Raw genomic sequence first — 55,045 nt, forward strand, 5'->3', positions numbered from 1 at the left:
GTTCACCGTCCTCACCTCGAACGCGAGCCGCGAGCTGTCCGAGGCGCTCCGGCGGCGCTGTCTCTTCCTCCACATCGGCTTCCCCGAGGAGGAGCTGGAGCGCCGGATCGTCGCCCTCAAGGTGCCGGGCCTCGATTCCGCGCTCGCCACGTCCGTCGTACGGGTCGTGGGGGCGCTGCGGGCGATGGACCTGCGGAAGGTGCCGTCGGTGTCGGAGACGATCGACTGGGCCCGCACGCTGCTCGCGCTCGGCGCGGACCGGCTGGACGAGCGGGTCGTCCGGGAGACCCTGGGCGTCCTCCTGAAGCACCAGGAGGACATCGTGAAGGCGGCGGCCAAGCTCGACCTGGGCGCGGTGTGAGCACGGCGGCCTCGGCCGGAGGGACGGCGGAACGCCTCACCGGTCTCGTGGCGGCGCTGCGCGCGCACGGGTTCGGGATCGGGACGGGCGAGACGGTCGACGCGGGGCACGCGCTCGCGGCGGTCGGCTTCACGGACCGGGAGCGGGTCCGTGAGGCGCTGGCGGCGACGCTGCTCCACGGCGTGCTCCAGCGCGCGGTGTTCGACCGGGTCTTCGACCTGTACTTCCCGCTCGGTGGCGGTGCCCCCGGGGCGCCGGAGGCGTACGGGGACTCCCCGGCGGATCTCGCGGCGCTGCGGGACCGGCTCGCCGAGGCCCTGGCCGCCGACGACGGCGCCGCCCTCGACCGGCTCGCGGCCGAGGCGGTGGGTGGTTTCGGGGGGTTCGGTTCCGGGCCCGAGTCGGACGGCTGGTCCTCGTACCAGACGCTGTCCCGGCTGCGTCCCGAGACGCTGCTCGCCGGGGTGCGCGACCGGGTGCGGGCGGCGGGGGCGGCGGACCCCGGGTTCGCCGACCGGTTGCTCGAGGACGAGATCCGGCGGCGGATCGAGGCCTTCCGGGAGCGGGTGCGGACCGAGGCGCGGCGGCGGGTCGCGGAGCGGCAGGGCCGCGACCGGGTCGCGCGGCGGGCGGTCGCGGGCACGGCGGACCGCGTGGACTTCCTGCTGGCCGGGCGGGAGCAGCTGGACGAGCTGCGGCGGACGGTACGGCCGCTCGCGCGGAAGCTGGCCACCCGGCTCGCGGCCCGGCGGCGGCGCGCGGCGCGGGGTGAGATCGATCTGCGGCGGACGTTGCGCGGCTCGCTGTCGACGGGTGGCGTGCCGGTGCGGCCCGTGCTGCGGCGGCGCCGACCCCGGCGGCCCGAGCTGGTCCTGCTGTGCGACGTATCGGGGTCGGTGGCGGGCTTCGCCCAGTTCACGATGCTTCTGGTGCAGGCGTTGCACGACCAGTTCAGCCGGGTGCGGGTCTTCGCCTTCGTCAACCGGGTGGACGAGGTGACGGATCTGATCGCCCGGGGCGCGGCCGACCCCGCCGCACTCGGCGACCGGATCCTCGCCGAGGCGCGGTTGACCGGCTGGCACGGCCAGAGCGACTACGGCACGTCGCTCGGCGAGTTCGCCGAGCGGTACGCGGAGGCCGTCGGCCCCCGCACGGTGGTCTTCGTCCTCGGCGACGCCCGCACCAACGGCGCCGATCCCAACCTGGCGGCGCTCCGGAGCGTCGCCGACCGTGCCCGCCGGGTCCACTGGCTCAACCCCGAGCAGCCGTCGCTGTGGGGCACGGGCGACTCGGTGGCCCCGGCCTACGCCGGTCTCGTCGAGATGCGCCCGTGCCGCAACGTCCACCAGCTTGGCTCCCTGATCAGCCGCCTGCTGCCGGTCTGACGGGGTACGCGCGCGTGGCGGCGGGGCCGCGCGCCGCACCCCCGCCTCTGCCCGGTTGTACGAATGCCGGACAGGCGAACTAGCGTGGCCTCCATGGAACTTTTGGGAGAGATCACGGCCGACCGTCCCCTGCTCGTCGTCGCGGTCAAGGAGGAGGCGCAGTTCCTCGACACGGACCTGCCCGTCCTGCTGACCGGCATGGGCAAGGTGAACGCGGCGACCGCGCTCGCGACCGCGCTGGGCCGCGGGCCGCGGCCCTCCGGGATCGTGAACCTGGGGACGGCCGGGGCGCTGCGATCCGGCTGGATCGGGACGCACGTCGTCGGCACCGTGGTGCAGCACGACCTCGACGGTGAGCTGCTCGCCACCCTGACCGGCGAGACCTACGGGGCGCCCCTCACGCTGCCGGACGGCGGCGACGTGGTGCTCGCCACCGGCGACGCGTTCATCGCCGACGAGGCCGCCCGCGTCCGGCTCGCGGAGCGGGCGGCGCTGGTCGACATGGAGGGGTACGCGCTCGCCACGGCCGCCGCGCTCGCCGGCGTGCCGCTGCGCATCGTGAAGCACGTCAGCGACGAGGCCGGTGACGGCGCCGCCCGCAGCTGGCGCGAGTCGGTCGCCGAGTGCGCGCGGGCGCTGGCGGACTGGGCGGAGGCGAACACCCCGTACCGCTCCTGAGTCGGCGGGCGAGCCGCGCCTGCCGCCCCCGGGTCCCGTGGACGTCCCCGGTGTCGCTCCCGCGCGCCGGGGACGTCCCGTGTCGCCTCCCCCGCCGGTTCAGGGGCGCTGGAAGTGGACCTCCGGGTTCTCCGGCGACGGGCCGTCGAGGACGGGGCGCGGGAGTCCGCGCAGGTGCCGGTCGAAGAAGGCGGCCACGTACGTCCGGGTGACGGCGACGGCCCGGTCGGTGGGCAGCGGGGACTGGGGCAGGCCGAAGTGACGTGCGATCACGGGCCCGTCGGAGAAGGTGAAGTGCTCTGATCCGGCCACCGTGATCCAGCGCTTCCACCCGTCGAGCGCCGTCCACGTACGGTCCCAGGTGGTGTCGGTCCCTCCGGGCAGGTGCATGCCGTCGTGGGTGCCGAGCATCATGAACGGCCGGCCCCGCAGACCCTCCGCCGGAAGGTCCTCCCAGAACGCGCCGTCCATGTTCACACCGGCGTCGACGCGCGGATCGGCGACCATCGCGGTGGCCGCGCTCGCCCCGCCGATGGAGTGGCCGGCCATCCCGACCCGGCTCGCGTCGATGACGTCGGCGTACCGCCAGGCCGGCCGCGGCCCGGTGAGCCTGTCCAGGACGTACCGCATGTCGGCGGCGCGGGTCGCGGTCACGACACCTGCGTGCACCCCGCCCCCGTCGAGGGCCGTGCAGGCGACGCAGGTGAGGGTCCGGCCGCCCGGGAGGCTGATCCCGTACGACTCGTAGGCGTGGTCGACGGAGGCGACGACGTAGCCGCGGGAGGCGAGGTCCTCGGCGAGGTGGGTGAGCGTCCAGCGCGAGACCCCGAAGCCCGGCGAGAGCAGGACCAGGGGGCGCCGGCCGGCGGCCGGGCGGACGTCGGTCCTGCTGTGGGTGCGCGTCCTGGCCAGCAGGTCGCCGGAGACGCCCGGCCCGAGCTGCGCGGCGAGCAGCCGCGCCTCCTCCCGGGTCGCGTACGGGGCCGGCTTCCCGCCGCCGGAGCGCGCGGCCGGGTAGTGGAGCGTGACCATGAGGGCCCGCCCGTCGGCGGTGGGCACCCAGGGGTCGGTGCGGGACCGGTCGACCAGCGGCAGGACCGAACTGCCGACGGCGTACGGACCGGAGGGCACCGGGAGGGCCGCGGCCCGGACCGGCTGCGTGGCTACTGATGAGGCCGTGGTGTCGGGGCCGGCGGCCGCGGTGGCCACTCCGGCGGGTAAGGCGAGGGCGCAGGCGAGGACGGCGGCCGCGGCCGCCCGGGTGATGCGGATTCGGGTCATGCGGGCACGGTAGGCGGGGCGGACGGGCCGGCGCGTCCGCCCACGGGTGCACGTCGGATCAGACCGGAGTCTGAGTCGAGATCCGGCCCCGAAGGTCACCGGGCGTCCGCCGAAGCCTCCCCCGGCGCCGGAGTCCAGGGAGGTCAGCCGACTCCCGGGCCCCCGCCTCGGAGACCGCAGAGGCCCGCTGACTCCCAGGCCCCCCGGCCCCGGAGTCCACCGGGCGTCCGCAACGGCCCTCCCCCGTCTCAGAGTCCACCGGGCGCCCCCCATCTACTCTCCCCCGGCCCGGTCCTGACGTCCCGATGTGCGCCCCGGCCCGGAGACGGGACCCGGACCGCCGGGCGGACCTTGACAGTTCGGAAGGCGGCCTGCCTATGGTGAGGCGACCCCGTTCGCGCCCGGACGGGTCCATCACCGGGGGGAGGCGCACGTGGTCGCAGTGATCACCGCGTCGCCGCACGCCCCCGCCCGGGGCGGTGCCCGGCTGGTCTGCCGCCGGCACGTCGACTTCTGCCGTACCGCCTCGGCCATCTGTCCTTCCTCCCGCGCCTGACCCCGCTCCGCGTGGGTCCGCGCGTCCCGTGACGTCCCGTCCGCCCGACCTCCGGCAGCCGTGCCCCGCGCCGCTGCCGCGCCGTCGCGCGCCCCTGACTTCCGGAGGACTCCCATGCCCCGCCCTGCCCTGCGCCTGGCCGTCGAGATCGACGGCGAAGGTGCCCATCCCTCCGCGTGGCGCCGTGCCGCGCACGCTCCCGGCGATCTGCTGAGCCCTCGGCGGCTCGCCCGGGTCGCGGCCGTCGCCGAGAACGCCGGGTTCACCCTGGTCACGCTCGACGACTCGATCCTGCCGCCGGATTCCGGCGACGGCACCGGCCCCGTGGGCCGGATCGGCGCCGTGGAACGGGCCGCGTTCGTGGCCGCGTCGACGAGCGTCCTCGGCGTGGCGCCGGTGCTGGCGACGACGTACGCGGAGCCGTTCCACGTCTCCTCGCAGCTGGCCTCGCTCGACCACGTCTCGGCCGGCCGGGCCGGGTGGGTCGTGGGAGTCGAGGAGGATCCCCGGGCGGCCCGCGCCTGGGGCCGGCCCGAGGTCGACGGCGCCGATGCCCTGGCACGCGAGGCCCACGACGGTCTGCGGGTCGTGCGGGACCTGTGGGACTCGTGGGAGGACGACGCGGTGATCCGGTCCGTGGCCACGAGCCGCTATCTCGACCGCTCCCGGCTCCACGCCATCGACTTCGCGGGCGAGACGTACTCCGTGAAGGGCCCGTCGATCGTGCCGCGGCCGCCGCAGGGACGTCCCGTGGTCCTGGCCCGCCGGGGCGTGGTCCCGGCCGGGCTGACCGACGTGGCCCTGGTCGGCGGAACCACCGCGGCCGAGGTGGGCGCGGCCGCGGGCGCCGCCGGCGCGCCGCTCGCCTTCGCGGAGATCGAGGTGGCCCTGGACACTCCGCGCGAGACGGCGGGGGAACGGATCGCCGACCTGGAGCGGTCCGCCCCGTGGGGCGCGCACCCGGACCGGTTGCGGTACGCAGGACCGGCCGCCGGTCTGGTGGCGCTCCTCGCGGAGCTCGCCGCCCACGTCGACGGCGTACGGCTCCATCCGCTCGTCCTCGACGAGGACCTGGCGGTGCTCTCCCGGCTGGTCCTGCCCGAGCTGTTCGTCCGGCGGATCGCCGCCAGGCCGCTGCCGGGCACGACCCTGCGCGCCTCCCTGGGCCTCCCCCGGCCCCTCAGCCGCTTCACGACCGACGGCGCCGCCGCGCTCGTCCCGGAGGAGACCCGATGACCCGCGCCGACCGCGAAGACGTCCCCCGCCCCGACGCCCGGCTGCACTTCGGGGTGTTCTTCCAGGGGGTCAACCACTGGACGATCTGGTCGGACCCCTCCAGCGGATCCCAGATCGACCCGGCCTCCTTCCTCCGCGTGGCGCGGACCGCCGAACGCGGCCTCTTCGACGCCTTCTTCCTCGGGGACGGTCTGCGGCTCCGCGAGTCCGGCGGCGGCGGCATCCACGAACTCGACGTGGCGGGCCGCCCCGACTCGATCACCCAACTGGCGGCGCTCGCCGCCGCGACCGAGCGAATCGGGCTCGTCTCCACGTCGAACACCACGTTCAACGAGCCGGGCGACCTCGCCCGCCGGCTCGCCGGGCTCGATCTGCTCTCCGGCGGCCGGGCCGGCTGGAACGTGGTGACCACGCACAACGCCTGGACGGGGGAGAACTTCCGGCGCGGCGGCTTCCTCGACCACGCCGACCGCTACCGGCGCGCCGAGGACTTCCTGACCGTCGCGCGCGCCGTCTGGAACGGCTGGGCCGACGGTGCCGTGGCGGAGTCCGCCGACGCGCGTTCCTGGTCGGTGCCGGGCGCGGTGGAAGGCGTACGGTCGCGGGGAGCGCACTTCGACGTCGACCTCGCGCCGACCCTGCCGCGCAGCGCCCAGGGCCATCCGGTGATCTTCCAGGCGGGCGACTCCGGGGAGGGCCGGGACTTCGCGGCGCGCCACGCGGACGTGATCTTCTCGGCGCACGGGACGGACTTCGACGACGCCCTGGCCTTCGCCGACGACGTCCGCGGGCGGCTGCGGGCCGCGGGCCGTCCCGAGGACGCGCTGCGCATCCTGCCGGGTACGGAGATCGTCATCGGGGCGACCGAGAAGGAGGCGGAGGAGAAGGCCCGCTGGGTGCGGCTGGAACAGGTCACGCCCGCGGTGGCCCTCGGCATCGCGAGCCGGCTGTGGGGCTTCGACCTGTCGGGCCGGGACGCCGACGGGCCGCTGCCCGCCGAGGATCCTGTGGCCGCCCGGGACACCGGGAAGTTCGGCACCCGATGGGTGGAGGACCCCCGGGCGGAAGTGGCGGAATGGCGCGCGAAGGCCGGGGCCAACGGCTGGTCGCTGCGCGAGACCGTGATCGAGCTCGGTCCGCAGCGCGGGCACGTCGGCACCCCGGCCGGACTCGCGGAGAAGTTCGCCCGCTTCGCCCGGCACGGCGCCGTCGACGGCTTCAACATCTCGCCGTACCTGGTGCCGGACGGGCTCGACGACATCGTCGACCTCCTCGTGCCCGAGCTCCAGGAGCGGGGCGTGTACCGGACCGCGTACACGGGGACGACGCTCCGGGAGCACCTGGGGCTCGCGCCGGTGGCGTGACGCGCCGGTGGGGCGCCCACCCGGCCGGTGCGCGCCCCACCTTCCGTACGGCCTCCCGGGGTCAGCCCAGCGCACAGATCCCGGAAGCGGACGCGAGCGACACAAGCCGCCCCTGAGCCGATGTTTGGGGACTCCTGGGACAGGGGCAGCCGGACTCCGGGGACGGGTCGGAGAGCAGCCGGACTCCGGCGACGGGCCGGAGGGCAGCCGGACTCCGGGGACGGGTCGGGGACGGTCGGATTCCAGGGATGGGGCCGGGCGGTCAGCCGGGCTGCGGCGCGCGGGCGACGAGCAGGGCGGCCACGTCGTCGTCGAGGCCGTCGGCGCCGTAGGCGGCGAGATCCCGGTGCAGGAGTCCGGGCACGTCACCGGCGGGTTCCCGCACCCAGCCGCGCATGCGCGTCTCCAGCGGGTAGAAGGTGCCGGCCCGGTCACGGGTCTCGCTGACGCCGTCGGTGTAGAGCAGCAGCCGGTCCCCGGGGCCGAAGGGGACCTCCTCGATCCGGTGGTGGTTCTCGGCGAGTCCCGCGAGGTTGACCGGCAGCGAGGGGTCCGCGAAGGCGACCGGCGCGACCTCGTTCCCGTGCTGGAGCAGCGGGGCGGGGTGGCCGCAGCTGAGGAGCCGGGCGACGTCGCGGTCGTCGGGGAGTTCCACCAGGACGACGGTGGCGAAGCGTTCGGCGGCGTCGGAGTCGGGGTCCCAGCCGCCGTAGCGGGTGAGGCCGTCGTCGAGCCGGTCGGCGAGGGTGGCCAGGTCCGGGGCGTCGTTGACGGTGGCGCGGAAGGCGCCGAGCAGGACGGAGGCGGTCTCCACGGCGCCGAGACCCTTGCCCTGGACGTCCCCCAGCATGAGCCGCACGGCGCCCGGAACCCGTACGGCCTCGTAGAAGTCGCCGCCGATCCTGGCCTTGGCCGCGGCCGCGAGGTACAGCAGGCGCAGGTCGAAGCGCCCGAGGCGGTCCGGGAGCGGGCGCAGGACGACCCGCTGCACGACCTCCGCCACGGCGGTGACCTCGCGCAGATCCCGTTCGTAGCGCATCCGGACGCGGCTGACCCAGGCCGAGGCGGCGGTGACGGCGCCGAGGACGACCTCGCTGGCGAGCAGTTCGGACGCGGCCTCGTCCCGGCCGAAGGTGAGCAGCACGCGCACCGCCATGGTGAGCAGCCCGATGCCGATCGTCCCGCGCACGCTCCAGGTGACGGCGGCGAGCGCGGGCGCGGCGACCAGAAGCCGTTCGAAGCGCTCCTTGTCGGGGGTGAGGACGTCGGCGAGGGCCGTCAGACCCAGGACCAGGAAGGGGAGGGCGCGACCGAGGTTGAACTGGGTGCGCGCCGCGCCGGGAGGACGCCGGTGACCAGCAGCGGGCATCTCATGATCGTACGCAGGTCGGCTGTCCCGACCCGGGTGGCGTCGGCCCCCGGCGTGTCCCTTGATCCTCCCCGGGTCCCCTTCCCGGACGCCGCCGAAGGGGACGGTTCGTGGTTCCCGGCAGGGCGAGGGCGGCGAGGAGCGCGAGGGCGGCGACGGCGGCCAGGGCGGGCAGGGCGATCCCCCGGTCTGGGACGAATCCTCCCTGCGGGACGAGCGCGAGGAGGAGGGTCGCGAGGGCGACGCCGAACGCCGGGCCGATGTTCATCGCGGTCTGCTGGAGGCCGCCGGCGACTCCGGCGTGGGCCTCGGGCGCACGGTGTACGACGACGGAGGTCGCGGTGATCATCAGCGTGACGAACCCGGCGCCCAGGAGGGCGGAGGCGCCCCCGACGGCGGCGGCGCCGGACGTCGCGTCGAGCCGGGCGAGCAGCAGCACCCCGAGCGTGAGCAGCGCCGCACCGGCGGTCGCGGTGCGCCGGGGGCCGAAGCGGCGCTGGAGCGGTGGGCAGAGCGGGGCGCCGAGCACCATGAGGGCGGCGAGGGGCAGTACCCGCAGCGCGCAGTCGAGGGGGTCGAGCCGCTGGACGTCCTGGAGGAAGTACGTCGCCACGAAGAGTGAGCCGAAGAGGGCCGCCGAGGCGGCGAGGAGCGCGGCGAGACCGGCGACGACGGGCACGCTCCCGAGGAGTTCGGGGGCGAGCAGGGGTCGTGCGGTCCGCCGTTCGTGCCGTGCGAAGGCGATCCCTGCGGCCGCGCTCGCCAGGCACGCGATCAGGGCGGTTCCCGTCCCGGCGGGTCGCGCCGCGTCGACGAGCCCGTGGACGAGCAGGCCGAGGGAGGCGGCGAGGAGCAGGGCGCCCAGGGGGTCGAGCGAGGCGAGGCCGTCAGGTGTGGGCGCGGCCGGGCGTTCCGGCCGGTCCGGGGCCGGGCGCGGGTCCCCGGTGGTCAGGGCGACGAGGCCGATGGCGAGGGTCGGGGGCACGCCGAGGAGGAAGACGGAGCGCCAGCCGTACGCGGAGACCAGGGCGCCGCCGACGAGGGGACCGGCCGCCGCGGCGAGGCCGATGACGGCGGTGCGCACCGCGATCGGGGTGGGGAGCCGCTCGGGTGGGTAGGCCGTGCGCAGCATGCCGAGGGTGGCGGGTTGGAGGAACGCGCCGCACACGCCCTGGAGCACGCGCAGCAGGATCACCGCGCGGACTCCGGGCGCGAGGGCGATGCCGGTGGACGCGGCGGCGAAGCCGAGCGCGCCGACGGCGAAGACCCGGCGGTGGCCGTACCGGTCGCCGAGTCGGCCCGCGAAGACCAGCAGGCTCGCGACGGCCACGAGGTAGCCGGTGCTGGTCCACTGGACCTGGCCGACCTCGGCGTGCAGATCACGCTGGAGTGCCGGCTGGGCGACCGTCAGGACGGTCCCGTCGAGGGCGACGACGGCCGCACCGATGACGCTGCAGGCGAGGACGGGGGTGCGGGGCCGGGTCACGACGTCGGCTCCGCGGGGCCGAGGTGGGCGTCGAGGGCGGCCGCGAGGAAGGGCGCCGGGTCGTCGCCGCCGGTGGCGAGGGGGAGGCTGCCCCAGTGCCAGAGCTGGGCGATGCCGTGCAGGTTGGCCCAGAGCGCGCCGGCGACGACGGCGGCGTCCGCGTCGGGCCGGACGCGGGCGACGAGCCCGGTGAGGTGGGCGAAGAGCGGCAGGCTCGTCTCCCGCAGGCCCAGCCGGCCGCTCTCCAGGAGGTCGTGCCGGAACATCAGCTCGTACATGCCGCGCCGGGTCGCGGCGTAGTCCAGGTACACGCGGGCGAGCAGGGCGATCCGTTCGCGTGGCCCGGCGGTCTCCCGGTCCTCGGCGGTGACGCGGTCGGCGAGTTCGGCGAAGCCCTGGCGGGCGATGGCCGACAGGAGGTCGAGGTGGGTCGGGAAGTGGCGGCGGGGTGCCCCGTGGGAGACGCCGGCCCGGCGGGCGATCTCGCGCAGTGAGAGGGCCTGGGCCCCTTCGCCGTTCACCAGCTCGACGCCCGCCCGGACGAGCCGCCCGCGCAGCCCGGCCTCGGGGTCGGCCGTCCCGGGGTCGTCGTGTGTCCCTGCTTCGTCATCCATGGGGACTGTCTACCAAGATCGAGTAGACACTGTCTACTCGACCGCGCGCTCCCGTCCGTTACACTTGGTGCAGCGAAGGGGAGTAGCCCTGCGAACCGGTCGTCGACACACTGGAACCCCCGGGTTCCCGGTGACCGGGTCCGCGCACGACGCGGACGGGCGAGACCTTCGGCCAGGCAACAGCCGCGTCCGCGTTCCCGTGGGCGCGGTCCGTCATGCCGGGCCGAGTGGTCCTCCCGTCGCCCTCCGAGGCGCCGTACGAAGTCCATGGGCCCGGACCGAGCAGAGAGCCCCGGTATGCACCTCGACCCCTTGGCGATCCTCACCGCCTTCGGGCTGATCTTCCTCGCCGAGCTTCCCGACAAGACGATGTTCGCGTCGCTCGCCATGGGCACGCGCATGCGTCCGCTGCACGTGTGGATCGGCACCTCCACCGCCTTCCTGGCGCACGTCGCCATCGCCGTGGGGGCCGGCAGCCTGCTCGGGCTGCTCCCCGGCTGGTCCGTGAAGCTGGTCTCGGCCCTGATGTTCGGCTTCGGCGCCTTCATGCTGCTGCGCGGCGGGGGCGACGACGACGAGGCCGACGCGGGCGGCCGCGCGGTCACCGGCTTCTGGCCCGTCTTCTCGACCGCCTTCATGGCCGTCTTCATCAGCGAGTGGGGCGACCTGACGCAGATCACCACCGCCAACCTCGCGGCCACCAACGGCACCTGGTCGACGGCGATCGGCTCGCTCGCCGCCCTGATGAGCGTCTCCGCCCTCGCCCTGGTGGCGGGCCGCTTCATCGCCAAGTGTGTACCGCTCAAGACCGTGCAGCGCGTCGGCGGCGTCATCATGGCCGGCCTCGCGATCTGGTCCCTGACGGAGGTCTTCACCGGCTGACGCCCCGTCCGCCGTACGTCCGCCCCGCACCGGCGCCTCTCCCCCACGGAGGGGCGCCGTCGCGCGACTCCTTGATGAAGCAGTGAATCGCTGCTTCACTTCTTCCATGCCCTACCGACGCACCCCCGCCGTCCAAGCCCGGCTCGACGCCCAGCGCGTCGCGGTCGTCGACGCGGCGCTCGGGCTGCTTGCCGAGCAGGGCTACGCGGGCTGCACGATGGCGGCCGTCGCGGCCCGAGCCGGAATCGCCACGGGCAGCGTGTACCGGCACTTCCCGAGCAAGGCCGAGCTCGCCGTCGAGCTCTTCCGCACCGTGGTGCGCCGGGAGGTCGCGGCCGTCTCCGAGGCCGCCGGGCACCCCGCGCACACGTCGGCGGCCGAGCGGGTGGTCGCCGTCATCGAGACCTTCGCCCAGCGCGCCCTGAAGTCGCCGCGCCTCGCCTACGCGCTGCTCGCCGAACCGGTCGACCCGGCCGTCGACGCCGAACGGCTCGTCTTCCGGCGCGCCTTCCGCGACGTGTTCGCCGCCCACGTCGCGGACGGCGTGCGCACCGGGGAGCTGCCGCCCCAGGACCCGGCCCTGACGGCCTCCGCGCTGGTGGGGGCGGGCGCCGAGGCGCTCGTCGGACCGCTGGCGGAGGGGTCCGTCGGGCCCGACACCGTACCCGCACTCGTCACCTTCACCCTGCGAGCTCTGGGAGTTCCCGATGCCGACCACGCATGAGGTCACCAACCAGGTACCACCGCTGACCGGTTACGACGTCTCCGCCGACCCCGCGCTCATGGAAGCGCTGCGCCGGGAGGGCGCCGGCTGGGCCGAGGCGGAGGTCCGCGACCTCGGACGGCGGGCCGGCGGCGAGGAGGCCCAGGAGTGGGGGCGGCTCGCCGAGCGCCACTCCCCCGTCCTGCACACCCACGACCGGTACGGGCACCGGATCGACGAGGTCGAGTTCCATCCGCACTGGCACGACCTGATGGACACGGCTGTCCGGCACGGTCTGCACGGCGCGCCCTGGCGCGACGCACGGCCGGGCGCGCACGTGGCGCGCGCGGCGAAGGTGTTCGTGTGGGGGCAGGCCGACGCGGGCCACCTGTGCCCGGTCTCCATGACGTACGCCGCCGTGCCCGCCCTGCGCGCCCAGCCGGAGCTCGCCGAGGTGTACGAGCCGCTGCTCACCTCCTCCACGTACGACTTCGGGCTACGGGTGCCGACGGAGAAGCGCGGGATCATCGCCGGGATGTCGATGACGGAGAAGCAGGGCGGCTCGGACGTCCGGGCGAACACCACCCGGGCGGTGCCGGCGGGCGAGCCCGGCCTGTACGCGCTGACCGGGCACAAGTGGTTCACCTCGGCACCGATGTCGGACGTCTTCCTCACCCTGGCGCAGGCACCCGGCGGCCTGTCCTGCTTCCTGGTGCCGCGCGTGCTGCCCGACGGCAGCCGCAACGCGATCCGCCTCCAGCGCCTCAAGGACAAGCTCGGCAACCGGTCGAACGCCTCCTCCGAGATCGAGTACGAGGGCGCCCTCGGCCGACTGGTCGGCGAGGAGGGGCGCGGCGTCGCCACCATCATCCGGATGGTGAACATGACGCGGCTCGACTGCGCGATCAGCTCCGCGTCGGGGATGCGCCTCGGACTCGTCCAGGCGGTGCACCACGCCACGCACCGCGAGGCGTTCGGGGCGCGGCTCGTCGACCAGCCGCTGATGCGGAACGTCCTGGCCGACCTCGCGGTCGAGGCCGAGGCGGCGACCGTCGCGGCACTGCGGCTGGCCGGGGCGGTCGACCGGGCGGCACGCGGCGACGCGGAGGAGGAGCAGCTGCGGCGGCTCGGCCTCGCCGTCACCAAGTACTGGGTGTGCAAGCGGGCGCCCGCGCACGCGGCCGAGGCCCTCGAATGCCTGGGCGGCAACGGCTACGTCGAGGACTCCGGACTTCCGAGGCTCTACCGCGAGTCTCCGCTGCCCTCGATCTGGGAGGGCTCGGGGAACGTCGCCGCCCTGGACGTGCTGCGGGCCATGGCCCGTCAGCCGCAGGCCGTCGAGGCGTACTTCGCCGAGGTCGACCGCGGCGCGGGCGCCGACCGGCGCCTGGACGCGGCGGTCGCCGGCCTGCGCAAGCACCTCGCGGGCCTGGACGACGAGGCCTCGGTGGCCTACGGGGCGCGCCGGCTCGTCGAGCGCCTCGCCCTCGTCCTCCAGGGCTCCCTGCTCGTCCGGCACGGCGCCCCGGCCGTCGCCGACGCCTTCTGCGCCTCACGGCTGGACGGCGACCGCGGCCTGGCCTTCGGCACCCTGCCGGCGGGCGTCGACACGGCGGCGATCATCGCCCGGAGCGGCCCGGACGCCGTGACCGCGGGCTGACGGCCCGCGGAGCACGGGCGCCGCCAGGCCTCCGGCGCGGTCCCGTCGCCCGCCGGAGGGTGCGGCGGGCGGCGGAGCCGGGTCCGTCAGGAGCTGGTGAGGACGACGAGGCGCTGGGTCGCGCGGGTCATCGCGACGTAGCGGTCGACCGCGCCTTCGACGCCGTCGCCGAAGGCGTCCGGATCGACCAGGACGACCAGGTCGAATTCGAGGCCCTTCGACAGCGACGGCGTCAGGGACCGGACGCGGTCGGTGTCCCGGAAGGCCGGAGCGCCGATGACGCAGGCGACGCCGTCGGCGTGCTCGGCCAGCCAGGTGTCGAGGATCGAGTCCAACTCCGACACGGATCCGTGGACGACGGGGAGTCCGCTGCTGCGGACGGACGTCGGCACGTTGGCGTCGGGGATCGCGGTCCGGATGACCGGCTCCGCCTCGGCCATGACCTCCTCCGGGGTGCGGTAGTTGATGCTCAGGGTGGCCACGTCGATCCGGTCGAAGCCGTTGCGCTCCAGCCTGTCCCTCCACGACTCCGTGAACCCGTGCCGGGTCTGTGCGCGGTCGCCGACGATGGTGAAGCTGCGGGACGGGCAGCGGAGCAGCAGCATCTGCCACTCGGCGTCGGTCAGTTCCTGGGCCTCGTCGACGACGATGTGGGCGAACGGGCCGGTGAGGGGTTCCGGGTCGGCGACGGGCAGCGCCGCGTCGTCGACCAGGCTGTCCTTCAGGTCCTGTCCGCGCAGCATCGTGACGGCGCCCTCGCCGTCGTCGTCGGCCGCGAGCACGTTGTCGATGACGTCGGCCATGCGGGCCCGCTCGGCGTCGACGGAGGCCTGGTGGCGACGCTTGCGCGCCGACGCCTCCGGGTCGCCGAGCCGTTGCCTGGCCGCGTCGAGGAGCGGCAGGTCGGACACCGTCCAGGCCTGCGGGTCCGTACGCCGGAGCGTGCGCACCTCGTCGGGGGCGAGCCAGGGAGCGCACAGGCGCAGATAGGCGGGGACGGTCCACAGGTCGCCGACGAGGTCGGCCGCTTCGAGCAGCGGCCAGGCCCGGTCGAGCGTGTCGATCAACTCCCTGTCGAGGAGCAGGGACTTGCGGAAGAGTTCGGGCGGGACGTCCCCGTCGTTCTTGTCCGTGAGGATGGCGATCAGCTCCTCCAGGATCTGGTCGCGCGCCTCGTTGTGCGGGGTGCCGGGTTCGACGGACCGGAACGCCTCGGCCCAGTCGTCGGCGCTCAGCCACACGTCGGACCAGGAGGTGGTGACCGTCATCCCCTCGGTGGGCGGCGATTCGTAGAACCGTACGGCCGTCTCGATCGCCCCGACCATGTCCGCGGAGGACTTCAGGCGGGCCGCCTCCGGGTCGGTCTCCAGCCCCGCGCGCGGCCCTTCGGCGACAAGGTCGCGCACGGTGCAGGTCTGTACGCCCTCTTCGCCGAGGCTGGGGAGGACGTCGGCGACGTAGTTCAGGTACGGCTGGTGGGGGCCGACGAACAGCACGCCGCCGCGCCGGTGGCCGAGGCGGGGGTCGGAGTAGAGGAGGTACGCGGTGCGGTGCAGGGCGACGACGGTCTTGCCGGTGCCCGGGCCGCCGTCGACGACGAGCGCGCCGCGGGATCCGGCCCGGACGATGGCGTCCTGGTCGGACTGGATGGTGGAGAGCACGTCGCGCATGCGGGCCGACCGGTTGCCGCCGAGGCTGGCGATGAAGGCGGACTGGTCGTCGAGCGCGGCGCGGCGTTCGAGGCCGTCGGCGGTGAACACCTCGTCCCAGTAGTCGCTGATGCGGCCGCGGGTCCAGCGGTACCTGCGGCGGCTCGCCAGGCCCATCGGCCGGGCGTGGGTGGCGGCGAAGAACGGTTCGGCCGCGGGGGAACGCCAGTCGACGAGGAGCCGGCGCCCCTCGCTGTCGGTGAGGCCGAGGCGGCCGATGTACAGCGGTTCGGCGCCGTCCGCGCCGACGACGTGCCCGAGGCACAGGTCGAGTCCGAACCGGCGCAGGGCGCGCAGGCGGCCGGTCAGTCGGTGGATCTCCAGGTCCCGCTCCATCGCCGCCTGGCCGGCGCCGCCCGGCGCCCGGCGCTCGGCGTCGAGGCGGTCGGACAGTTCGGCGATCGCCTGGTCCAGGCTCTCCGCGATGGCCGCGAAGTGCTTCTCGTCGCCGGCGATCAGCGCCGGGTCCGCCTTCGCGGCGAGGCTGTCGGACAGGTCGAAGGCGCTGGTGGTCTGAAGGTGCATGTCTCCCGTTTCCGCAGGTCCTGGCTTCGAGGGGAGATTGTGCGGCAACCGGGGGGCCTTGCCGCAAGCCCCCCTGTGCGCTATACCTTGAGAGTGGCGGAGGATGTGTCGTCTCCTCGCCCCTGCGGGGCCGTGCTGAAGTCCGGCCCCCGTCCCCCTCCTTCAGGCCGTGTGTGCGTGTCGTCTCCGTGCTCTCGCGGCGAGCCCGACTCCCTGGTGGCAGGCTGGTGGCGCACGCGTCCCATGGCCACGGCGCCAGCCGCATCGAGAGGGAGTTCCCGTTGGGCAGCGAGGCGATCCACGACGAACTGGACCGGCGGGCGGGCGAGGTGGCGGACCGGGTGGTGGCCTGGCGGCGCCATCTGCACCGGCATCCGGAGCTGTCCAACCGCGAGGTGAACACGGCCCGGCTTGTGGCGGAGCACCTGCGGGCGCTGGGCATCGACGAGGTCAGGACCGGCATCGCGGGCCACGGTGTCGTGGGGGTCCTGCGCGGTGCGGCCGCGGGCGAGCGGGTCGTGGCGCTCCGTGCGGACATGGACGCACTGCCGGTGAGGGACCTGTGCGGCACGGACTTCGCGTCGGAGGTGGTGGACGCCGACTACCCGGGCGGCCCGTTCCCGGTGTCGCACGCCTGCGGGCACGACTGTCACACCGCGATGCTGCTGGGAGCGGCGACGGTTCTGGCGGGGGTCCGCGACCGGCTGCCGGGCACCGTCCTGTTCGTCTTCCAGCCCGCCGAGGAGGGTCCTCCGGTGACCGAGGAGGGCGGTGCGCGGGCGATGGTCGAGGCGGGCGCCTTCGCCGCTCCGGTGCCGACGATGGCCTTCGGCCTGCACGTGACGCCGCACCCGAAGGGGTGCGTGGGGTACCGGATCGGCAACCAGTACGGCGCTTCCGCGCTGGTCCGGATCGTCGTCACCGGCAAGCAGACGCACGGTTCGACGCCCTGGGAGGGGATCGACCCGATGCCGGCGGTGGGGGCGATCCTGACCGGCATCGGCCAGGTGTACCGGCAGGTCTCGGCGTTCGACGCGGTCACCGTGACCATCGGGCACGTGGAGGACGTCGGCCGCTTCAACATCGTCGGCCAGACGGTGACCCTGTGGGGCACGGTCCGCTGCGCCGTGGAGTCGGACATGGCGGAGGTCCGCCGCCGCCTCACGACCCTGGCCGAGTACTCGGCGGCCGCCTACGGGGCGGCGGCCTCCGTCGAGTACCTCCAGCCCGTGCCTCCGGTGCACAACAGCGGTCCGTGGGTGGCCGCGGCCCTGCCCACCTTCCACCGGGTGGTGGGCGAGGAGCGCGTGGTGGAGACCGGCGGAACCCTCGGGTACGACGACGTCTCCGAGTTCGTGAGCCGGTTCGGCGGCCTGTACGTGATGCTCGGCGTCCAGGACGCGACCCTGGACGCGTCGGGTCGGCCGGTGCCGGTGCCGGGCGGGCGCGGGCTCGTCACCAACCACAACCCGCACTTCTACGCGGACGACGACACCCTCGTCACCGGCGTCCGGCTCCACGCGCACGTGGCGTACGACCATCTGACGGGGGACCTGGTGGCGTCCGCGCAGTCCTAGGCACCGTAATTGGTCGAGGGCCGCACCCCCGCGGGGGTGCGGCCCTCGACGCGGGGTGCCTACGAGGTCCAGCCGCCGTACGGCACGGTGATGAGTTCCATGGCGTGGCCCGCCGGGTCCATGAAGTAGACGCCGCGGCCGCCGTCGTTGTGGTTGATCGCGCCGGGCTGCTTCCGGTGCGGGTCGGCGTAGTGCTCGATGCCGCGCTGCCTGATCTTCGCGTATGCCGCGTCGAACTCCTCTTCGGAGATCAGGAACGCGTAGTGCTGGGGGGTGATCCGGTCCGCGGGGACGGTGGCGAAGTCCAGCGTGACGCCGTTGTTCAGGTCCACCGCGATGAACGGGCCCCACTCCGCGGTGATCTCAAGGCCCAGCAGGTCCACGAAGAACTCCGCGGACTCCCGGTTGTCCCGGGCGTGGACGATGGTGTGGTTCAGATCGACTGACAAGGAATGCCTCCGAGGGCATCTCCCGACACCTCCATGCCTCACCCGGTCGGTGACCGACACGCGATGTCGCCGTAAAGCCTAGTCGCCGCGGGCGCCCCCTCACCACTGGTTTCAGGCCGGGGCGGCCGTGCCGACCGCCGCCACGAAGGCCCCGAGCAGGTCGGAGTGGGCGGCGGTCGGCCAGGCCAGGCCGTACGCGAGGGGCGGGGCGTCGCGCAGCGGCACGTAGGCGATGCCGGGGCGGGGGTGGTAGGCGGCGCCGCGTGCGGCACCGGGGGCGGCCCCCCGGCCCGCCGACACGTGGGAGAGGACCTCCTGCCAGGTGGCGGCCGCCGGACCCCGTCCGACGGGCGCGCCGGACGGGGTGCTGCGGGGGTAGTGGTGGTCGGTCCAGTAGTCCGGGGCGGCGCCCTCGGGGGCGATCAGGTCGAGGCCGGCGAGGTCCTCGAGGTCCAGGGAGGTCCGGCGGGCGAGCGGGTGGGCGGAGGGCAGGAGCAGTACGCGCTCGTCGGTGGTGACGACGGGACCGGTGGTGAGGTCCGGCTCGCGGACGGGGAAGGCCACGAACTGGACGTCCAGCATGCCGTCCTTGAGGGGGCGGACGCCCTCGTCGAGCGCAACCTCCCGGACGGTGATCTCGCAGGCGGGGTACAGCGCGAGGAGGGCGTCGGCGGCGGCAGTGAGCAGATCCCCGCCCCAGGGGGTCCCGAAGCCGGCGCGCAGCCTGCCGTGGAGGCCGCGCCCCGCGGCGGTGGCGCGTTCGAGGGCGGTGCGCAGCTGCCGGTAGGCGGGCAGCAGGTCCTCGTACAGGGTGTGGCCGACCGGGGTGAGGCGGACGCTGCGGCTGGTGCGCGTGAAGAGGGGCGTGCCGACGCGTCGCTCCAGCTTCTTGACGGTCTGGCTGACGCGGCCGGTGGTGACGCCGAGGCGTTCGGCGGTGCGGCCGAAGTGGAGCTCCTCGGCGAGCGTCAGGAACGCCTCCAGTTCGTACCGTTCGAGCATCGCCCCTCCAGTGATCGTTGAGTGTGGCTCAACGCCGCTTCGATGATCGCATCTTGTTCGGCCCGGGTGCCGGCGGGGAGCCTGGAGGGGTCCGCTTCCCCCGTACGGAAGAGAGTCCGTGGAACCCAGCCCTCTCGCCGCGCCCGCACCCGCCCGGCCCGTGAACGTGCCGCTCTTCGCGCTGGCGGGGGCCGTCACCGTCGCCAACCTCTACTTCCCGCAGCCGCTGCTCGCGGCCGTGGCGCGCGGTCTGGAGGTCTCGGAGCGGACGGCGGGGCTGATCGCCCCGGCCGCCCAGGTCGGGTACGCGCTCGGGATCCTGCTGCTCGTCCCGCTGGCCGACACCGCGCGGCTGCGGCGCCTCACCTCCGTACTGCTCGCACTGACCAGCGCGGCCCTGCTCGTCGCCGCGGCGGCCCCCGACGTGGTCACCCTGGCCGTCGCGACGCTCGCGCTCTCCACCACGACGGTCCTTCCGCAGATCCTCACCCCGGTGGCTGCGGTGCTGGCGGGTCCGGGGCGGCGGGGCCGGGTCGTGGGCCTGGTGGGCCTCGGCCTGACCCTCGGCTCGGCCCTCTCCCGTACGGTCTCGGGCGCGGTGACCGACGCGACCGGCAGCTGGCGGGCTGCCTACGTCGTCGCGGCGGCGGCGACGGCGGTCCTGCTCTTCGTGCTGCCGCGGCGACTGCCCCACCGGCTCGGGCCGCGGGATCGCACGTCGTACGCCGGGCTTCTGGCCGGCCTGCCCCGGCTCCTGGCCGCCCATCGGGAGCTGCGGGTCTCGGCGCTGCTCGGGGCGTGCGCCTTCGCCGCCTTCAGCGTCTTCTGGGCCGTGCTCGCCTTCCATCTGGCGGCCCCGCCCCTCGGATACGGGCCGGGGGTGGCCGGGCTGTTCGGACTGCTGACGCTCCCCGCGGCGTTGCTCTCGGCGACGGCGGGTCCGCTGGCCGACCGCTACGGGACGGGTGCGGTGAACGCGGGCGGTCTCGCCTGCGCGGGCCTCGGGCTCGGGCTCGCGGTTCTCGCGCCGTACTCCCCCGCGGCCCTGGCGGCGGGGGCGAACCTGCTGGTGGTCGGGGTCAGCTCGTCCCAGGTGGCCTCCCAGGCGCGGATCTTCGCCATCGGGCAGGAGGTGGCGGCCCGGGTCAACACGGTCTTCATGCTGGCCACCTTCGGCGGCGGCGCGCTCGGCTCCCTGGCCGGATCCTGGCTGTACGCGGTCCACGGCTGGCCGGCCGCGCTCCTGGCGGCGGGGGTGTGCGTCGCCGCCGGGCTCCTGGTGGGGGCCGTGTCGGCGCGACCGGCGGCCCCGAGTTGCGTCCCGGACGGCACACGGGAGGCTGGGGGTATCCACCCGCACGCCGCGCCGGAGAGAACCCCGCAGGGAGAGACATGATGCTTGACCTCACCGCGCTCGCCGACGAGCACCTCGCGGCGGCCCGTACGGCCCCGCACGGACGCAGCGCCCATCTCGTGATGCACGACGGGGTGCTCCGGCAGACCGTCATCGCCCTGACCTCGGGCACGTCCCTCGACGAGCACAACGCTCCCCCGGCGGCCAGCCTCCAGGTGCTGCGAGGCCGCGTGAACCTGACGGCCGCCGGGTGGACGGAGGCCATGTCGGAGGGGTCCCTGCGGATGATCCCGAAGGAACGGCACGGCCTGACCGCCCTGGAGGACGCGGTGGTGCTCCTGACCGCCGTGAACGACTGACCACCGCGCAACGCCTGACCACGGCGAAACGCCTGACCTCTCCGAAAGGCCGAAAGCCCAAGGCCTGAAGGCCAGGCCACGCGCGCGTCTCAAGGCGCGGCGGTGACCAGGACCAGGGGCACGCCGCCGCAGGGCAGCAGGCGCAGGCCGTCGGCGTGGTGTGCGGCCGGCGGGCCGGCGAGGACGGCGGCGAAGTCCGGTCCCCTGGTGAGGGATCCGGCGAGGTGGGCCGGGTCGGTGGAGGCGGCGACCCGGCCGCGTGCGTTGACCAGGCGGGCCGGGACGGGCAGGCGCTGGAGCACGGGCAGCACGGCCGCCTCGAAGTGGCGCAGGTAGACGTCGGCGGCGGCCACGCCGACGAAGCGGCCGGCGTGCGCGACGGGGGCGGAGAGCGTCAGCCCGTACTCGTCGGAGCACAGGTAGTCGACGTACGGTCCCGCGACGGCCCGTCGGCCGGTCTCGCGCGGCAGGGCGTACCAGTCCCAGTGGGTGTAGTCGGAGTAGGCGGAGCGCTCCGGGTCGAGGTCGAGGAGGAGCGGGCGTACGGTTCCGCCGGGTCCCCGCTGCCACCATTCGAGGCAGCCGGGGACGTCGTCGAGGAGGCCGGGCGCGGCGACGAAGCCCACCCCGGACACCAGCGGGAGGGTGCCGAGGCGGGCCCGCAGGCCGGGGCGCAGGGGCGCCAGGTCGGCGGCGACGGGCGCGCGGCCCGCCCCCGACACGTCAGCGAGCAGCGCGCTCGTCTCGGCGCCGGTCTCGGCGACGGCCGCGAAGACCTGTTCGAGGGTGTCCCGGACGCGGCGGACGACCTCGGCGACGGGTCCGCCGTCCGGTGTCGCCGCACCGGCCCGCGTGGTGTCAGCGGTGGCCCGTGCGGGGCCCGCGAGCCCGGTGCTCCTGGCCATGGGTGTCCTCCTCGGACCGAGGCTCGGCTGCGCGGCCGGGGGCGGCGAGGCGCAGCGCGATCAGCCGCTCCACCGACTCCCGTACGCATGTCTCGGCGAGCGTTCTTGCCCGCTCGTCGGCCTCATCCTGCACGGCGGAGATCACGGCGCGGTGACGATCCGACAGATCGGCCAGATGTGCGGGGTCGTCGAGGACGAGGCAGAGCAGGGCGCCCAGGTCCGTCTGGAGGGCGATCTCCTCGCGGGTGAGGCGCGCGGACTGCGCGGCGGCGGCGAGTTCGACGTGGAAGCGGCCGTAGAGCCTGCCGCGGGTCGCCGGGTCGGTGGCGGCGGTCAGTTCCTCGACCGTACGGGTGAGGGGGCGCAGGTCGCCGGGCTGGGTGCGGCGTGCCGCGAGCAGGGCTGCGGTGCCCGAGACGGCCGCCCAGTGGTCGCCGAGGTCGCGCAGTTCCTCGGTGGACCAGTCGGCGAGCCGGGCGCGCAGCCGCTCCTCGGGAGGGCTGTCGGGCAGGGTGACGAAGCTGCCGCCGCCGCGGCCTCGGCGGGTGGTGACGAGTCCCTGCTGCCGCAGGGCCATGAGGGCTTCGCGCAGGGTGACGGTGGAGACGCCGAGCTGTCCGGCGAGCTCGGTCTCGCCGGGCAGTTGCTCCCCGTCGGCGAGGAGGCCGAGCTCGATGGCGTCGGCGATGCGGCGGACGACGGTGTCCACGCGCGCGCGGGTGTCGACGGGGGCGAAGGCGGCCCTGCGGGCGGTGCCCGCTCCGGGCGCGCGGTCCCCGCCGTCCGGCCTGCCGTTCGGTCTCACGGTTAACCACCTCGCGCGTCGAGCTTGAGCGTTGACTCAGCCTTTACCTTAAAGGGGTCTTGAGATTTGAACTATGACTTCATATGTTTACGCCCACGCCCGAGCAACGCTCCACCGCACCAGAAAGGTTCCCGCCCATGGAGGGAATGGCGATCCGGCTGACGGGACTGCGCAAGGCCTACGGCCGGACCGAGGCCGTGGCCGGGGTGGATCTGGAGATCGCCGACGGCGAGTTCTTCTCGATGCTCGGCCCCTCCGGATCCGGCAAGACGACCGTGCTGCGGATGATCGCCGGCTTCGAGACGCCCAGCGGGGGCACCGTCGAGCTGGCCGGCCGCGACGTCACCCGGCTCGCGCCCTTCGAGCGCGACGTGCACACCGTCTTCCAGGACTACGCGCTCTTCCCGCACATGACGGTCGAGCAGAACGTCGCCTACGGCCTCAAGGTGCGCGGAGTGCCCCGCGCCGAACGCCTCGTGCGGGCCCGCGCCTTCCTCGCCCGCGTCGGCCTGGAGGGCCTCGGCCGCCGCCGGCCCGCCGAGCTCTCCGGCGGCCAGCGCCAGCGTGTCGCCCTGGCCCGCGCGCTCGTCGGGCGCCCCCGGGTGCTGCTCCTCGACGAACCGCTGGGCGCGCTCGACCTCAAGCTCCGCGAGCGGATGCAGGTCGAACTCAAGGAGATCCAGCGCGAGGTCGGCATCACCTTCGTGTTCGTCACCCACGACCAGGAGGAGGCCCTCACGATGAGCGACCGGATCGCGGTCTTCCATCAGGGCCGGATCGAGCAGGTCGGCACACCCGCCGAGATCTACGAACGCCCCGCCAGCCCCTTCGTCGCCGGCTTCGTCGGCACCTCCAACCTGCTGAGCGGCGACACCGCCCGACGACTGGTCGGGTCACCGGGCACGTACAGCATCCGGCCGGAGAAGATCCGGATCGTCACCGACCCCGCAGCTCCCGCCGACTCCGGGGTCTCCACCGCCGCCGGCACGGTCGCGGAGGTCGTCTACCTCGGCGACTCGACCCGGTTCCTGGTCGACCTCGACGCGGGCGGCCGGCTCACCGCCGTCCAGCAGAACCTGGAGACGTCCTCCGCCGACCTCGCGGGCTTCCGCGGCGCCCGCGTCGGCCTCCACTGGCACCCGCGCCACGCCGTGCCCGTCCCCGAGACGCCGTAACGCCCCCTTCGGCGCACCCGCGCAGGCGACCGCGTCCCGTCAGGGCCCCGCCCCTGAGGCCGCGCCCCCCTCAGCCTCGCCCTCTCAGGCCCCGTCCCCCACAGCCCTCGCCCCCTCAGGCCCCGTCCCCTCACGCAACGGAGAACCACGTGCGCCCGCACCGCTCCCTCCTGACCGCAGCCGCCGTCTCGGGACTGCTCCTCGTCACCGCCTGCGGATCGGCGGACCCGGCCGGATCCGGCAAGTCCGGCGGCCTCAACCCGCCCGACCTGAAGGCGCCCACCGCGCTCGGCAAGGCCGAGGGCGAGGTCAACCTCATCGCCTGGGCGGGGTACGTCGAGGACGGCTCCAACGACCCGAAGGTCGACTGGGTCACCGCCTTCGAGAAGCAGACCGGCTGCCAGGTGAACACCAAGACCGCCGCGACCTCCGACGAGATGGTCTCGCTGATGAAGACCGGCGCGTACGACGCCGTCTCCGCGTCCGGCGACGCCTCGCTGCGGCTCATCGCCTCCGGCGACGCCGCCCCCGTGAACACCGCGCTGGTCCCGAACTACGCCGACGTCTTCGCCGGGCTCAAGGGCAAGGACTGGAACTCCGTCAAGGGCGTCGCCTACGGCATCCCGCACGGCCGCGGCGCCAACCTCCTCATGTACGACACCGAGAAGGTGAAGCCCGCCCCCGACTCCTGGTCCGCCGTCTTCGACAAGGCCTCCGCGCACAGCGGGAAGGTCACCGCCTACGACTCCCCCATCTACCTCGCGGACGCCGCCCTGTACCTCAAGGCGACCAAGCCGGAGCTGGGCATCGAGAACCCGTACGCGCTGGACCAGAAGCAGTTCGACGCCTCGGTCGCCCTGCTCAAGGAGCAGAACGCGCACATCGGCGAGTACTGGAGCGACTACCTCAAGGAGATCTCCGCCTTCAAGAGCGGCGACTCGGTCGTCGGCACCAGCTGGCAGGTCATCGCCAACCTCGCCGAGGCCGAGGGTGCGAAGATCGAGGCCGTCCTGCCGAAGGAGGGCTCCACCGGCTGGTCCGACACCTGGATGGTCTCGGCCAAGGCCAAGCACCCCACCTGCGCCTACAAGTGGCTCGACTGGATCGTCTCGCCGAAGACCAACGCCCAGGTCGCGGAGTACTTCGGCGAGGCGCCCGCCAACGCCAAGTCGTGCGCCGAGACCGCCGACAAGAACCACTGCGCCACCTTCCACGCCACCGACGAGGGCTACTGGAAGCAGGTGCACTTCTGGACCACGCCGATCGAGCAGTGCCTCGACGGGCGCACGGACGCGCGCTGCGTCCCGTACGCGAAGTGGGTCCAGGCCTGGAACGAGATCAAGGGCTGATCCCGGCGCCATGACCACGCTCTCCCCCTCCCCGCGCGCCACCGGTGCCGGTGCCGACGCCGGGCCGGACCGGGGCACCGGTCCGGCCCGGCGGCTCGCCGGGGCCCTGCACCGGAGGCCGCGGCTGCGGCTCGCGGCCCTGCTCACGGCACCGCTGCTCTGGCTCGTCCTCGCCTATCTCGGGTCCCTGGCGGCGCTGTTCCTGTCCGCCTTCTGGACGACCGACAGCTTCACCTCCGAGGTCGTCCGGATCTGGACCTCGCAGAACTTCGAGGAACTGGTCACCTCCCCCGTCTACCGGACGGTCGCGCTGCGCACCGTCGGCGTCGCCCTCGCCGTGACCGCGCTGTGCGCCGTGATCGCCTTCCCGCTCGCCTTCTACACGGCCCGGGTGGCACCCGCGCGCCGCCGGCCGCTGTTCGTGGTCGCCCTGCTCATGCCGCTCTGGGCGGGCTACCTGGTCAAGGTGTACGCGTGGCGGCTGATCCTGTCCGAGGGCGGTCCCCTGGACTGGGCGCTCCGGCCGCTCGGCCTGAGCGGTCCGGGATACGGGCTCACGGCCACGGTGATCGTCCTGACGTACCTCTGGCTGCCGTACATGGCGCTGCCCCTCCACACGGCGCTCGTCCAGCTGCCCGACAGCCTGCTGCACGCCTCGGCCGACCTCGGCGCGCGGGCGGGGCGCACCTTCGTCTCCGTCGTCCTGCCGATGGTGTGGCCGGCGGTCGCCGCCGGATCGGTCTTCACCTTCTCGCTGAGTCTCGGCGACTACATCACGGTGCAGATCGTCGGCGGCAAGACCCAGTTGATCGGCAACCTCGTCTACTCCAACGTCACCCTCAACCTGCCACTGGCCGCCGCGCTCGGCACCGTGCCGGTCGCCGTCATCGTGGTGTACCTGCTCGCGGTGCGGCGCTCCGGCGCGCTGCGCAGCCTGTGACCGGCCGGAAGGACCGCGACCGATGAACCTCTCCCGTCCCGCGCGGATCGCGCTGCGCACCGCGGCCGGCCTCGGCTTCGCGGCGATCTACCTGCCGCTGCTGCTCGTGCTGCTCGGCTCGCTCAACCCCGACCGGTCGGCGAGCTGGCCACCGCCCGGGCTCACGCTCGACTGGTGGGCGGCGGCCTGGGACAACGAGGGCGCCCGTGCGGCCCTGTGGACGTCGGTGAAGGCGGGGCTGTCGGCGACGGCGGTGGCGCTGGTGCTCGGCACGCTGATCGCCTTCGCGGTGCAGCGCCACGCGTTCTTCGGGCGCGAGGCCGTCTCGTTCGCCGTGGTGCTGCCGATCGCACTGCCCGGCATCGTCACGGGCATCGCCCTCAACTCGGCGTTCGGCACGGTCCTCGAACCCCTCGGGGTGGGCCTCGGGATGTTCACCGTGGTCGTGGGCCACGCGACCTTCTGCATCGTCGTGGTCTTCAACAACGTGGTGGCCCGGCTACGGAGACTCCCCGGCTCGTACGAGGAGGCCGCCATGGATCTCGGCGCGCACACCTTCCGCACCTTCTGGGACGTCACCTTCCCGCTGCTGCGGTCGGCGCTCCTCGCGGGCGGTCTGCTCGCCTTCGCGCTCTCCTTCGACGAGATCGTGGTGACCACGTTCACGGCGGGGCCCGGGGTGCAGACCCTGCCGGTGTGGATCTTCGACAACATGACCCGTCCTCAGCAGGCCCCGGTGGTCAGCGTGGTCGCCGCCGCGCTCGTGCTGCTCTCGGTGGTGCCGATCTACGCGGCCCAGCGGCTCTCCTCGGACACCGCCGGCGGCGGCCGGGTCTGACGTCCGCGGCGAGCGTCCCGCTGCTCCTGGGGCTCGGCATCCTGGTCGGCACCGAACTCGCTGCGGCAGAGAGGCCGCCGGCCGGGACGACGCGGGCGAAGCCCCGGCTCAGCGGGGCTTCTTCGTCCATTCGAGGGTCACCCGCAGGCTCGCGTTCGCGCTGCCCTGGACGACGAGCGCGGTCAGCCTGCCCGCGTCCAGGCCGAGCTGGCAGCCGAACTCGACGGTGGCGCGGTCGGGAGCCGCCTGGTGGAGCGCGTCGCCGATCTGCCCCGCGAAGGAGGACAGCGCTTCGGTGACCGCGGAGAGGTCGGGCAGGCGGTCGCCGAGCCCTTCGAGTTCGGAGTCGGGGCCGAGGCGGCGCGCCTCCACGAAGAGCGTCGCGTCCCCGACCTCGACCTTGGTGACGTCCGGCATGTGGCTCCCTGCGGTGGGATGGGCGGTCAGGGCGCCAGTATCACCGAGGGGTACGAGGCCGGGGGCGCCCGCCGGGCCGTCGGCGTGGCGCGGCAGCGGCCCCCGTCCGGGCCGCCCTTCGTCGCGTCGACCGGCCCCCGGCCGCGCGGGTCACAGCGCCGGTCGGAGGGCGCCGGCGGACGGCCCGGCCGCTCCGACGGCGGCGCCCGGTTCGAGGGCGCTGCCCCGCTGCCACTCGGGCCAGCTGAGGTTCCAGTCGCCGAAGCCGTTGTCGAACGGCGTCATCAGCTGCCCGTACCCGTGGACGACCTGTACGAGGTCGCCCTCGCGGACGGTGCCGAACAGCCAGGCGGCGTCCTCGGGGCTCATACCGGTGCAGCCGTGGCTGACGTTCTCGTTGCCCTGCGCGTCGACGGACCAGGGGGCGGCGTGCAGGTACTCGCCGCTCCATGTCACCCGGGTGGCCCAGCGGACCTTGAGGTCGTAGGAGTCCCGGCTGCCGCGCGCGATGCCGATGGAGTCGCCGCGCATGCGGACGAGCGGCTCCTTGCCGAGGACGACCTTGATGCCGCCCCGAGTGCGGTAGCCGGCCTTGCCGGTGGTGACCGGGAAGGTGCGGAGCAGCTGTCCGTCGCGGAACACCGACATCCTGAGGGCGGAGACGTCGGTGACGGCCTCGACGCGGGCGCCGGTGGTGAAGGTCAGCGGGCGCGAGGGGCCGCCGTGGAGCCCGCCGGAGATCCTGGCCCCGCCGAGTCCGCTGTGGACGCGCACGGTGGCGCGGGCGGGCCAGTAGGTGCGGGGCCGGTAGTGGAGGGTGCGGGGGTCGACCCAGTACCAGGCGCCTTCCACATGCGGTTCGACGCGTACGTCGAGGGCGCGCTCGACCGCGCGGCGGGCCCCGGGGTCGTCGGCGGGCACCGGGTGGCTGAGCTCGGCCGTGACCGGCTGTCCCACTCCGTAGGTGCCGCCGTCCTTAGGCCCGAAGGCGACGGTGAGGCGATCCCCGCCGGGCGCCGCGGCGGTACGGAACTCCAGGCGGGCGAGGTCGCGGCGGGGGCCGCGGCCGCCGGGCCGTTCGACCACGAGGCGGGCCGCGAAGCGACCTCCCGCGGCGAGTGCCGCCGTACTGGTCCACCGGGTGCCGTCGGCGCTCGGCACTCCGGCGACCTTGCGGCCGCGCTGGTCGGTGACGGTGACGTCGGCGAGCACCCCGGGGCTGCGCAGCGTGAGTTCCACCGGGCCCGACGCCCGCGCGTCGAGCGCGACGGGAGCGGCGGTGAGCACGGGGCCGCCGCTCAGCGCGACCGTGTGCCGGGGGACGGAGCAGATCCCGCCGGCGGTGACGCAGCCGTCGACGGTGACGACGGCGCCGGGGTCGGGGGCGATGAGGGGGCCCGCGTCCCGGACGGGGGGCGCCTGGGCGGCCGTACCGACGAGTACCGCTCCGACCGCCAGGGACAGCGCGCCCCACCCCCGCACGTACCTGCGTGACGACACGTCGGACACCCTCCCCTTCCGGACGACGACATCGGCGGACGGTGCCGACCCGAGCATCAAAACGGATCGAAGGAGGAAAAGATGATCACAGCGCCGGGCGTGGCGGGCGAGTGGCGGGCGAGACGACTCGAATGGGTCAGCGGGCGGGCTCGGGGAGCTCCTCGCCGGTCTCCAGGAGGGACTTGAGGCTGGCGATCAGCGCGGGCCATCCCTCGCCGATCAGCGCCTTGATGGTTCCGTCGGGCCGCAGATCCCCGTGCGTGACGGTGAGTTTGACGATGTCGCCGGAGGGCTCGATCACGAACGTCACGCGGGACCTGCGCTCGGCGGCGAGGCGTTCGTAGACCTCGTGGTCGAGGTGGACGGCCTCCGCCCAGGCGGGGGTGAAGGTGTGCCAGGTGTACGAGAGGAGACGGCCGGGTTCGGCGGCGAGGACCACCTGCTCGGGGTCGGCGGTGCGGCGCCCGCCCTCGTCCCAGACCATCGGGGCTCCGGGGGTCCAGTCGGTCTCGAAGGCCACGCCCCAGTACCGCCGGGTGAGCTCGGGGTCGGTGAGCGCCTTCCAGAGCTCGTCCGGGGTCGTCCGGATGTAGGTGGTGTAGACGAACGAGTCGCTGTCCATCGCGCTGCCCCTCGGTTCTGCTCCCCATGCGGCCTGCCCCTCTTTAGCCTAGGCAGGCGCCGGACGGACGTGCCAGCGAAGGGCACCCGTCCGGCCGCCGGGGTGCCGTATCGGTTGAATAGGTGCGGAGGAAACTATTCAACTTGCTGCTAGCGTGTCCGAATGTCGCTCAAGCACGCCGTCCTCGCAGCTCTTCTGGAGGGCGAGGCATCCGGATACGACCTGGCCAAGATCTTCGACGTGTCCGTCGCCAACTTCTGGGCGGCCACCCCGCAGCAGCTCTACCGCGAGCTCGACCGCCTCGACGAGGCAGGGCTGATCACCGCCCGTGTCGTCGAGCAGGAACGGCGCCCCAACAAGCGGATGTTCAGCCTCACGGAACCGGGCCTGCGCGATCTGGCGGCCTACACGTCGACGCCTCCGCGCCCGAGCGCCGTCCGCGACGAGCTGATGGTCCAGGTGCAGGCCTGCGACGAGGGCGACACGGCGGCGGTACGCGGATTCGTGGCACGGCGGATGGAGACGGCCCGGGCCAAGCTGGCCCGCTACGACCGGCTGCGGGAGCGGATGCTGGACGGCCGGGACGAGGACTCGTACCTCGCCGAGGCGGAACGGATCGGCCCCTACCTGACGCTGATGCGCGGCCGGTTCTTCGAGGAGGAGAACCTGCGCTGGGGCGAGCGGGCCCTCGCGGTGCTCGACCGCCGCGCCGCCGCGCGCAGCGGGGCGACGCAAGCCGCGGAAGGGGTCGAGGCGGCTCCGCGGGGCTGACGCGACCCCGCCGCGGGAAGGACCATGGCCCCACCCCCCGTATCCACCGGCCTTACCCTGCGGTAACGTCACCGACCGGCCACCGGAGGCGCCGGTGGCGTCACGGGTACGGATCGGGGACGGGCTTCTATGAACGTCGGTGACCTCGTCGAGGACTTCAGCCTTCCGGACGAGACGGGCGCGCCGCGCTCCCTCACCGGCCTCCTTTCCGAGGGGCCGGTCGTCCTCTTCTTCTTCCCGGCGGCGATGACGCCGGGGTGCACGGCCGAGGCCTGCCACTTCCGTGACCTCGCGGCCGAGTTCCGCGCCGTCGGCGCGCTGCCCGTCGGCATCAGCTCGGACGACGTGGCACGGCAGCAGGAGTTCGCCGAGCGGCACTCCCTGGGCTACCCCCTGCTGTCCGACGTGGACGGAGCCATCCGCGAACGGTTCGGCGTGAAGCGCGGCTTCTCGCTCGCCCCGACCAAGCGGGTCACGTTCGTCATCGGCCAGGACCGGCGGGTGCGCGAGGTCGTCCGCAGCGAGCTGCGGATGAGCGCACACGCGGACCGCGCGCTGGCGGCCCTGCGCCGGCCCTGAGACCGGGTTCACCGGGCGCGGCCTCCATCCGATCACGGCCCCGGGCGGCCCGCACGCCGAGCCGCCACGAAGTGCGGGGCCGCGAGGGCTGGGTGAGACTCACTCCAACGCCAGGCCTTCCCCGGCCGGGCGGGAACGGAGTGTGCAGGAATGGACGACTACCCCCTCCTCAACGTCTTCTGGACCATGCTGTGGTTCTTCCTCTGGATCATGTGGCTCTTCCTGCTGTTCAAGGTGATCACCGACATCTTCCGTGACGATTCACTCCACGGCTGGGGCAAGGCGGGCTGGCTGATCTTCTGCATCCTGCTCCCGTACCTCGGCGTGCTGGTGTACGTGATCGCCCGCGGCAAGAGCATGGGGCAGCGGGACGTCAAGCAGGCCAAGGACAGCGAAGCCGCCTTCCAGGACTACATCCGCAAGACGGCGGGGTCGTCGCCGGGCGGCGGCAGCGCCACCGACGAGCTGGCGCGGCTGGCGGAGCTGAAGGAGAAGGGCGCCATCACGCCCGAGGAGTTCGACAAGGCGAAGGCGAAGGTCCTGGCCTGACCCGACGGAAGAAGGGCGGGCTGAGGTGCGGAAGGCGGCTGGGGCGGCGCCGGACGCCGGGCTCGCGGGCTCCCTGCTGCGGGAGGTCGCGGCGGAGCCGGGCAGGCTTCCGGAGGCTCTGGCCTCCTTCGCCCTGCGTCATCTGGGTCCGGGCGCGGGACGCACCGTCGAGCGCCTGCGGGCCGCTCACCCCGACGCCGACGCGGCGGCGCTGAGAACCCTGATCGTGGCGCGTGGGCGTCGGAGGGTGACCGCCGAAGGGGCTTTCGTCGGCGGTCCGTTCATCCTGTTCATCCCCGTCGCGTTCTGCGGGGCCCTGCTGTCCCAGGTGCGGACGATCCTCGAACTCGCCGCCGCCGAGGGGCGGGACGCCGCGGATCCGGAGCGGGCGGCGGAACTGCTCGTCCTCCAGGGCGTGTACGACGACACCGTGACGGCCCGCGCCGCGCTCAGCGTCACGCCGGGCGACGCGGGGCGGCCGGGACGACGCGGTCCGAAACGGTGGGCCGCGCTGTGGTACCTGGTGATGAGGATGGCGCGGCTCCTCGGGCTGATGACGCCGGACTCGGGCACCGCTCGGTGGTTCGTCCGGGTGGCGCAGTACGCGCTCGTGGTCGGTGTCTTCCTCGTCGGCTTGGTGGCGCCCCTCGTCTGGCTGCCGTACCTGGCCGTCTCGTACTGGCGGGCCACCACACGGCTGATGGACCGGGCCACCCTCTTCTACGTCGGCGCCGTCGACCTCCGTGCCCCGCGCGCCGTCCGGGTCGACCCGGCCATGGGTGTGGCCCTGCTGCGTGCCCTGGCTTCCGTGATCCTGCCCGCCGTCGCGGTGTTCGTCGTCGTCACCGCGGACCTCCGGATCGCGGGCGGGCGGTGGCCGGTGTTCGGGATCGTGCTGACGTCCAGCTGCCTGTTCACCGGGGGCTGGTGGCTGTGGCGGCGCCGGAAGCGGCGACATGAAGCCACCCCTTAATACGTAACCCGGATACCTCTTTGATACGGTCAGACCGTGAGGCTGACGAAGTTCACCGACCTGGCGCTCCGTGCCGTGATGCGCCTGGCGGTCACCGCACCGGAGGAGTCCGTTACCACCCGCGAGGTGGCGGAGTCGATGGACGTGCCCTACGCCCACATGGCGAAGGTGGTCACCCGGCTCCAGCACCTCGGCGTGGTCGAGGCGCGCCGCGGGCGCGGGGGCGGCCTGGCTCTGACGGAGCTGGGCCGGCGTTCCTCGGTGGGGTGGCTGACCCGCACCCTGGAGGGCGACGAGGAAGTCGTCGCCTGCGAGGGTGATCCGCCGTGTCCGCTGCGCACCGCGTGCCGGCTGCGCGGGGCGCTGCGCGAGGCCCAGGAGGCGTTCTACCGCGCGCTCGACCCGCTGACCGTGGCCGAGCTCGTGACCTCGCCGACGGGTCCACTGCTGCTCACCCTCTCTCCACGCCCCACTTCCTGAACCGTGGCGCCCTCGGGCACCACTCGACCCCGCACACCCTTAAATACGCAGATCATCTACCAGATTGAGGTTCCCATGCTGTCCGAGCAGGCCGTCCCGGTCGTCCGCGCCACCCTGCCCGCCGTCGGCGGTGCGCTCGACCAGATCACCGAGCGGTTCTACGGGCGTCTCTTCGCCGCCCACCCCGAACTCCTGCGCGACCTGTTCAACCGGGGCAACCAGGCCAACGGCGAGCAGCGGCAGGCTCTCGCCGGCTCCATAGCCGCCTTCGCCGTCGCCCTGCTGGAGAACCCGGACAGCCGCCCCGACACCATGCTGGCCCGGATCGCCCACAAGCACGCCTCGCTCGGCGTTACCTCCGCGCAGTACAAGGTCGTTCACGAGCACCTCTTCGCCGCGATCGTCGAGGTGCTCGGCGACGCCGTCACCCCGGAGGTCGCCCAGGCCTGGGACGAGGTGTACTGGCTGATGGCTAACGCGCTCATCGCTGTGGAGGCCCGCCTCTACCAGGAGTCGGGCGTGCCCGAGGGCGAGGTCTGGCGGACGATGGAGATCGCCGAGCGCCACGAGGAGACGGACGACACGGTCTCCTTCACCCTGCGGCACGCCGACGGCACCCCCACGGCCTCATTCCGGCCCGGCCAGTACGTCAGCGTCCGCGTCGCACTGCCCGACGGCGCCCGGCAGATCCGCCAGTACAGCCTGTCCGCGGCGCCGGGGCGCCCGCAGTGGCGGATCACCGTGAAGCGGGTCGACGGCGACCCGGCGGGCGAGGTCTCCTCCTGGCTGCACGCCCACACCCGCGCGGGGGACAGCGTGGAGGTGTCGGCCCCGTTCGGCGACCTCGTGCTGCCCGAGGACCAGAGCCCGTTGCTGCTCGCCTCCGCCGGCATCGGCAGCACGCCGATGCTCGCGATGCTCGACCACCTCGCGGCCACCGGTTCGACCCGCCCGGTCGCGGTCGTGCACGCCGACCGCTCCCCCGCGTCCCACGCGCACGCCGACGAGCTGCGACGCCTGGTCGGCGCGCTCCCCCAGGGCACGCTGCACCTCTGGTACGAGGAGCCGGGCGACTCCGGCGCCCACCCGGGCCGCGCGGACGTCACGACGCTCGACCTGCCGGCGGGCACGACCGCGTACCTGTGCGGACCCCTGCCGTTCCTGCGCGCGGTCCGCGGCGACCTCCTCGGCGGCGGCATCCCGGCGGCCGACATCCACTACGAGGTGTTCGGTCCCGACCTGTGGCTCGGCACCGAGAGCTGACCGCACCACACCACGTAACCTTCGATCCCTGTGCGCCATAGCACTTCCGCTGCGGATACTGCATAGTGAGGCCCGAATCGGCCTCGCAATCAGCGGGTCCGCAGCGAATGGACGGAAGCGATGGGATCGTTCGGATCAGCAGTCGGCGGCACGGGGCGGCCGGTGCGGGGGATCGCCCTCGACATCGGCAGCTCCCGCACCCGCGCCTGGGCACCGGGCGCGGGCGTCTTCGCGGACGTGCCGAGCGGTCCGGTGCGGCGCGGCCGCGTCACCGACTCCGCATCCCAGCTCCGACTGCTCCGCCGGCTGACCGCTTCGACCCCTGGCGACAGCGCCCACGACACCGTCGTGATGCTCACCCACCCGGTGCTCGCCGGCCCCCAGGAGCGGGAAGCGACGCGCCGCCTGGCGGACGACCTCGGTGCCGTACGGGTGATCGCCGTGGACAGCGCCCGCGCCGCGGCGGCGTACGCGGCACCGCCCGGCGGCGGCCCGCTCCTCGTCGTCGACCTGGGCGCCCAGCTGACCGAGGTCACCCTCGTCGTGGACGGCCTGGTCCAGGACGCCCGGCTCGCCGAGGCGGGGGTCGACGACGTGCCGGAGTCGGGCCGCGTACCCGGCGAGATCGCCGGCACGGCCGCCGACATGGTGAGCGACCTGTGGCGCCACGACAGCACGGGCGCGGTCCGCGAGGCGCTGCGCCGCGGCGTCCTGGTGACAGGCGGCGGCGCCCTCCGCCTGGACGCGACCGCCCGCCTGGCCCACCTCCTCCGGGCCCGCCTCCGGCTGGCGAACGACCCGGCGACCAGCGTCGTCCGCGGCGCCGGACTCATGCTCACCTCCGTCCTGCGTCACCCGGCGGGCCCCCTCGCCCGGAGCTGACCCGCCGGATGCGCCTTCGTCGCACGGGGCCCGGACGGACACGGGGCTCCTGGCCCGTGTCCGTCCGGGCATGACCGGTGCCGGTCAGCAGCCGGTGGACCAGATGTGGGAGTCGCCGCGGTCGTTGGCCGCGCCGTTGTAGCCGACCTCCTGCCCGGGGGCGAGACAGATGGTCATGCTGCCGCCCTGCCACGCGCTGTCGTAGACCTTTACGTGGTCCTTGATGCCGGGGCCCGAGATGCCGTGGTTGGCCCACGAGGAGTCGGTGTCGGAGATCCAGCTCTCCCACCAGCCGTCGTCTCCGCTCCAGTTGGCGCGCTGGCCGCCGAAGTTCGCGTCCTGCCAGACGCAGAACTCTCCGCTGGGGCATTCGGCCGCCCCTGCGGAGCCGGCGAGGGCGAGGCCGGCGGTGGTGGCCAGGAGCGCGGCGGCGGCGAGGGCGAGAAGTCGCTTCACGAGTGGTGGGACCTTTCTACGGGTGATCCGGACACGGGCAGTTCGGCTGCCCGACGCAGTGCGCGGTCGCGCAGCTGCCGGTATGCGGTGAGTTCGTCCCGGTGCAAGGTGCGCAGCTCGGCCAGCTCGGCGGCCTCCAGCCGCTTCCGCACCTCGTCGAGTCCGCTCTCGCGGCCGCAACGGGCGGCGACGGCCGGGTCGGGACGGGCGGGCCGGGGACGATCGGGCGGGGTCGCGCACCGGGTCCAGCGGGCGAGCGCCGCACGGTGGGCGGGGTCGGTGCGCATACGGGCCTGGGCCTCGGCGCGGAGGTTGTCGACGGTGACCTGGGCACGGAACCAGCGCCGCTGGTCGCCGTAGAGCCGCTGCCTGGCGGTGGCGAGGCAGCCGTCCTCGTGGGCGGTGACGGTGGCGCCCGTGGTGAGGGTGACGGAGAGTTCGCGCGGGCCTGCGCCGAAGAGCGCCGCTTGCAGCACACGGTCCTCGTCCGGCGCGCGGGGCCTGGCCGAGAGGGTGATCCCCCGGCCGCGCAGGCAGTCGACGGCGAGGCGGTGCTCGGCGGACCTGAGCAGTTCGTCCTGCGCGGCCCGGGTGACCGGAACCCCCGGGGGCCCCGCCCCTCCCGGCCCGACGACGGTGCAACCGGAGAGCATCAGCGAGGCGGCGGCGGTGACCACGGCGCGGCGGGCGCGGCCGGTCGTGCGAAGCATGGTGTCCCCCTTCGATCGTCCCTGGTCGGAGCGGCCCGAGGGTGATCGTCAGGCTGCCCGGGGTGATCACTTCCCGGGGGCTCGGCCACCATGCCGAGGGTCACTCGAACGAGTCGAACGCGCCGGGGTGCGCGCCCCCAGGGCGCCGTCGGCGTGCCGTGCGCACGGCGTCCGGGAACGACAAAGCCCCGGTTGGACGGGGGATTCCAACCGGGGCCGATCGCCGTGACGTAGAAGAGCGGTCACCTCTGGGGGGGACCTTGGGGACCGGGCCCCTTCGCAGTCACATACGTATGAACGGTCGACCGCTCCCGATTGTTCCGAGAGGTCCGGGGTGGGGCGATGTGAGTCACCTCACCCCCGTTTCGGCCGGTGCGCTCAGTCCTTCTCGGGACGGTAGACGGCGCCCGGCTCGGCCTTCCCGGGGGCGATGAGCTCCGGCACCGTCACGAAGGTGAAGCCGCGCAGCTTGAGCTCGTCGATGATCGAGGGGACGGCCGGGACCGTTCCGTCGTATATGTCGTGGAGGAGGATGATCCCGTCTCCGTGGGCCTGCTCCAGGACGCGCTTGCGTATGAGGGCCGAGTCGGTGGTGGAGTAGTCCTTGGCCGTGATGCTCCAGAGGACCTGCGCGAGCCCGAGTTCCCGGCTGACCTCGGACACCGTGTCGTCGGTCCTGCCCTGCGGCGGGCGCATGAGCGTGGGCTTGCGGCCGGTGATCTTCTCGACGGCGTCCTGGGTGCGCGACAGCTCGTCGCGCACCTCGGCGGCGTCGAGGTCGGTCAGGATCCGGTGGCTCCAGGTGTGGTTGGCGACCTCGTGCCCCTCGTCCGCGATCCGCTTGACCACCTCGGGGTAGCGGTTGACGTGCTTGTTGCCGAGCAGGAAGAAGGTGGCCGGGACCTGCTTCTCCTTGAGGATGTCGAGGAGCTTGGGGGTGTCCTCGCCGGGCCCCGCGTCGAAGGTGAGAGCGATGCACTTGACCTTGGCGCAGTCGACGCGGCGGGCGGTCGAACCCGCCTTGCCGTCCGTTCCCGCGTCGTCCCGGGCATCCTGCGGCGTGACCGTGTCGACTCCGCAACCGCCGAGCGTCAGCATCAGCGCCGCGGCGGCGAGCAGGGCGGTGGCCGTTCCCCCGCGTCGGGCCGTCCTGGATCGGAACATGGTGGATCCCGCTTTCCCCGTAGTGGCTTAGGTACAGCCGTGACAACCGCCTGGTCAGGGCGGCGCTCTCGACCGCCGAGAACTCTACACACGGTGTATACCGGAAAGATCGGCGGGGTCAGGCGAGCGCGGCAGCACGCACACACGGATGCGTCGGTACGGGGGCGGGGGGCACGAGCGCGGGGGCATGGGCCCGGAACGCATGGACCGCATGGGCGCGTGACCCTACGAGCGAACGGGAGAGCAGACGAACGGACTCACAGACACACGGGCACACGGGCACACCGGCACACCGGCACACGTGAACCCCGGGCGGGGCCCGTCCGCTCCGTCCGGGGTGTCTCGTGCCGCCCGCTCAGCGGGAGGCGAGCAGCAGGCGGGCCTCGGTCTCCTGGTCGCCGGAGACGGCCTGCGAGGACTGGATGTCGAAGCCCGTGGCGAGCACCTTCTGGACTTCGTCGACGGCGCGGTACCCACCGGTGAGTGTGGCACCGACCAGAGAGGTCAGCTGGGTGGGAGCGACCTCCTGGTGGCGGCCGCCGGCCGTGTCGAAGGTGGCCGTCCAGACGGTGGGCGCGGGTCCCGTGGCCGTCTGCGGATTCGGGGTGGCCGTGTCCTCCAGCTCATAGACGCTGTCGAGGACGTCGAAGACGGTCTGGGCGTCCTCCCGGCTGCAGTCGCACAGCTGCACGGTGACGTCGGTGTCGATGTGCAAGTCGTACACGTCGCTCATCTCCTCGCGGCCCGCCGGTCGCTCGTGGTGCCACGTGGTCGTCGTACGCGGGCGCTCGTCGTGCCACGTCTCCAGCATCCCTCGCGGAACGCGGTCCCGCGAGGCCCGCTCCGCTCGGTCAGTCCCGGCCGGTGATCGTGTCGACGGTGTCGGCCTCGGCGGCCGGTTTGTCGGGCCGGTGGCGTACGACGCGGGCGAAGCGGAGGGTAACGCCGGCCGGGTAGCGGGTCGATCGCTGGAGGCCGTCGTAGGCGATCTCCACGACGAGTTCGGGCCGCACCCGCACCGTGAACCCGTCGTCCGACTCGGCGAGTCCGCCGAGGTGCTCGGTCTGCCAGCGCAGCATCTCGTCGGTGAGTCCCTTGAACGTCTTGCCGAGCATGACGAACCCGCCTTCGGAGGTGCGCGCGCCGAGGTGGAGGTTCGACAGCAGCCCCGTCCTGCGCCCGTGGCCGCGCTCGACGGCCAGGACGACGAGGTCGACCGTGTGGACGGGCTTCACCTTCAGCCACGTACGTCCACGGCGACCGGCGATGTAGGGCGCCTCCAGGGCCTTGACGAGAACGCCTTCGTGTCCACGTGCCAGCGTGTCGGCGAAGAACCTCTCGGCCGCCTCGATCTGCGCCGGGTCGGCCGGGTCGGTGACGACGGTGCGGCGCACCCGGTGGAACGCCGGGAGCAGTCGGGCGAGCACCTCGTGCCGTTCCCGACCGGGGCGGTCGATCAGGCCTTCGCCGTCCACCGCGAGGACGTCGAAGAAGACGGGCGTCAGCGGCACCGCGGCGTGCGCGCCCGCCACGTCCGTCCTGGAGCCGACGCGGGACGCGGTGGTCTGGAAGGAGACGGGGCGCCCGGTGTCCGGGTCGAGCGCGATGACCTCGCCGTCCAGGATGAACCCGTCCGCCGGCACGGCCCGGACGGCCGCGACCACCTCGGGAAGACGGTCGGTGATGTCGTCGAGCGAGCGGGTGTGAACGCGGACGTCGTCGCCGCGACGGTGGACCTGGATGCGGAACCCGTCGAGCTTCTCCTCCACGGCGCACGGCCCCAGGGCCGCGACCGCCTCGCTCACCGAGCCCGCCGTGTGGGCGAGCATGGGCTGCACGGGGCCGCCGACCCGCAGCGTGAACCGGTCGAGGGCGGCGGTCCCCTCGGCGAGCACCGCCTGGGCGACCGGTGGCAGCGACCCTTCGAGCATCACCGCGCGCCGCAGCTCGGCGGCGGGCACGGTGGCGGCCTTGGCGACGCCCTCCAGCGCGATGGCGTCCAGGGCTCCTTGCCGCACCTCCCCGGTGAGCAGCCGCACCAGGAGCTCCTGTTCGTCGCGGGTCGCGGCGGCGAAGAGCGCGTGGACGAGCCGGGCCCGCTCGGCCTTGGACCCGGCACCGGAGACGGCAGCCAGTTCCGTCATCGCGGCGTCCACTCGGTCAAGAGTGAGTCCCGGCCGATCGGCAGGAGGAACCGCCGGCGGGACGACGTCCTTGAGCACGCTCCAACCGACGCCGATCCGCCCCTGCGGGAGCCGGCCCGACAAGTACGCGATGACGAGCGGACTCTCCTCGGGCCCGGCCTCCGCGAACAGCTCGGCGAGCAGACCGATCTTGCGGGAGCGCGCCGAGGCCGCAGCGACCTCCCGGGACACCTCCGCGACTTGGGCCAGCAGCATGGGCTCATCCTCCCCACACCCCGCCCCGGCCGCACCCCGGCCACCCACTCAGGGCCAGTTCACCGACCGCCTCCCTCGGCGGGTCCGCCCGCCACCGGTCCCCCTCCTACGGCGCAGCCGATCGAGAAGCCCGGCCCGCGCCGGACGACCGGGGGGCCGGTCCCGTACCGCCGGAACCGGCGGAACCGGCGAAATCGGCTCCGGCAGCGCGCCGTGCCGAGGTGCTTGCGGCGCGACGCCGGGTGGCGCAGGGGGAAGGGGAGGCATCGACAGAATCCCCGTGGCGTCACCAGGGTCCGCTCTCCGCACCCGCCGGACCATCAGCCCGGGCGTGAGAGCACCGGTCCACCCGTCGGCCGACGCGGCCACTCGCGCCCCGGACTCGGTCGAAGCCGAACTCAAAGCGGATCCCGACGCCGGGGCCGGGGCCTGGGCCGGGGCCGGGGCCGGGGCCTGGGCCGGGGCCTGGGCCGGGGCCGGGGCCGGGGCCTGGGCGGAAGCCGAGGTCCAAGACCCGATCGGGGTCAAAGCCGTGACCGGGGTCGAGGTCGTGACCGGTGTCGAGCTGGTGACCGAGGTCAAGGTCGTGCCCGGGGTCAAGGCGGTCGCCGAGGCGGCGGCCGGAGCCGGGATCACCGCGCGGCCCGGGGTCACAGCGGTGGCGGCGATGGCGGTGGCGGTAACGCCGATGACGGCATCGGAGGCGGAGGGGACCTCTCCGGGATACGGCGCCGACCGCCGGGCGCGCGCTTCGTCCAGGGCCAGGGCCAGGCTCATCCGGTGCCAGAGGATCTCGTCCGGCTCGGCCGCGCGCGTGAGTCGCTCGGCGACGTCGTGTGCGGCGGCGGCCACGGGCATCCCGGACGGCGGTGGTGGACGCAGCCGGTCAAGGTGGGCGCGCTCGTAGGGGTCGTCGACGACTTCGGCCAGCTGGACGGGGTCGAGGAGGGACGCGATGGCGGCGGCGCGGGCCCACGGGTCGTCCGTGGCGCGGAGGAGGAGACCGATGCGACGGGCCCGCCAGTTCCTGGGCCGCCGGTCCTCGTGTGCGGCGAGGCGTTCGCGGAGGTCGAGCGGAAGTCGCCCGGCGAGCAGGGCCGGCCATCGGTGGCCGAAGTCGGTGACTTCCTCTGCGAGGTACGTCCACACCACGGCGCGGTAGCGGTTCAGTGTGAACCGCACGGGGCTCAGGTGCCCCGTGCGGGCCAGCCTGGTGAAGCGTTCCGGGGTGATCGACAGAAGGGCCGCCGCCTCCCCCGTGCCGACCGTGCGCACGCGGTCGCGCAGGCCGGCGGGGAAGTCGGGGGCTCCTCTGAGGCGGTCGAGTTCGCCCCGCTCGACACGCCTCCGCCCGCCCTCGCCCGTCGGTACCGTCCTCACCAGACCGAGCTGGACCGCGAGCCGGAACTCGTCGCGCCTCAGTTCCAGTTCCTGTGCGGCCCGCGCCGGTGTGACCGTGCGCGTCCCTTCGTCCACCGTCATCGTGTGGCCTCCCCCGTGCGTCGCTGTTCTCTCCGTGCCGCGGATCCGTCGGACCCACAACGAGAACGTAACGCAGAGTGACGACATCTGCACGACCTGTGGACAACGCCCTGTGGACAACCGCCCCGTGGAGAGCGCCCCCACGGTCGACCACTCGCGCACGGCGCCGGACCGGGAGGAGTGGCGGCGTTCACCGCCCCGAGGTCAGAGCACGTCGCCCGGCATGCCGGGCTGTCGGGCCGCCACTCCGAGGTGCTCGCCGACGCGGTTCACCAGCAGGGTCATCTCGTAAGCCACCTGACCGACGTCCGCCTCCGCCGCGCTCAGGACGCACAGGCAGCTGCCCTCGCCCGCCGCCGTCACGAAGAGCAGCGCCTCGTCGAACTCGACCATCGTCTGCCGGGCCCGCCCTGCCCTGAAGTGCCGGCCCGAGCCCCGGGCGAGGCTGTGCAGGCCGGAGGAGACGGCCGCCAGGTGCTCGGCGTCCTCTCGTACGAGCCCGCTGCTCGCACCGGTCACCAGACCGTCGTTGGACAGCACCAGCGCGTGCCGTATGTACCCGACCCGCTGGGTCAGGTCGTCGAGGAGCCAGTCCAGGCCCTTGTCCAATGCCATCAGTGTTCCTCCCCCTGGGTGGTGCGTCCCCCGTCGACCCGGATTCCCGTGGTCCCCACGCCTCCGTGGTCCGCCGTATCGCCGCAAGCCTTACGCACTGTCGTGAACAGGGCAAGCACCCACCACGCCCGCGCGTGCCGTCCGGGCGTACGGCCGGGGGTCAGCCGACGCTGTCCAGGAGTCTCGCGGTGTGCATCCGGCCCGCGTACTCGACGAGCCGGATGAGCACTTCCTTGCCCGAATCGCGGTCGCGCGCGTCGCACAGCACGACGGGTGTGCCGCGGTCGAGGTCGAGCGCGAGGGAGACGTCGGCCGCGCCGTACGTACGCGCGCCCGTGAAGCAGTTGACGGCGACGACGAACGGTATTTTCCGGTGCTCGAAGTAGTCGACCGCCGGGAAGCAGTCCTCGAGGCGGCGGGTGTCGGCGAGGACGACGGCTCCCAGGGCGCCCTGCGACAGTTCGTCCCAGAGGAACCAGAACCGGTCCTGGCCGGGCGTCCCGAAGAGGTAGAGGGAGAGCCCGGAGCGGATCGTGATACGGCCGAAGTCCATGGCGACGGTCGTGGTGGTCTTCTGGTCGACGCCCCCGGTGTCGTCGACCGTCTGCCCGGCGCGGCTGAGCTGTTCCTCGGTGCGCAGGGGCCGTATCTCGCTGACCGCGCCGACGAGGGTGGTCTTGCCCACGCCGAACCCGCCGGCGACGAGGATCTTCAGGGCGAGGGCGGAGGTGTCCGTCTCGTCGTCCGCGCCGGTTCTCTCAGAGCGCTCGTAGGCCATCGATTACTTCCCTCAGGATTCTTTCGTCAGGGAGCTGTGCGGGCGGTACGGGCCTGCTGACGCGTACGAAGCCCGATTCGAGGAGGTCGCCGAGGAGGACCCGGACGACGCCGACGGGGAGGTCGGCGTCGGCGGCGAGTTCGGCCACCGACTGGGTCTCGGCCCGGCAGAGAGCGAGAAGGGACCGGTGCTCGGGCCCGAGGAGGGCCTCGTCCGCCGGTCCCGGCGGGTCGTCGTCCACGACGACGAGGGCGATGAGGTCGAACCGTACGTTGCTGGGCCCCGGCTTGGTGCGGCCGCCGGTCATCGCGTACGGACGGACGAGTGGTCCGGCGTCGGCGTCGTACCACTGACTGCCCGGCACGTATGGACCACCGCCGGTGCTGTCCTCGTTCATGGGATTTCTCCGGGTCAGCCGACGGCCGGCGGTGTCATCGTGAGCCGCGGCGGGGTGTGGAGGTGCTCGCCGACGCGTTTGACGAGGCGGGCCATCTCGTACGCGATGAGCCCGATGTCGGCGTTCGCGGAGCTCAGGACGGCGAGGCAGGAGCCGTCCCCCGCGGCGGCGACGAAGAGGAAGCCGTCGTCCATCTCGACCATCGTCTGGCGGACCCCGCCGGTGTGGAACTGGCGGCCCGCGCCCTTCGCGAGGCTGTGGAAGCCGGAGGCGATGGCGGCCAGGTGCTCGGCGTCCTCGCGGCTGAGCCCACTGGACGCGCCGACGGCGAGGCCGTCGTTGGAGAGCACCACGGTGTGGCGGACCTCGCGGACCCGCATGACGAGGTCGTCGAGGAGCCAGTCGAGCTCGCCGGAGCGGTGGTGCGAGATCCTCTCGTGGTCGATCATGCGTCGTCTCCTTCGGTGCGGGGGTCGTCGAGGGGTGCCGTGCCATGGCCGTGGCCGAGTCGGTGAACGGTGCCGAAGTCCGTGTTCGGGGAAGGTCCCTGGGACGCGTCCTGAGACGGAGCCCGGGATGGAGCCGGGTGCGGGCTCGCGGCTTGGCCCGGGTACGCGCGCGGGGCCGTGCTCGTGTACGGGTCGGTGTGCTGCCCGGGAGTCGTGCGGGGGTCCGCGCCGGTCCCCGGGGCGGATCCGGTACCCGGCTCGCCGCCGATGCCGGTCCCGAGGGGACGCCGGCTGCCGGGTACGGCGCCGCCGCCCCGCTGCCATCCGTCCTGGTAGGCCGCCATCCGGTCCCTGACCAGTTCCGGCGTGCGGGGGTCCGCCGCGGCGGTCGGTACGGCGACGGGCTCCGGCGCGGGCGCCTCGCGCAGCTGCGGGACCAGGCTCGCCTGGCGTACCCGACGGGGCAGTTCGGCCCCGGGGTCGTCGTGGGCGTCGCGTCCGGCAGGACCGGCCGCGCCGGCCGGTGCACCGGGTGGGCGCTCCCCCGCCGGTGGCGGTACGGCGGCGCCCCGGGGGCGCAGCGCGGTGACCCCGGCGGGCGGGTTGCCGGTGTCCGGCCCCGCGGCCAGCGCGGGCACGGCGGTCGGGCGCGGCAACGGCTGCGGGCGGGACGACGGCACGGCCTGCGGCGGGGACGGCGGCCGGGATCCGTCCGCTACGGGGGGTGTGCTCCCGGGCCGTGTACCGGTCGGTGGCCGCGGGTCACTCCGGCGCGGTGCCACGACGGGGCCCACGGGGGGTCCGACGGGCCGCATCGGCGCACCGGGCTCGAGCGCGGGGGCGGCCGGGGTGGGCGGCCCGGCCTGCGCCGGCGTACGCGGTCCCGGTGGTCGGCCGAAGCGGCGGGCCTCGGCGCGCTGTGCCTCGTCGCGTTCCCGCGCGGTGCGCGCGGCGTCCGTCCTCGGGCCACCGGCGGCGCGGCCCGCCGCGCCGGAGCCAGGCGTCCGCGGGTCCGCACTGTGTGCGGCGTGTGCGGCGGGTGCGGCTCCGGTGTGCGGGCCGTCGGGGCCGTGGTCGGCCGCCGGTGTGCCGCGGCCCGGCGGGAGTGCGCCCTGGAGCAGGTCGGTCGGGAGCAGGACGACGGCCGTGGTGCCGCCGTACGGGGAGGTCCTGAGGTTGACCTTGATGTCGTGGCGGGCGGAGAGCCTGCTGACGACGAAGAGGCCGAGGCGGTCGCTGTCGAAGAGGTCGAGCGCCTCGGACTGGCCGATGCGGTCGTTGGCCTCGGCGAGCGTCTCCTTGCCCATGCCGAGCCCCCGGTCCTCGATCTCCAGGGCGTATCCGTTGCCGACGGGTTCGCCGCTGACGCGCACCTTGGTGTGGGGCGGGGAGAACTGTGCGGCGTTCTCGATGAGTTCGGCCAGGAGGTGGGTGAGGTCGGCTACGGCTCCGCCGACTACGGCCGTCTCGGGCAGTCTGCGCACCTCCACGCGCGCGTAGTCCTCGATTTCGGAGACGGCGGCCCGGACGACGTTGGTCAGAGGGACGGGCATGCGCCAGGCCCGGCCCGGTGCGGCGCCGGAGAGGATGATCAGACTCTCGGCGTGGCGCCGCATGCGCGTGGTGAGGTGGTCGAGGCGGAAGAGGTCCCCGAGCTCGTTGGGATCGTCGGCACGCCGCTCCATGCTGTCCAGGAGGTTGAGCTGGCGGTGGACGAGGACCTGGCTGCGCCGGGCGAGGTTGACGAAGACACCCGAGATGCCGCTGGCGAGTTCGGCGCGTTCGACGGCGGCGGAGAGCGCCGCGCGGTGAACGGTGGTGAGGGCCTCTCCGACCTGGCCGATCTCGTCCTGGGAGACGGGCCCCGGCGGGGCCTCCGCCTGGACGTCGATGTCCTCGCCCGCGCGCAGTCGGCGCATGGCGGAGGGGAGTTTGCGCCGGGCGATGCCGAGGGCGGTGTTGCGGAGGCTCACGAGCTCGACGACGAGGCCACGGCCGATCCGGACGGAGATGACGAGGGAGGCGGCGACGGCGGCGAGGCCGAGGACGACGGCGGCGCCGCCCGCGCTGAGGGCACCGCCGCCGAACGGGTCGGCTCGGTCGGCCGCCGCGGTGCGGGCGTCGGTCTCGATCGCGGTGAGTCCGCGGCGCACGGCGGTGAGGGTGTCGTCCCAGTCGGCCGACGTGACCGCCTGGGCCGCCGGGCGGCCGGGGCTCGCGTCGCCGACGCGGTCCTCGGCCCGGGTCAGCCGGGTGTGGTCGCCACCGGTGGCGAGCTCGGCCCATTCGGCGCGGGCGTCGGCGGGCAGGTCGGCGGTGGTCGAGGCGATGAGGGTGCGCCGGATGTCGACGGCGCCGGAGAAGGCGCGGAGCCGGTCGTCGGTGAGTCGGCCGGTGAGATGGGCGGAGGTGAGGAGGGCGTCCTCGCGGGAGAGCATCTCGCCGGCCCTGCCGAATTCGAGGAGTACGCGCGCGTCCGACCCCTGCCCGCCGTCCTGGATGCCGGCGAGGGCGCCGCCGACGGCGAAGGCGGCGGAGACGGCGTCGGTGTACTCGTCGTACACCTGGTCCCAGTCGGCCCGGCCGTCGGCCGCGGCGGTACGGAGCTTGGCGAGGCCCTCGACCTTGCCGACGAAGGCGCCGACCCGGCCGGCGACCTCGTCGGGCAGGTCCCCGGTGTCGCCGACGGTGTGGGTGTCGTCCAGGCGGAGCCGGTCCACGGCCTCGTCCGTACGGCGGATCCGGTCCTTGAGCTCGGCGGCCCTGGTGGCGGCGGGTGCCGCGACCTGCCGTACGGCGGCGCGCCGTTCGTCCTGGAGAGCGGCGAGGGCGACCCACACGGGCTCGCGGATCTCGGCGTCGACGCGTTGGAGCCGCCGCAGTTCGACGACGTCCTGTGCGGTGGTGACGGTGGCGAATCCCCACAGGGCGAGGAGCGACACGACGGGGACCATCAGGAGCGACACGATCTTGGCGCGGACCGTGCGGGGTCGCAGGCCATGGCGCACGTGCCGCCCCTCGACACCCTGGGGACCGGTCGTGCCGGAGGTGCCACCGAAGGCGGGGCCACCGGAGGTGACGCTCGCCGAGGCGGGGCCCCTCGTCGCGGAACTCGCGGCGGAGTCGGAACGCGCGCCGTCGTGCGGCCCGGCCGGGTCGGCGGGCGGGGCGGGCGGCGTGGCCGGTGCCTTGGCGGAGGGTCCGTTGGCGGATGTGCGGCCGGTGGTCGGGGCGGCCTCCGGGGTGTGCGGACCCGGCTCGTCGGCGGGCGGCCCGGCGTGTGCGCGCCGCCCGCGTGCGGCGGCCGGAGGCGGTGCGGCCTCGGCGCCCTTGGTCTTGCGGGGAGTTCGCATGGCCTCCTCGTTCCGGCTGCTTCGTGCTCTGGTGCGGTGGGTCGTGCGCGCTGGTGAAGCGGTGTGGGGGCTGGGTGGGGGTGGGGTGGCGGTGGGGGTGAGCTCCGGTGGCGGTGGGAGTGGGAGTGAGTTCCGGTCGCGGGTGCGGGTCAGTTCGTGGGGGTGCGGGCGGGTTCGGCGGTGCGGAAACCGGGCGGTGCGACGTCCACAGCGCGCTCGTCCGGTTCGGTCAGGCGCCCGGCGGAGGCGTACGCGGCGCGCTCCCTGGCCGTCGGGGACAGGGCCACGAAGGCGGAGGTGATGAAGAGGTACGAGCCGAGGCCGACGGCGAGCGGGAAGATGAACTGCATGACCGTGGCCCCGGGGAGGACCTCGGCGGAGGGGACGACCTCGACCCCCACCGCGAACATCCCCGTGTAGTGCATGCTGCTGACGGCGGCGCCCATCACGAGCGAGGCGACGGCGACCGCGGCCGGCGCGTGGATGTTGAGGGCCGCCCACAGTGCCGCGGTGGCGGCGACGACCGCGATCAGGACCGAGAGGGCGACGAGGACGGGGTCGTACGTGACCCGGCCGTGGAGCCGGAGGGCGGCCATGCCCATGTAGTGCATGCTCGCCACGCCGATGCCCGTGGTCAGTCCGCCGATCAGGAGCGAGCGGACCCGGTCCTGTCCGTAGCCGACGGCGAACACCCCGACGCCGACGACGGCCATCGCGATGACGAGGCTGAGGATGGTGAGCGGCACGTCGTACCGGATGTCGGTACCGGTGACGCCGAAGCCGAGCATCGCGACGAAGTGCATCGTCCAGATACCGGTGCCGATCGCGGAGGCGGCGGTGAGCAGCCAGTTACGCCGTGATCGTCCGGTCGCGTCGAGCGCCCGTACGGTGCAGCGCAGCCCGAGGGCGGCGCCGATGCAGGCCATCGCGTACGACAGCGCGGGTGTCAGCCAGCCGAAGGTGGCGTGGTCCAGGTGTCCCATGGCTCCGGGACGCTAGTGCGCATCAGGGGGCGCACCAGGGGCGCATTTCGAAAGCTGATGGAATATGACAGAGAGATGGTCCCGAACGATCACGCCGAGCTCGAACGTGTACTCAGAACGTTCACCCCTCCGAGTGCGCGATCATGAGCGCATGAGCGATGACCCCACACACGTACGAGAGTTCTTCGGCGCCCGGGCGGCCGACTGGGACAGCCGGTTCCCCGATGACGGACCCGCGTACGCCGCCGCCGTGCAAGAGCTGGGCCTGCACCCCGGGGACGCCGTGCTCGACGCCGGCTGCGGGACCGGCCGGGCGCTCCCGCCGCTCCGCGCCGCCGTCGGCCCCACCGGCACCGTACTCGGCGCCGACCTCACCCCCGAGATGCTCGCACAGGCCGTCCTGGCCGGTCGCGGCGGCCCGAACGCGGTGAGCGACGAGAGCGGGCACGGCGGCACGGACGGGACCGCGACCCTGCTACTCGCGGACGTCGGCCGACTCCCGGTGCGCGACGGCGCCCTGGACGCCGTGTTCGGCGCCGGGCTCGTCTCCCACCTGGCCGACCCGGTCGCCGACCTGCGCGAACTGGCCCGCGTCGTCCGCCCCGGCGGCCGACTGGCGCTCTTCCACCCGATCGGCCGAGCCGCCCTCGCAGCCCGTCACGGCCGACAGATCACGCCGGACGACCTGCGTGCCGAGCCGCAGCTCCGCCCGGTACTGGCCGAAGCCGGCTGGCGGCTCGTCAGCTACGTCGACGAGGACGCGCGCTACCTGGCACTGGCCGTACGAGAGGCCTGAGCAGGCCCCGGCGCTGGAGGGCACCAGCGGATCCACCTGTGTCCGGGCCGCCGGCGGTGCCGGTGGTCCGGCAGGCGCGGCGGGGCGCGACGGGGTGCCGCGGGGTGCCGCGGGGTGCCGCGTCAACTCCCACCGCTCCGGCCGGATGTGGCAGAGTCGGACGGGTCGGCGGTCCGACTCGGCGGGGGCTCTGCACGTGCCCGCCGGGGGCCGTGTCGGGGTGAGGGAGCGGTGCGTGGCACGGGTGGTGGACGGTCGGTTCGAGCTGGTGGCACGGCTCGGCGGTGGCGGCATGGGCACCGTGTGGAGGGCCCGCGACCTGATGCTCCATCGTGAGGTGGCCCTCAAGGAGGTGCGTCCGCCCGACCCGGCGCTCGCCGAGTACGACCCCGAGGGCGCCCGTGAACTCCGCATCCGGGTCCTGCGCGAGGCCAGGGCACTCGCCCGCGTGGCGCACCCTCAGGTGGTGACCATCCATCACATCGTCGACGGCGGCGAAGCCACGTACCCCTGGCTCGTCATGGAACTGGTCGCCGGCGGCTCCCTCCAGGACCGGCTCGACCGTGGCGACCTCACGCCCGGCGAGACCGCCACGCTGGGGCGCGGCATCCTCGCGGGACTACGGGCCGCTCACGTGGCGGGCATCCAGCACCGGGACATCAAGCCCGCGAACGTCCTGCTGGGACCGGACGGCGTGCCCGTCCTCACCGACTTCGGGATCGCCGCCATCCACGGGGCCACCGCCCTCACCGCCGCCGGCTCGATCATCGGCACGCCCGACTACATGGCCCCCGAGCGCGTCTCCGGCGAGGAGGGCGGCCCGCCCGCCGACCTGTGGTCGCTCGCGATGACGCTGTACGTCGCCGTGGAAGGCCACCATCCGCTGCGCCGCGCCAACACGCTGGCCACCCTCGCCGCCGTACTCGGCGAGGATGTACCCCCGCCCCGCCGCGCCGGACCGCTGACGCGGACCCTGACGGCGGTGCTCGTACGGGATCCGGCTGCCCGACCGGACGGCGAGGAGCTGGACCGGATGCTGGCCGAAGCCGAATCCGAATCCGAGGCGGAGACAGGCTCCAAGCCCCAGACCCAGACCCAGACCCGAGCCAAAGCCCAGCCCCAGCCCCAGCCCCAGCCCCAGCCCCAGCCCCAAAGCCAAGCCCAAGCTCAGGCCGACACCGAAACCGAAACCGAGGACACCGACACCAACACCGACACCAAGGCCCCACCGGCCACTTCATACCACCTCGCACCACCGCTACAGCCCCCGCCGCCGCTACGACCCCCGCCCCAAGCGCCGCCCCGGAAGCAGCGCCGCGCGTTGTACGCGGGGTTGGCCGTCGTCGCGGCGCTGAGCGGTGTGCTCGTCTGGAACCCGTTCGCCGGGAAGGGCGGCGAGGGCGACGACGACGGGACCGCCGGCAAGGGTGGCAGCCACAGCCCGTCCTCCGGCGCGCCGTCGACGGGCGGGTCGGGCGCGCCCGCGACGGGCGGTACCGCCGGGATCACCATCGGGATCAAGTTCGATCAGCCGGGCCTCGGCTGGAAGAAGCCGGACGGCACGTTCTCGGGCCTGGACGTCGACGTTGCGACGTATGTGGCACGTGCGCTCGGCCACGATCCGGGGGACATCACGTGGAAGCAGACGTCGAGCTCGACCCGTGAGTCGGTCCTGGGCAACGGCGACGTCGACCTCGTCGTGGCCACGTACACGATCAACGAGAAGCGGAAGCAGCAGGTCGACTTCGCGGGCCCGTATCTCGTGGCCCATCAGGACGTCCTGTTGCCGGCGGCCGACACGTCCGTCGACGTGCCGGCCATCTGAACGGGCTGCGGGTGTGCTCGGCCACGGGTTCCACGTCGGCGCTCACCCTCCGGACGATCGCCCCGCAGGCGCAGCTGGTGACGTACGACACGTACGCGCGGTGCATCGACTCCTTGGACGCGGGCAACGTCGACGCCGTCACCACCGATGACTCGCTGCTCGCCGGTTACGCCGCGCAGGAAGGGTACGAGGGCCGGTTCAGGCTCGCCGGCCTCGGCCTCACCGAGGAGCGGTACGGCGTCGGTCTCGCCAAGGGCAGCCCGCTGCGGGAGACGGTCCGGACGGCGCTCGCCCGGATGGTCTCCGACGGCTCGTGGGCCGCGGCCGTCCGCAAGAACCTGCCGCTCCTGCGCACGGACCCGCCGCCCGTCCCTGAGTGACCTCCCGGGCCCGGACGCCGCTCCCGGATCTCGGATGCCAACGCGCCCTTCTGTCACGGCACTTCACTGTCTACCGTGGACATGCCGGGCAATCGTGCCCGGGAGAGGCGGCGGGCCGTGGCACGAGTACCGGAAAGACTGCGCAGACTCCTCCCCTCCGCACGGCGGGCGCCCTCGGCCGCCGCGCCGGCGCCGCCGCGCGCCCGGCAGGGGCACAACCTCTTCGAAGCGGCGGCCGTGTACGTGGCGGCGTGCGCCGAGGACGACCCGGCCCGGGCGGAGGAGGCCGCGAGCTGGGTCTCGCCCGGCATGCTCACCTTCGGCGTCAACGAACTGGCCTGCAGGGCCGTCCTCACCCTCGCCCGGGAGCGGAACGAGACACCGGGCGCCGTCGCCCGCTCGCTGCTCGGTCTGCGCGCCGAGGCCCCGCGCCGGCCCGTGGGAGACGCCTGACCGGCGGACCAGAGAGGGCGAGGTTCCGTGGCGGAGCCCCTCGACGCGCGGGTTACTCACTGGTTAAGGTGCGCCGACGACCGGATGGGGAGGCTGCCGTGGCTGGGACGGACCCGATCGCCGAGGCAGGGGCCGAAGGCGACGCGGACGCGTTGTTCGTGCTGACCGCGGCGCTGCTGACGCCCGAACGCTTCCCGAGCGTGCTCGGGGACGACTACCCGGCGGCCTGCGCCGCGCTGGGGCTCCAGCCGTACGCGGAGGGGTACGGGCTCGTCTTCGGCCAGGACGGGCTCGGCGCGCGGTGGACGGTGGTCGTCGACGACGTGTCGCTCGTCGCGGTCGCCATCTCCTCCTGGGACTGCGGCATGGCGTACGACCTGTCGCCCGACGAGCGTTCGGTGGTGACCGGCCTGCCGGGGTGGCCGCTCGACCTGGCCAGCCGCGCCCCCGGCGTGCCGGCTCCGCACGACCCGGAGCCGCAGGAGGGCGACCCCGACCCGCTTGTCCCGCCCTCCGGCACGGAGTGGGGACCGGCCCAGCGTCGTCTCGGCGCCGACGAGGTGGCGCTCCAGTGGGCCGCCTGGCGGTCCCGGGCGGACGACGAGGAAGCTTCCGCCGACCGGCCGGGAGCGGATCACGACGAATTGTCCGCCGGGCGGCCGGGAGCGGATGCCCACGAAGCGTCCGACGACCCGTCGGGGTCGGACGGCACCGCGGCGCCCGCAGTCCAGGCCTCGGAAGGCGATGAGGCGCCCGCTGCACACGACCCGCACCCCGACCCGTACGACGGGGTCAGGCATGCCATCGCGGAACTCCGCGGCTACCTGGAGGAGGCGCCGCCGATCGGGCGGGTCCGGGCCGACGCCGATCCGAAGGACGGCCCGTGCACGCTGCGCGCGGACGGCCCCGGCTGGTCGCTGGCGGCCCGGTCCGACGACATGGCCTTCGTGCTCCTCGACGAGGTGCCCCGCGAGGTGCTGCCGGTGCCCAGGACCCCGCAGCTGGCCGCACTCCTCGACGGACTCGCCGGGATGGCCGTACGCCCGTCCTGAGCGGGTACGCGGGCGCGTGTGGCCCGTCAGGTCAGGGGGCGTGGCGTACGCCGCCGGCCCGTCAGGTCACGGCGTGCCCGTACGCGGTCGCGAGACCGTCGAGCTCGGGGTCGCCGAACACGGTCCGCAGCGTCCCGAACGCCGCGACCTTGTCCTCGCCGAACCGGCCCACGGCCACCGTGTACGTCTCCGGGGACACGAACCTCGGCGGCGTGCTCTTGCTGTGGAACTTGTCCGCGTACATCACGAGGCGCTCCTCCGGTGTGACCGCCACGTAGTCGGCCGGGGGCAGCGGCAGGCCCTGCTTGAGGACGTCCTCCTTGGTCAGGCCGACGCCCGTGTGGCACGAGCAGAAGCGGCACAGCACCTCCGGAAGCCCTTCGGCCGCGAGGAGGTCGTGGCCGAGCATCCCGTGCAGGAGGTAGCTCCGGTCGTCGCGCCGTCCCTCGGCGTCGTACAGGCGGTAGACGCCGATGTCGTGGAGGAGGCATCCCGCACGCACGAGCTCCGGGTCGACGCCGTGGTCCGCGCGCGCAAGCAGCTGCTGAGCCACCTGCCACACGATCTCGCAGTGGGTGAAGACGCGCTCGAAGGCCGCTTCGTCGGGCGCGTACTTCAGGTGCAGCGCGCGGATCTCGTCCGTCGTGGGAATCTCCATCCCCGCAGCGTAGCGAGTGCCCGCCCGATGATCGGCGCCCATTCGGCACCCACATGAGGCGGCAGCCCGGGGTGTGGTTCCGAACCATGGTCCAGCGGTGGTGGCACGCCGCACGATGTGGCGCTGTACACGTCACATCGTCCCCTCGGAGGCCCATCATGCGCCTGTTCCCAGGCGTCTCCCTGTTCGCCGCGCTGCTGACCGGGGTCACCGTCCTCGCTCCCGCGAGCCCTGCCGGGGCCGAGACGGGCGCCGCCGCGCACTGCGCGCGGCAGGACCGGCTCCATGTGCCCGGTGCCGAGCTCCAGCGAGCCGCGTGTCTGGAGGACCTGACGACGGCGGGCCTGGCCGGCACGACGTACACCGACATGGCCGACCAGGCAGGTCTGGCCGCGAAGGGGACCCGTAACCCCTCGGGGGTGCCGGGCGTGCAGATCGACGGCTACTTCCCCGACGACTCGCGTCTCAACGCCACCCACGGCTGGTCGCACGACGCGCAGTTCGTGATCCGGCTGCCCGACCACTGGAACGGTGGGCTCGTCGTCACCGGCGCGCCGGGCACGCGGCGCCAGTACTCGACGGACGCGCTCATCTCGGACCGGGTCCTGGCGCAGGGCTTCGCGTACGCGGCCACCGACAAGGGCAACACCGGCCCGAACTTCTTCACCGACGGGCAGGCTCCGGGCGACGCGGTCGCCGAGTGGAACCGCCGGGTGACCGAACTGACGCGGGCCGCCAAGAAGGCCGTACGGCAGCGATACGGGAAGGCCCCCGGGCGCACGTACATGACGGGCATCTCCAACGCCGGCTACCTGACGCGCTGGCAGCTGGAGAACCGGCCCGAGCTGTACGACGGCGGGGTCGACTGGGAGGGCGTGCTCTGGACCACGCGCGGCCCCAACCTCCTGACCAGCCTGCCCGTCACGGTGGCCAGGTCCCAGGGCCTGGCCACCGACGACGACCTGATCGCGGCGGGCTTCGCGCCCGGCTCGCGCTTCCTGTGGCCGTACCACGAGAAAGCGTACTGGGGACTGACGCAGAAGATGTTCCGGGCCGAGTTCGACCCCTCGTACGACCCCGCCTGCCCGGGCCCCGCCATCGGCGGCACGGTGGAGCAGATCCTCGCACCGTGCGTCTCGGACGCCTCGTACGACTACGCCTCCCGGCCGGCGGCCGTCCATCGCGCGGTCGCGAAGGTCGCGCTCACCGGCCGGATCGGCAAGCCGCTCATCACCCTGCACGGCGACCTCGACACCCTGCTGCCCATCGCCACCGACTCGGACGTGTACGCGGGGATGATCGACGCGCGCGGGCGGGGCGGGCTGCACCGGTACTACACGGTGCAGGGCGGGACGCACACCGACGGCCTGTACGACACCTATCCGGACCGGCTTCGTCCGATCCTGCCGTGCTACCGCTCCGCGTTCGACGCGCTGACGCGCTGGGTCGAGGAGGGTACGGCTCCGCCCGCGGACCGCACGATCGCGCGGCCGGCGGGCGGTGACCTGGTCGGCTCCTGCGCTCTGGAGGACTGAGCGGGGACCTCGGGCAGCCCTGAGGGCTCAGACCCGTTCCAGCGGGAGGTGCGGCTCCGCCGGCAGTTCGACCCGGATCGGGTCGCCGGGGCCCACCTCCCCGCCGGTCAGCACGATGCCCATGATCCCGGCCTTCCGGACGATCTCGCCGTTCTCGTCGCGGCCGACGACCTCCTTGAGGAGGCCGTGCCGGAAGGTGTCGATCTGCGCGCAGGGGTTGCGCAGTCCGGTGACCTCGACGACCGCCTCGGCGCCGATCCGCAGGAGCGTGCCGGTGGGCAGTCCGAGGAGGTCGATCCCCCGGGTCGTGATGTTCTCGCCGAGGTCGCCGGGCGCGACCTCGAAGCCGGCGCCCGCGACGTCGTCGAAGAGCTCGGCGTGGATGAGGTGGACCTGGCGCAGGTTGGGCTGGGTGGGGTCCTGTGCGACGCGGGAGCGGTGCTTGACCGTCACGCCCGCGTGGACGTCGCCCTCCACGCCGAGCCCGGCGAGCAGCGTGATGCCCTCCCGGTTGGGCTTGGTGAACGAGTACGTGCCGTTGCTGCTGACCGTGGTGACGATGCCGCCGCTCATGGTGCGAGCTCCCCTTCTCTGCCTCCGGGCGGCGGCGAACCACCCCCGGACCGATGATCACATCGCGCCCTGCACACCGACCCTACTCGGCGCCCTCGGCCCGGAGCGGCGCGCCCACCTCGTGCAGATGACCGAGCGCCTGCCGGTACGAGTCGACGAAGCCCGTCTCCGTGTACGGGACGCCGAGCGCGGCGCAGTGGGCCTTGACGGCGGGCTGGGCCAGTCGGAGGTGGGGGCGCGGCATGCTCGGGAAGAGGTGGTGCTCGACCTGGTAGTTGAGCCCGCCGAGGAACCAGTCGGTCAGGGCGCCGCCGCGGATGTTGCGCGAGGTGAGGACCTGGCGGCGCAGATGGCCCCAGCTGTCGCCGTCCTCGTGCTCGTCCGGCCGC

The 55,045-nt window shown here is 73.9% G+C and carries 56 protein-coding genes (2 of these 56 only partly in view); 29 read left to right on the top strand and 27 right to left on the bottom strand.

The features are described from left to right. The 3 genes from MRBLMG1_RS12955 to MRBLMG1_RS12965 form a co-directional block, all read left to right on the top strand. Positions 1–361 carry the final stretch of an AAA family ATPase gene (locus MRBLMG1_RS12955; RefSeq protein ID WP_367823812.1) on the top strand. 521 nt of this gene lie to the left of the window's left edge, so 361 of the gene's 882 nt are visible here — the last part of the coding sequence; its start codon lies off the left edge, out of view; its stop codon occupies positions 359–361. Further along, on the top strand, positions 358–1,746 hold the full coding sequence (locus tag MRBLMG1_RS12960; RefSeq protein WP_367823814.1) for a VWA domain-containing protein: 1,389 nt from the start codon (positions 358–360) through the stop codon (positions 1,744–1,746). The genes MRBLMG1_RS12955 and MRBLMG1_RS12960 overlap by 4 nt, the downstream gene beginning before the upstream one ends. Positions 1,747–1,839: 93 nt before the next feature. Further along, complete coding sequence (locus MRBLMG1_RS12965; RefSeq protein WP_367823816.1) at positions 1,840–2,424, top strand: nucleosidase; 585 nt, start codon at positions 1,840–1,842, stop codon at positions 2,422–2,424. A 99-nt stretch (positions 2,425–2,523) separates the two neighbouring features. Here the strand turns inward: MRBLMG1_RS12965 and MRBLMG1_RS12970 are convergent, their stop codons facing one another. Continuing rightward, positions 2,524–3,705 carry an alpha/beta hydrolase family protein gene (locus tag MRBLMG1_RS12970; protein WP_367823818.1) on the bottom strand — a complete coding sequence of 394 codons (1,182 nt, stop codon included), beginning with the start codon at positions 3,703–3,705 and terminating at the stop codon, positions 2,524–2,526. Between the two features lie 433 nt (positions 3,706–4,138). Here MRBLMG1_RS12970 and MRBLMG1_RS12975 point away from each other — a divergent pair, with 433 nt between their 5' ends. The 3 genes from MRBLMG1_RS12975 to MRBLMG1_RS12985 all read left to right on the top strand — a co-directional run bounded on the left by MRBLMG1_RS12975 (position 4,139) and on the right by MRBLMG1_RS12985 (position 6,861). Beyond that, entirely contained in the window at positions 4,139–4,261 is a 123-nt protein-coding gene (locus MRBLMG1_RS12975; RefSeq protein WP_367823820.1) for a hypothetical protein, read from the top strand. Between the two features lie 114 nt (positions 4,262–4,375). After that, positions 4,376–5,497, top strand: coding sequence for an LLM class flavin-dependent oxidoreductase (locus MRBLMG1_RS12980; protein WP_367823822.1), 1,122 nt, complete (start codon positions 4,376–4,378; stop codon positions 5,495–5,497). Further along, positions 5,494–6,861, top strand: a complete 1,368-nt coding sequence (locus tag MRBLMG1_RS12985; protein WP_367823823.1) for an NtaA/DmoA family FMN-dependent monooxygenase — start codon at positions 5,494–5,496, stop codon at positions 6,859–6,861. Before MRBLMG1_RS12980 ends, MRBLMG1_RS12985 begins: the two co-directional genes overlap by 4 nt. 262 nt (positions 6,862–7,123) lie before the next feature. On the opposite strand, the gene MRBLMG1_RS12990 is transcribed toward MRBLMG1_RS12985, so the two are convergent. The 3 genes from MRBLMG1_RS12990 to MRBLMG1_RS13000 are packed head-to-tail and all read right to left on the bottom strand — an operon-like array spanning position 7,124 to position 10,330. Next, entirely contained in the window at positions 7,124–8,230 is a 1,107-nt protein-coding gene (locus MRBLMG1_RS12990) for a PP2C family protein-serine/threonine phosphatase (RefSeq protein WP_367823825.1), read from the bottom strand. Position 8,231: 1 nt separating this feature from the next. Further along, a complete protein-coding gene (locus MRBLMG1_RS12995; protein WP_367823827.1) occupies positions 8,232–9,716 on the bottom strand; it encodes an MFS transporter in 1,485 nt (494 codons plus the stop codon). Then, complete coding sequence (locus MRBLMG1_RS13000; RefSeq protein WP_367823829.1) at positions 9,713–10,330, bottom strand: TetR/AcrR family transcriptional regulator; 618 nt, start codon at positions 10,328–10,330, stop codon at positions 9,713–9,715. The genes MRBLMG1_RS12995 and MRBLMG1_RS13000 overlap by 4 nt, the downstream gene beginning before the upstream one ends. 297 nt (positions 10,331–10,627) lie before the next feature. Between MRBLMG1_RS13000 and MRBLMG1_RS13005 the strand changes: the two genes are divergently transcribed. The 3 genes from MRBLMG1_RS13005 (at position 10,628) to MRBLMG1_RS13015 (ending at position 13,575) form a co-directional block, all read left to right on the top strand. Beyond that, complete coding sequence (locus MRBLMG1_RS13005; protein WP_367823831.1) at positions 10,628–11,212, top strand: TMEM165/GDT1 family protein; 585 nt, start codon at positions 10,628–10,630, stop codon at positions 11,210–11,212. A gap of 106 nt (positions 11,213–11,318) precedes the next feature. Continuing rightward, positions 11,319–11,936 (top strand): TetR family transcriptional regulator, encoded by a 618-nt coding sequence (locus MRBLMG1_RS13010; RefSeq protein WP_367823833.1) that lies wholly within the window; start codon positions 11,319–11,321, stop codon positions 11,934–11,936. Continuing rightward, positions 11,920–13,575, top strand: coding sequence for an acyl-CoA dehydrogenase family protein (locus tag MRBLMG1_RS13015; protein ID WP_367823835.1), 1,656 nt, complete (start codon positions 11,920–11,922; stop codon positions 13,573–13,575). Before MRBLMG1_RS13010 ends, MRBLMG1_RS13015 begins: the two co-directional genes overlap by 17 nt. 86 nt (positions 13,576–13,661) lie before the next feature. Here MRBLMG1_RS13015 and helR read toward each other — a convergent pair whose 3' ends face one another. After that, a complete protein-coding gene (helR, locus tag MRBLMG1_RS13020; RefSeq protein WP_367823837.1) occupies positions 13,662–15,809 on the bottom strand; it encodes an RNA polymerase recycling motor ATPase HelR in 2,148 nt (715 codons plus the stop codon). A 281-nt stretch (positions 15,810–16,090) separates the two neighbouring features. On the opposite strand from helR, the gene MRBLMG1_RS13025 reads away from it, so the two are divergent. Continuing rightward, positions 16,091–17,386 carry a M20 metallopeptidase family protein gene (locus tag MRBLMG1_RS13025; protein ID WP_367823839.1) on the top strand — a complete coding sequence of 432 codons (1,296 nt, stop codon included), beginning with the start codon at positions 16,091–16,093 and terminating at the stop codon, positions 17,384–17,386. A 59-nt stretch (positions 17,387–17,445) separates the two neighbouring features. Here the strand turns inward: MRBLMG1_RS13025 and MRBLMG1_RS13030 are convergent, their stop codons facing one another. Together MRBLMG1_RS13030 and MRBLMG1_RS13035 are read right to left on the bottom strand one after the other, a co-directional pair. Beyond that, positions 17,446–17,835 carry a VOC family protein gene (locus tag MRBLMG1_RS13030; protein WP_367823841.1) on the bottom strand — a complete coding sequence of 130 codons (390 nt, stop codon included), beginning with the start codon at positions 17,833–17,835 and terminating at the stop codon, positions 17,446–17,448. Positions 17,836–17,946: 111 nt separating this feature from the next. Next, positions 17,947–18,837: a LysR family transcriptional regulator gene (locus MRBLMG1_RS13035; protein ID WP_367823843.1), complete on the bottom strand. Its 891-nt coding sequence runs from the start codon at positions 18,835–18,837 to the stop codon at positions 17,947–17,949. Between the two features lie 118 nt (positions 18,838–18,955). Between MRBLMG1_RS13035 and MRBLMG1_RS13040 the strand changes: the two genes are divergently transcribed. Together MRBLMG1_RS13040 and MRBLMG1_RS13045 are read left to right on the top strand one after the other, a co-directional pair. Continuing rightward, a complete protein-coding gene (locus MRBLMG1_RS13040) occupies positions 18,956–20,233 on the top strand; it encodes an MFS transporter (protein ID WP_367823845.1) in 1,278 nt (425 codons plus the stop codon). Then, the gene (locus MRBLMG1_RS13045; protein WP_367823933.1) at positions 20,233–20,550 is read left to right on the top strand and encodes a cupin; all 318 of its coding nucleotides are present in this window, start codon (positions 20,233–20,235) and stop codon (positions 20,548–20,550) included. The genes MRBLMG1_RS13040 and MRBLMG1_RS13045 overlap by 1 nt, the downstream gene beginning before the upstream one ends. Positions 20,551–20,639: 89 nt before the next feature. Here the strand turns inward: MRBLMG1_RS13045 and MRBLMG1_RS13050 are convergent, their stop codons facing one another. After that, a complete protein-coding gene (locus MRBLMG1_RS13050; RefSeq protein WP_367823846.1) occupies positions 20,640–21,455 on the bottom strand; it encodes a cache domain-containing protein in 816 nt (271 codons plus the stop codon). Then, the gene (locus MRBLMG1_RS13055; protein ID WP_367823848.1) at positions 21,409–22,260 is read right to left on the bottom strand and encodes a FadR/GntR family transcriptional regulator; all 852 of its coding nucleotides are present in this window, start codon (positions 22,258–22,260) and stop codon (positions 21,409–21,411) included. The genes MRBLMG1_RS13050 and MRBLMG1_RS13055 overlap by 47 nt, the downstream gene beginning before the upstream one ends. Before the next feature lie 137 nt (positions 22,261–22,397). Between MRBLMG1_RS13055 and MRBLMG1_RS13060 the strand changes: the two genes are divergently transcribed. From MRBLMG1_RS13060 to MRBLMG1_RS13075, 4 genes are all read left to right on the top strand, one after another. Next, positions 22,398–23,435: an ABC transporter ATP-binding protein gene (locus MRBLMG1_RS13060; RefSeq protein WP_367823850.1), complete on the top strand. Its 1,038-nt coding sequence runs from the start codon at positions 22,398–22,400 to the stop codon at positions 23,433–23,435. 149 nt (positions 23,436–23,584) lie between these two features. Then, positions 23,585–24,784 carry an ABC transporter substrate-binding protein gene (locus MRBLMG1_RS13065; protein ID WP_367823852.1) on the top strand — a complete coding sequence of 400 codons (1,200 nt, stop codon included), beginning with the start codon at positions 23,585–23,587 and terminating at the stop codon, positions 24,782–24,784. A 10-nt stretch (positions 24,785–24,794) separates the two neighbouring features. Then, positions 24,795–25,724: an ABC transporter permease gene (locus MRBLMG1_RS13070; RefSeq protein ID WP_367823854.1), complete on the top strand. Its 930-nt coding sequence runs from the start codon at positions 24,795–24,797 to the stop codon at positions 25,722–25,724. A gap of 22 nt (positions 25,725–25,746) precedes the next feature. After that, a complete protein-coding gene (locus MRBLMG1_RS13075; protein ID WP_367823856.1) occupies positions 25,747–26,562 on the top strand; it encodes an ABC transporter permease in 816 nt (271 codons plus the stop codon). A 108-nt stretch (positions 26,563–26,670) separates the two neighbouring features. Here MRBLMG1_RS13075 and MRBLMG1_RS13080 read toward each other — a convergent pair whose 3' ends face one another. From MRBLMG1_RS13080 to MRBLMG1_RS13090, 3 genes are all read right to left on the bottom strand, one after another. Continuing rightward, on the bottom strand, positions 26,671–26,979 hold the full coding sequence (locus tag MRBLMG1_RS13080; RefSeq protein WP_367823858.1) for a CU044_2847 family protein: 309 nt from the start codon (positions 26,977–26,979) through the stop codon (positions 26,671–26,673). Positions 26,980–27,129: 150 nt separating this feature from the next. After that, positions 27,130–28,479 carry a L,D-transpeptidase gene (locus MRBLMG1_RS13085; protein ID WP_367823860.1) on the bottom strand — a complete coding sequence of 450 codons (1,350 nt, stop codon included), beginning with the start codon at positions 28,477–28,479 and terminating at the stop codon, positions 27,130–27,132. Positions 28,480–28,615: 136 nt separating this feature from the next. Then, the gene (locus tag MRBLMG1_RS13090) at positions 28,616–29,101 is read right to left on the bottom strand and encodes an SRPBCC family protein (protein WP_367823862.1); all 486 of its coding nucleotides are present in this window, start codon (positions 29,099–29,101) and stop codon (positions 28,616–28,618) included. Between the two features lie 162 nt (positions 29,102–29,263). Here MRBLMG1_RS13090 and MRBLMG1_RS13095 point away from each other — a divergent pair, with 162 nt between their 5' ends. The 7 genes from MRBLMG1_RS13095 to MRBLMG1_RS13125 all read left to right on the top strand — a co-directional run bounded on the left by MRBLMG1_RS13095 (position 29,264) and on the right by MRBLMG1_RS13125 (position 34,598). Further along, positions 29,264–29,872 carry a PadR family transcriptional regulator gene (locus tag MRBLMG1_RS13095; protein ID WP_367823864.1) on the top strand — a complete coding sequence of 203 codons (609 nt, stop codon included), beginning with the start codon at positions 29,264–29,266 and terminating at the stop codon, positions 29,870–29,872. 129 nt (positions 29,873–30,001) lie between these two features. Further along, a complete protein-coding gene (locus MRBLMG1_RS13100; protein ID WP_367823866.1) occupies positions 30,002–30,451 on the top strand; it encodes a peroxiredoxin in 450 nt (149 codons plus the stop codon). 150 nt (positions 30,452–30,601) lie between these two features. Continuing rightward, complete coding sequence (locus tag MRBLMG1_RS13105) at positions 30,602–31,000, top strand: SHOCT domain-containing protein (protein ID WP_367823868.1); 399 nt, start codon at positions 30,602–30,604, stop codon at positions 30,998–31,000. A gap of 25 nt (positions 31,001–31,025) precedes the next feature. Continuing rightward, positions 31,026–31,973 carry a hypothetical protein gene (locus MRBLMG1_RS13110; protein ID WP_367823869.1) on the top strand — a complete coding sequence of 316 codons (948 nt, stop codon included), beginning with the start codon at positions 31,026–31,028 and terminating at the stop codon, positions 31,971–31,973. A gap of 36 nt (positions 31,974–32,009) precedes the next feature. Further along, on the top strand, positions 32,010–32,453 hold the full coding sequence (locus MRBLMG1_RS13115; protein ID WP_367823871.1) for an RrF2 family transcriptional regulator: 444 nt from the start codon (positions 32,010–32,012) through the stop codon (positions 32,451–32,453). A 75-nt stretch (positions 32,454–32,528) separates the two neighbouring features. Beyond that, a complete protein-coding gene (locus MRBLMG1_RS13120) occupies positions 32,529–33,716 on the top strand; it encodes a globin domain-containing protein (protein WP_367823872.1) in 1,188 nt (395 codons plus the stop codon). Positions 33,717–33,836: 120 nt separating this feature from the next. Beyond that, positions 33,837–34,598 carry a rod shape-determining protein MreC gene (locus MRBLMG1_RS13125; protein ID WP_367823874.1) on the top strand — a complete coding sequence of 254 codons (762 nt, stop codon included), beginning with the start codon at positions 33,837–33,839 and terminating at the stop codon, positions 34,596–34,598. 84 nt (positions 34,599–34,682) lie between these two features. Here the strand turns inward: MRBLMG1_RS13125 and MRBLMG1_RS13130 are convergent, their stop codons facing one another. The 12 genes from MRBLMG1_RS13130 to MRBLMG1_RS13185 all read right to left on the bottom strand — a co-directional run bounded on the left by MRBLMG1_RS13130 (position 34,683) and on the right by MRBLMG1_RS13185 (position 47,384). Next, entirely contained in the window at positions 34,683–35,054 is a 372-nt protein-coding gene (locus tag MRBLMG1_RS13130) for a peptidase inhibitor family I36 protein (RefSeq protein ID WP_367823876.1), read from the bottom strand. Beyond that, a complete protein-coding gene (locus tag MRBLMG1_RS13135; RefSeq protein ID WP_367823877.1) occupies positions 35,051–35,764 on the bottom strand; it encodes a hypothetical protein in 714 nt (237 codons plus the stop codon). The genes MRBLMG1_RS13130 and MRBLMG1_RS13135 overlap by 4 nt, the downstream gene beginning before the upstream one ends. A gap of 378 nt (positions 35,765–36,142) precedes the next feature. Beyond that, positions 36,143–36,928: a polysaccharide deacetylase family protein gene (locus MRBLMG1_RS13140; RefSeq protein ID WP_367823878.1), complete on the bottom strand. Its 786-nt coding sequence runs from the start codon at positions 36,926–36,928 to the stop codon at positions 36,143–36,145. A gap of 355 nt (positions 36,929–37,283) precedes the next feature. Beyond that, complete coding sequence (locus MRBLMG1_RS13145; protein WP_367823880.1) at positions 37,284–37,739, bottom strand: hypothetical protein; 456 nt, start codon at positions 37,737–37,739, stop codon at positions 37,284–37,286. A gap of 40 nt (positions 37,740–37,779) precedes the next feature. Continuing rightward, positions 37,780–39,327 (bottom strand): ATP-dependent DNA ligase, encoded by a 1,548-nt coding sequence (locus tag MRBLMG1_RS13150; RefSeq protein ID WP_367823882.1) that lies wholly within the window; start codon positions 39,325–39,327, stop codon positions 37,780–37,782. Positions 39,328–39,375: 48 nt separating this feature from the next. Beyond that, positions 39,376–40,809: a DUF6397 family protein gene (locus tag MRBLMG1_RS13155; protein WP_367823884.1), complete on the bottom strand. Its 1,434-nt coding sequence runs from the start codon at positions 40,807–40,809 to the stop codon at positions 39,376–39,378. A gap of 204 nt (positions 40,810–41,013) precedes the next feature. Further along, on the bottom strand, positions 41,014–41,424 hold the full coding sequence (locus MRBLMG1_RS13160; RefSeq protein WP_367823885.1) for a roadblock/LC7 domain-containing protein: 411 nt from the start codon (positions 41,422–41,424) through the stop codon (positions 41,014–41,016). 160 nt (positions 41,425–41,584) lie between these two features. Continuing rightward, on the bottom strand, positions 41,585–42,202 hold the full coding sequence (locus MRBLMG1_RS13165) for a GTP-binding protein (RefSeq protein ID WP_367823886.1): 618 nt from the start codon (positions 42,200–42,202) through the stop codon (positions 41,585–41,587). After that, entirely contained in the window at positions 42,183–42,599 is a 417-nt protein-coding gene (locus tag MRBLMG1_RS13170; RefSeq protein ID WP_367823887.1) for a DUF742 domain-containing protein, read from the bottom strand. Before MRBLMG1_RS13170 ends, MRBLMG1_RS13165 begins: the two co-directional genes overlap by 20 nt. Before the next feature lie 14 nt (positions 42,600–42,613). After that, positions 42,614–43,048: a roadblock/LC7 domain-containing protein gene (locus tag MRBLMG1_RS13175; protein ID WP_367823888.1), complete on the bottom strand. Its 435-nt coding sequence runs from the start codon at positions 43,046–43,048 to the stop codon at positions 42,614–42,616. Further along, positions 43,045–46,401, bottom strand: a complete 3,357-nt coding sequence (locus MRBLMG1_RS13180; protein WP_414721572.1) for a nitrate- and nitrite sensing domain-containing protein — start codon at positions 46,399–46,401, stop codon at positions 43,045–43,047. Before MRBLMG1_RS13180 ends, MRBLMG1_RS13175 begins: the two co-directional genes overlap by 4 nt. Positions 46,402–46,550: 149 nt before the next feature. Beyond that, positions 46,551–47,384 carry an MHYT domain-containing protein gene (locus MRBLMG1_RS13185; protein WP_367823889.1) on the bottom strand — a complete coding sequence of 278 codons (834 nt, stop codon included), beginning with the start codon at positions 47,382–47,384 and terminating at the stop codon, positions 46,551–46,553. Between the two features lie 151 nt (positions 47,385–47,535). On the opposite strand from MRBLMG1_RS13185, the gene MRBLMG1_RS13190 reads away from it, so the two are divergent. The 5 genes from MRBLMG1_RS13190 (at position 47,536) to MRBLMG1_RS13210 (ending at position 51,890) form a co-directional block, all read left to right on the top strand. Further along, entirely contained in the window at positions 47,536–48,180 is a 645-nt protein-coding gene (locus MRBLMG1_RS13190; protein ID WP_367823890.1) for a class I SAM-dependent methyltransferase, read from the top strand. Between the two features lie 235 nt (positions 48,181–48,415). Then, a complete protein-coding gene (locus tag MRBLMG1_RS13195; protein ID WP_414721573.1) occupies positions 48,416–50,005 on the top strand; it encodes a serine/threonine-protein kinase in 1,590 nt (529 codons plus the stop codon). 11 nt (positions 50,006–50,016) lie between these two features. Next, positions 50,017–50,385, top strand: a complete 369-nt coding sequence (locus tag MRBLMG1_RS37310) for a hypothetical protein (RefSeq protein ID WP_414721574.1) — start codon at positions 50,017–50,019, stop codon at positions 50,383–50,385. A gap of 117 nt (positions 50,386–50,502) precedes the next feature. Further along, positions 50,503–50,838, top strand: coding sequence for a hypothetical protein (locus tag MRBLMG1_RS13205; RefSeq protein WP_367823891.1), 336 nt, complete (start codon positions 50,503–50,505; stop codon positions 50,836–50,838). Between the two features lie 98 nt (positions 50,839–50,936). Next, positions 50,937–51,890: a hypothetical protein gene (locus MRBLMG1_RS13210; RefSeq protein WP_367823892.1), complete on the top strand. Its 954-nt coding sequence runs from the start codon at positions 50,937–50,939 to the stop codon at positions 51,888–51,890. A gap of 61 nt (positions 51,891–51,951) precedes the next feature. On the opposite strand, the gene MRBLMG1_RS13215 is transcribed toward MRBLMG1_RS13210, so the two are convergent. Beyond that, on the bottom strand, positions 51,952–52,548 hold the full coding sequence (locus tag MRBLMG1_RS13215) for an HD domain-containing protein (RefSeq protein WP_367823894.1): 597 nt from the start codon (positions 52,546–52,548) through the stop codon (positions 51,952–51,954). A 158-nt stretch (positions 52,549–52,706) separates the two neighbouring features. On the opposite strand from MRBLMG1_RS13215, the gene MRBLMG1_RS13220 reads away from it, so the two are divergent. Then, complete coding sequence (locus MRBLMG1_RS13220) at positions 52,707–54,083, top strand: tannase/feruloyl esterase family alpha/beta hydrolase (RefSeq protein WP_367823896.1); 1,377 nt, start codon at positions 52,707–52,709, stop codon at positions 54,081–54,083. A 27-nt stretch (positions 54,084–54,110) separates the two neighbouring features. Here the strand turns inward: MRBLMG1_RS13220 and MRBLMG1_RS13225 are convergent, their stop codons facing one another. Both MRBLMG1_RS13225 and MRBLMG1_RS13230 read right to left on the bottom strand, forming a co-directional pair. Next, the gene (locus MRBLMG1_RS13225; protein ID WP_367823898.1) at positions 54,111–54,656 is read right to left on the bottom strand and encodes an MOSC domain-containing protein; all 546 of its coding nucleotides are present in this window, start codon (positions 54,654–54,656) and stop codon (positions 54,111–54,113) included. Between the two features lie 82 nt (positions 54,657–54,738). Beyond that, a protein-coding gene (locus MRBLMG1_RS13230) for a fatty acid desaturase family protein (RefSeq protein ID WP_367823900.1) crosses the window boundary here: on the bottom strand, positions 54,739–55,045 show its end. 806 nt of this gene lie beyond the right edge of the window; only the last 307 of its 1,113 coding nucleotides appear in the window; its start codon lies off the right edge, out of view; it ends in the stop codon at positions 54,739–54,741.

Origin of the sequence: Streptomyces sp. LMG1-1-1.1 (genome assembly GCF_040815545.1) — a bacterium.
GTDB lineage: Bacteria > Actinomycetota > Actinomycetes > Streptomycetales > Streptomycetaceae > Streptomyces.

Bases quoted from the DNA above. Each gene is read 5' to 3' on its own strand.
- MRBLMG1_RS13150 (WP_367823882.1), bottom strand. From the start codon at position 39,327: ATGCTGCTGGCCCAAGTCGCGGAGGTGTCCCGGGAGGTCGCTGCGGCC.
- MRBLMG1_RS13070 (WP_367823854.1), top strand. From the start codon at position 24,795: ATGACCACGCTCTCCCCCTCCCCGCGCGCCACCGGTGCCGGTGCCGAC.
- MRBLMG1_RS12980 (WP_367823822.1), top strand. From the start codon at position 4,376: ATGCCCCGCCCTGCCCTGCGCCTGGCCGTCGAGATCGACGGCGAAGGT.
- MRBLMG1_RS13180 (WP_414721572.1), bottom strand. From the start codon at position 46,401: ATGCGAACTCCCCGCAAGACCAAGGGCGCCGAGGCCGCACCGCCTCCG.
- MRBLMG1_RS13145 (WP_367823880.1), bottom strand. From the start codon at position 37,739: ATGCTGGAGACGTGGCACGACGAGCGCCCGCGTACGACGACCACGTGG.
- MRBLMG1_RS13075 (WP_367823856.1), top strand. From the start codon at position 25,747: ATGAACCTCTCCCGTCCCGCGCGGATCGCGCTGCGCACCGCGGCCGGC.
- MRBLMG1_RS13100 (WP_367823866.1), top strand. From the start codon at position 30,002: ATGAACGTCGGTGACCTCGTCGAGGACTTCAGCCTTCCGGACGAGACG.
- MRBLMG1_RS13095 (WP_367823864.1), top strand. From the start codon at position 29,264: ATGTCGCTCAAGCACGCCGTCCTCGCAGCTCTTCTGGAGGGCGAGGCA.
- MRBLMG1_RS13170 (WP_367823887.1), bottom strand. From the start codon at position 42,599: ATGAACGAGGACAGCACCGGCGGTGGTCCATACGTGCCGGGCAGTCAG.
- MRBLMG1_RS12970 (WP_367823818.1), bottom strand. From the start codon at position 3,705: ATGACCCGAATCCGCATCACCCGGGCGGCCGCGGCCGCCGTCCTCGCC.
- MRBLMG1_RS12990 (WP_367823825.1), bottom strand. From the start codon at position 8,230: ATGCCCGCTGCTGGTCACCGGCGTCCTCCCGGCGCGGCGCGCACCCAG.
- MRBLMG1_RS13135 (WP_367823877.1), bottom strand. From the start codon at position 35,764: ATGCTTCGCACGACCGGCCGCGCCCGCCGCGCCGTGGTCACCGCCGCC.
- MRBLMG1_RS13165 (WP_367823886.1), bottom strand. From the start codon at position 42,202: ATGGCCTACGAGCGCTCTGAGAGAACCGGCGCGGACGACGAGACGGAC.
- MRBLMG1_RS13190 (WP_367823890.1), top strand. From the start codon at position 47,536: ATGAGCGATGACCCCACACACGTACGAGAGTTCTTCGGCGCCCGGGCG.
- MRBLMG1_RS13005 (WP_367823831.1), top strand. From the start codon at position 10,628: ATGCACCTCGACCCCTTGGCGATCCTCACCGCCTTCGGGCTGATCTTC.
- MRBLMG1_RS12985 (WP_367823823.1), top strand. From the start codon at position 5,494: ATGACCCGCGCCGACCGCGAAGACGTCCCCCGCCCCGACGCCCGGCTG.
- MRBLMG1_RS13155 (WP_367823884.1), bottom strand. From the start codon at position 40,809: ATGACGGTGGACGAAGGGACGCGCACGGTCACACCGGCGCGGGCCGCA.
- MRBLMG1_RS13225 (WP_367823898.1), bottom strand. From the start codon at position 54,656: ATGAGCGGCGGCATCGTCACCACGGTCAGCAGCAACGGCACGTACTCG.
- MRBLMG1_RS13080 (WP_367823858.1), bottom strand. From the start codon at position 26,979: ATGCCGGACGTCACCAAGGTCGAGGTCGGGGACGCGACGCTCTTCGTG.
- MRBLMG1_RS13215 (WP_367823894.1), bottom strand. From the start codon at position 52,548: ATGGAGATTCCCACGACGGACGAGATCCGCGCGCTGCACCTGAAGTAC.
- MRBLMG1_RS13090 (WP_367823862.1), bottom strand. From the start codon at position 29,101: ATGGACAGCGACTCGTTCGTCTACACCACCTACATCCGGACGACCCCG.
- MRBLMG1_RS13010 (WP_367823833.1), top strand. From the start codon at position 11,319: ATGCCCTACCGACGCACCCCCGCCGTCCAAGCCCGGCTCGACGCCCAG.
- MRBLMG1_RS13035 (WP_367823843.1), bottom strand. From the start codon at position 18,837: ATGCTCGAACGGTACGAACTGGAGGCGTTCCTGACGCTCGCCGAGGAG.
- MRBLMG1_RS12965 (WP_367823816.1), top strand. From the start codon at position 1,840: ATGGAACTTTTGGGAGAGATCACGGCCGACCGTCCCCTGCTCGTCGTC.
- MRBLMG1_RS13000 (WP_367823829.1), bottom strand. From the start codon at position 10,330: ATGGATGACGAAGCAGGGACACACGACGACCCCGGGACGGCCGACCCC.
- MRBLMG1_RS13220 (WP_367823896.1), top strand. From the start codon at position 52,707: ATGCGCCTGTTCCCAGGCGTCTCCCTGTTCGCCGCGCTGCTGACCGGG.
- MRBLMG1_RS13050 (WP_367823846.1), bottom strand. From the start codon at position 21,455: ATGGCCAGGAGCACCGGGCTCGCGGGCCCCGCACGGGCCACCGCTGAC.
- MRBLMG1_RS13160 (WP_367823885.1), bottom strand. From the start codon at position 41,424: ATGGCATTGGACAAGGGCCTGGACTGGCTCCTCGACGACCTGACCCAG.
- MRBLMG1_RS13175 (WP_367823888.1), bottom strand. From the start codon at position 43,048: ATGATCGACCACGAGAGGATCTCGCACCACCGCTCCGGCGAGCTCGAC.
- helR (WP_367823837.1), bottom strand. From the start codon at position 15,809: ATGCACCTTCAGACCACCAGCGCCTTCGACCTGTCCGACAGCCTCGCC.
- MRBLMG1_RS13125 (WP_367823874.1), top strand. From the start codon at position 33,837: ATGGGATCGTTCGGATCAGCAGTCGGCGGCACGGGGCGGCCGGTGCGG.
- MRBLMG1_RS13105 (WP_367823868.1), top strand. From the start codon at position 30,602: ATGGACGACTACCCCCTCCTCAACGTCTTCTGGACCATGCTGTGGTTC.
- MRBLMG1_RS13140 (WP_367823878.1), bottom strand. From the start codon at position 36,928: ATGTTCCGATCCAGGACGGCCCGACGCGGGGGAACGGCCACCGCCCTG.
- MRBLMG1_RS13185 (WP_367823889.1), bottom strand. From the start codon at position 47,384: ATGGGACACCTGGACCACGCCACCTTCGGCTGGCTGACACCCGCGCTG.
- MRBLMG1_RS13120 (WP_367823872.1), top strand. From the start codon at position 32,529: ATGCTGTCCGAGCAGGCCGTCCCGGTCGTCCGCGCCACCCTGCCCGCC.
- MRBLMG1_RS13045 (WP_367823933.1), top strand. From the start codon at position 20,233: ATGCTTGACCTCACCGCGCTCGCCGACGAGCACCTCGCGGCGGCCCGT.
- MRBLMG1_RS13060 (WP_367823850.1), top strand. From the start codon at position 22,398: ATGGAGGGAATGGCGATCCGGCTGACGGGACTGCGCAAGGCCTACGGC.
- MRBLMG1_RS13015 (WP_367823835.1), top strand. From the start codon at position 11,920: ATGCCGACCACGCATGAGGTCACCAACCAGGTACCACCGCTGACCGGT.